The organism is Streptomyces sp. NPDC098789, from assembly GCF_044759975.1.
Lineage (GTDB): Bacteria > Actinomycetota > Actinomycetes > Streptomycetales > Streptomycetaceae > Streptomyces.
Map to the genome: position 1 here is coordinate 1 of NZ_JBIWAJ010000033.1, position 56,025 is coordinate 56,025.

At 72.9% G+C, this 56,025-nt stretch carries 52 protein-coding genes and 2 pseudogenes (1 of these 54 only partly in view); 16 read left to right on the forward strand and 38 right to left on the reverse strand.

From position 1 onward, the window contains the following. Positions 1-952, forward strand: a pseudogene (locus ACIQWR_RS39095) (hypothetical protein); the annotation flags it as partial. Between the two features lie 277 nt (positions 953-1,229). Beyond that, positions 1,230-1,820: a chitin binding peritrophin-A domain-containing protein gene (locus ACIQWR_RS39100; RefSeq protein ID WP_404020197.1), complete on the forward strand. Its 591-nt coding sequence runs from the start codon at positions 1,230-1,232 to the stop codon at positions 1,818-1,820. Positions 1,821-1,896: 76 nt separating this feature from the next. Here ACIQWR_RS39100 and ACIQWR_RS39105 read toward each other — a convergent pair whose 3' ends face one another. The 3 genes and pseudogenes from ACIQWR_RS39105 to ACIQWR_RS39115 form a co-directional block, all read right to left on the reverse strand. Continuing rightward, positions 1,897-2,829 (reverse strand): TIGR03619 family F420-dependent LLM class oxidoreductase, encoded by a 933-nt coding sequence (locus tag ACIQWR_RS39105; RefSeq protein ID WP_404020200.1) that lies wholly within the window; start codon positions 2,827-2,829, stop codon positions 1,897-1,899. Between the two features lie 36 nt (positions 2,830-2,865). After that, positions 2,866-3,267, reverse strand: a pseudogene (locus tag ACIQWR_RS39110) (histidine phosphatase family protein); the annotation flags it as partial. 32 nt (positions 3,268-3,299) lie between these two features. Then, complete coding sequence (locus ACIQWR_RS39115) at positions 3,300-4,733, reverse strand: PLP-dependent aminotransferase family protein (RefSeq protein WP_404020203.1); 1,434 nt, start codon at positions 4,731-4,733, stop codon at positions 3,300-3,302. On the opposite strand from ACIQWR_RS39115, the gene ACIQWR_RS39120 reads away from it, so the two are divergent. Both ACIQWR_RS39120 and ACIQWR_RS39125 read left to right on the forward strand, forming a co-directional pair. Next, positions 4,732-5,745, forward strand: a complete 1,014-nt coding sequence (locus ACIQWR_RS39120) for a DMT family transporter (protein WP_404020206.1) — start codon at positions 4,732-4,734, stop codon at positions 5,743-5,745. The two genes, ACIQWR_RS39115 and ACIQWR_RS39120, sit on opposite strands and share 2 nt — an antisense overlap. A 55-nt stretch (positions 5,746-5,800) precedes the next feature. Next, a complete protein-coding gene (locus ACIQWR_RS39125) occupies positions 5,801-5,998 on the forward strand; it encodes a DUF1918 domain-containing protein (RefSeq protein WP_385783314.1) in 198 nt (65 codons plus the stop codon). Positions 5,999-6,035: 37 nt separating this feature from the next. Here the strand turns inward: ACIQWR_RS39125 and ACIQWR_RS39130 are convergent, their stop codons facing one another. After that, complete coding sequence (locus ACIQWR_RS39130; RefSeq protein ID WP_404020209.1) at positions 6,036-7,301, reverse strand: glycoside hydrolase family 10 protein; 1,266 nt, start codon at positions 7,299-7,301, stop codon at positions 6,036-6,038. Between the two features lie 154 nt (positions 7,302-7,455). Here ACIQWR_RS39130 and ACIQWR_RS39135 point away from each other — a divergent pair, with 154 nt between their 5' ends. Beyond that, positions 7,456-8,358, forward strand: a complete 903-nt coding sequence (locus ACIQWR_RS39135) for a 3-hydroxybutyryl-CoA dehydrogenase (protein WP_404020212.1) — start codon at positions 7,456-7,458, stop codon at positions 8,356-8,358. Between the two features lie 20 nt (positions 8,359-8,378). On the opposite strand, the gene ACIQWR_RS39140 is transcribed toward ACIQWR_RS39135, so the two are convergent. The 10 genes from ACIQWR_RS39140 to infC form a co-directional block, all read right to left on the reverse strand. Then, positions 8,379-8,900: an NUDIX hydrolase gene (locus ACIQWR_RS39140; protein WP_404020342.1), complete on the reverse strand. Its 522-nt coding sequence runs from the start codon at positions 8,898-8,900 to the stop codon at positions 8,379-8,381. Between the two features lie 62 nt (positions 8,901-8,962). Beyond that, a complete protein-coding gene (locus tag ACIQWR_RS39145; protein ID WP_404020215.1) occupies positions 8,963-10,327 on the reverse strand; it encodes a transcriptional regulator in 1,365 nt (454 codons plus the stop codon). Between the two features lie 269 nt (positions 10,328-10,596). Next, entirely contained in the window at positions 10,597-11,619 is a 1,023-nt protein-coding gene (locus ACIQWR_RS39150) for a PP2C family protein-serine/threonine phosphatase (RefSeq protein ID WP_404020218.1), read from the reverse strand. A gap of 139 nt (positions 11,620-11,758) precedes the next feature. Then, complete coding sequence (pheT, locus tag ACIQWR_RS39155; RefSeq protein ID WP_404020220.1) at positions 11,759-14,302, reverse strand: phenylalanine--tRNA ligase subunit beta; 2,544 nt, start codon at positions 14,300-14,302, stop codon at positions 11,759-11,761. Further along, a complete protein-coding gene (pheS, locus tag ACIQWR_RS39160) occupies positions 14,302-15,429 on the reverse strand; it encodes a phenylalanine--tRNA ligase subunit alpha (protein WP_385783300.1) in 1,128 nt (375 codons plus the stop codon). The genes pheT and pheS overlap by 1 nt, the downstream gene beginning before the upstream one ends. Before the next feature lie 152 nt (positions 15,430-15,581). After that, a complete protein-coding gene (locus tag ACIQWR_RS39165) occupies positions 15,582-16,787 on the reverse strand; it encodes an ATP-binding protein (protein WP_404020223.1) in 1,206 nt (401 codons plus the stop codon). Between the two features lie 63 nt (positions 16,788-16,850). Next, a complete protein-coding gene (locus ACIQWR_RS39170) occupies positions 16,851-17,714 on the reverse strand; it encodes a TrmH family RNA methyltransferase (protein WP_404020226.1) in 864 nt (287 codons plus the stop codon). Positions 17,715-17,885: 171 nt separating this feature from the next. Beyond that, positions 17,886-18,272, reverse strand: coding sequence for a 50S ribosomal protein L20 (gene rplT, locus ACIQWR_RS39175; RefSeq protein WP_330329547.1), 387 nt, complete (start codon positions 18,270-18,272; stop codon positions 17,886-17,888). Between the two features lie 103 nt (positions 18,273-18,375). Beyond that, positions 18,376-18,570: a 50S ribosomal protein L35 gene (gene rpmI / locus ACIQWR_RS39180; RefSeq protein ID WP_351053231.1), complete on the reverse strand. Its 195-nt coding sequence runs from the start codon at positions 18,568-18,570 to the stop codon at positions 18,376-18,378. A gap of 104 nt (positions 18,571-18,674) precedes the next feature. Continuing rightward, a complete protein-coding gene (infC, locus tag ACIQWR_RS39185; RefSeq protein WP_404020230.1) occupies positions 18,675-19,430 on the reverse strand; it encodes a translation initiation factor IF-3 in 756 nt (251 codons plus the stop codon). A gap of 404 nt (positions 19,431-19,834) precedes the next feature. On the opposite strand from infC, the gene ACIQWR_RS39190 reads away from it, so the two are divergent. Further along, a complete protein-coding gene (locus tag ACIQWR_RS39190; RefSeq protein WP_354382649.1) occupies positions 19,835-20,212 on the forward strand; it encodes a DUF1844 domain-containing protein in 378 nt (125 codons plus the stop codon). A 115-nt stretch (positions 20,213-20,327) separates the two neighbouring features. Here ACIQWR_RS39190 and ACIQWR_RS39195 read toward each other — a convergent pair whose 3' ends face one another. The 3 genes from ACIQWR_RS39195 to ACIQWR_RS39205 are packed head-to-tail and all read right to left on the reverse strand — an operon-like array spanning position 20,328 to position 23,173. Next, positions 20,328-21,068 carry an SseB family protein gene (locus tag ACIQWR_RS39195; protein WP_404020234.1) on the reverse strand — a complete coding sequence of 247 codons (741 nt, stop codon included), beginning with the start codon at positions 21,066-21,068 and terminating at the stop codon, positions 20,328-20,330. Between the two features lie 12 nt (positions 21,069-21,080). Further along, positions 21,081-22,292 (reverse strand): type VII secretion-associated serine protease mycosin, encoded by a 1,212-nt coding sequence (gene mycP, locus ACIQWR_RS39200; protein ID WP_404020237.1) that lies wholly within the window; start codon positions 22,290-22,292, stop codon positions 21,081-21,083. Next, positions 22,289-23,173, reverse strand: a complete 885-nt coding sequence (locus tag ACIQWR_RS39205; protein ID WP_404020240.1) for a hypothetical protein — start codon at positions 23,171-23,173, stop codon at positions 22,289-22,291. Before ACIQWR_RS39205 ends, mycP begins: the two co-directional genes overlap by 4 nt. 351 nt (positions 23,174-23,524) lie before the next feature. On the opposite strand from ACIQWR_RS39205, the gene ACIQWR_RS39210 reads away from it, so the two are divergent. Then, positions 23,525-24,727 (forward strand): amino acid deaminase/aldolase, encoded by a 1,203-nt coding sequence (locus ACIQWR_RS39210; protein WP_404020243.1) that lies wholly within the window; start codon positions 23,525-23,527, stop codon positions 24,725-24,727. 20 nt (positions 24,728-24,747) lie between these two features. Here ACIQWR_RS39210 and ACIQWR_RS39215 read toward each other — a convergent pair whose 3' ends face one another. The 4 genes from ACIQWR_RS39215 to ACIQWR_RS39230 all read right to left on the reverse strand — a co-directional run bounded on the left by ACIQWR_RS39215 (position 24,748) and on the right by ACIQWR_RS39230 (position 29,894). Beyond that, a complete protein-coding gene (locus ACIQWR_RS39215; RefSeq protein WP_404020246.1) occupies positions 24,748-26,052 on the reverse strand; it encodes a haloacid dehalogenase-like hydrolase in 1,305 nt (434 codons plus the stop codon). A 193-nt stretch (positions 26,053-26,245) separates the two neighbouring features. Next, positions 26,246-27,088: a 3-oxoacyl-ACP reductase gene (locus ACIQWR_RS39220; RefSeq protein WP_404020248.1), complete on the reverse strand. Its 843-nt coding sequence runs from the start codon at positions 27,086-27,088 to the stop codon at positions 26,246-26,248. Between the two features lie 5 nt (positions 27,089-27,093). Beyond that, a complete protein-coding gene (locus tag ACIQWR_RS39225) occupies positions 27,094-28,461 on the reverse strand; it encodes an aldehyde dehydrogenase family protein (protein WP_385783269.1) in 1,368 nt (455 codons plus the stop codon). Positions 28,462-28,511: 50 nt separating this feature from the next. After that, positions 28,512-29,894, reverse strand: a complete 1,383-nt coding sequence (locus ACIQWR_RS39230; RefSeq protein WP_354382660.1) for a glutamine synthetase family protein — start codon at positions 29,892-29,894, stop codon at positions 28,512-28,514. A gap of 77 nt (positions 29,895-29,971) precedes the next feature. Between ACIQWR_RS39230 and ACIQWR_RS39235 the strand changes: the two genes are divergently transcribed. The 3 genes from ACIQWR_RS39235 (at position 29,972) to ACIQWR_RS39245 (ending at position 33,119) form a co-directional block, all read left to right on the forward strand. Beyond that, on the forward strand, positions 29,972-30,730 hold the full coding sequence (locus ACIQWR_RS39235; protein ID WP_404020252.1) for a FadR/GntR family transcriptional regulator: 759 nt from the start codon (positions 29,972-29,974) through the stop codon (positions 30,728-30,730). Between the two features lie 127 nt (positions 30,731-30,857). Continuing rightward, the gene (gene eat / locus ACIQWR_RS39240) at positions 30,858-32,354 is read left to right on the forward strand and encodes an ethanolamine permease (protein WP_404020255.1); all 1,497 of its coding nucleotides are present in this window, start codon (positions 30,858-30,860) and stop codon (positions 32,352-32,354) included. 57 nt (positions 32,355-32,411) lie between these two features. Beyond that, a complete protein-coding gene (locus ACIQWR_RS39245) occupies positions 32,412-33,119 on the forward strand; it encodes a gamma-glutamyl-gamma-aminobutyrate hydrolase family protein (RefSeq protein WP_404020258.1) in 708 nt (235 codons plus the stop codon). 260 nt (positions 33,120-33,379) lie between these two features. Here the strand turns inward: ACIQWR_RS39245 and ACIQWR_RS39250 are convergent, their stop codons facing one another. Then, positions 33,380-34,327, reverse strand: a complete 948-nt coding sequence (locus ACIQWR_RS39250; protein WP_404020261.1) for a LysR family transcriptional regulator — start codon at positions 34,325-34,327, stop codon at positions 33,380-33,382. Between the two features lie 70 nt (positions 34,328-34,397). On the opposite strand from ACIQWR_RS39250, the gene ACIQWR_RS39255 reads away from it, so the two are divergent. After that, a complete protein-coding gene (locus tag ACIQWR_RS39255) occupies positions 34,398-35,555 on the forward strand; it encodes a TDT family transporter (RefSeq protein WP_404020263.1) in 1,158 nt (385 codons plus the stop codon). Here ACIQWR_RS39255 and ACIQWR_RS39260 read toward each other — a convergent pair. Beyond that, a complete protein-coding gene (locus ACIQWR_RS39260; RefSeq protein WP_404020266.1) occupies positions 35,552-36,307 on the reverse strand; it encodes a helical backbone metal receptor in 756 nt (251 codons plus the stop codon). The two genes, ACIQWR_RS39255 and ACIQWR_RS39260, sit on opposite strands and share 4 nt — an antisense overlap. Before the next feature lie 5 nt (positions 36,308-36,312). Beyond that, entirely contained in the window at positions 36,313-36,906 is a 594-nt protein-coding gene (locus ACIQWR_RS39265) for a helix-turn-helix domain-containing protein (RefSeq protein ID WP_404020269.1), read from the reverse strand. A 235-nt stretch (positions 36,907-37,141) separates the two neighbouring features. Here ACIQWR_RS39265 and ACIQWR_RS39270 point away from each other — a divergent pair, with 235 nt between their 5' ends. The 4 genes from ACIQWR_RS39270 (at position 37,142) to ACIQWR_RS39285 (ending at position 41,787) form a co-directional block, all read left to right on the forward strand. After that, complete coding sequence (locus ACIQWR_RS39270) at positions 37,142-38,047, forward strand: 5'-3' exonuclease H3TH domain-containing protein (RefSeq protein WP_404020345.1); 906 nt, start codon at positions 37,142-37,144, stop codon at positions 38,045-38,047. Between the two features lie 61 nt (positions 38,048-38,108). Continuing rightward, positions 38,109-38,936, forward strand: coding sequence for a siderophore-interacting protein (locus ACIQWR_RS39275; protein WP_404020271.1), 828 nt, complete (start codon positions 38,109-38,111; stop codon positions 38,934-38,936). Between the two features lie 252 nt (positions 38,937-39,188). Then, on the forward strand, positions 39,189-40,790 hold the full coding sequence (locus tag ACIQWR_RS39280) for a serine hydrolase (protein WP_404020274.1): 1,602 nt from the start codon (positions 39,189-39,191) through the stop codon (positions 40,788-40,790). A 28-nt stretch (positions 40,791-40,818) separates the two neighbouring features. After that, on the forward strand, positions 40,819-41,787 hold the full coding sequence (locus ACIQWR_RS39285; RefSeq protein ID WP_404020276.1) for a pseudouridine synthase: 969 nt from the start codon (positions 40,819-40,821) through the stop codon (positions 41,785-41,787). Here ACIQWR_RS39285 and ACIQWR_RS39290 read toward each other — a convergent pair. The 13 genes from ACIQWR_RS39290 to ACIQWR_RS39350 all read right to left on the reverse strand — a co-directional run bounded on the left by ACIQWR_RS39290 (position 41,742) and on the right by ACIQWR_RS39350 (position 54,649). Continuing rightward, entirely contained in the window at positions 41,742-42,437 is a 696-nt protein-coding gene (locus tag ACIQWR_RS39290) for a helix-turn-helix domain-containing protein (protein ID WP_404020279.1), read from the reverse strand. The genes ACIQWR_RS39285 and ACIQWR_RS39290 overlap by 46 nt on opposite strands. Positions 42,438-42,527: 90 nt before the next feature. Beyond that, positions 42,528-45,368: a DEAD/DEAH box helicase gene (locus ACIQWR_RS39295; RefSeq protein WP_404020281.1), complete on the reverse strand. Its 2,841-nt coding sequence runs from the start codon at positions 45,366-45,368 to the stop codon at positions 42,528-42,530. A 45-nt stretch (positions 45,369-45,413) separates the two neighbouring features. Beyond that, positions 45,414-46,301, reverse strand: coding sequence for a diacylglycerol kinase (locus ACIQWR_RS39300; protein WP_404020284.1), 888 nt, complete (start codon positions 46,299-46,301; stop codon positions 45,414-45,416). Between the two features lie 17 nt (positions 46,302-46,318). Next, positions 46,319-47,275 (reverse strand): twin-arginine translocase subunit TatC, encoded by a 957-nt coding sequence (gene tatC, locus ACIQWR_RS39305; RefSeq protein WP_399262015.1) that lies wholly within the window; start codon positions 47,273-47,275, stop codon positions 46,319-46,321. A 47-nt stretch (positions 47,276-47,322) separates the two neighbouring features. Continuing rightward, on the reverse strand, positions 47,323-47,625 hold the full coding sequence (tatA, locus tag ACIQWR_RS39310; protein WP_404020287.1) for a Sec-independent protein translocase subunit TatA: 303 nt from the start codon (positions 47,623-47,625) through the stop codon (positions 47,323-47,325). A 142-nt stretch (positions 47,626-47,767) separates the two neighbouring features. Next, positions 47,768-47,965, reverse strand: coding sequence for a hypothetical protein (locus tag ACIQWR_RS39315; protein ID WP_404020290.1), 198 nt, complete (start codon positions 47,963-47,965; stop codon positions 47,768-47,770). 114 nt (positions 47,966-48,079) lie between these two features. Continuing rightward, on the reverse strand, positions 48,080-48,352 hold the full coding sequence (locus tag ACIQWR_RS39320) for a hypothetical protein (protein ID WP_404020293.1): 273 nt from the start codon (positions 48,350-48,352) through the stop codon (positions 48,080-48,082). A 29-nt stretch (positions 48,353-48,381) separates the two neighbouring features. Continuing rightward, complete coding sequence (locus ACIQWR_RS39325; RefSeq protein WP_404020295.1) at positions 48,382-49,350, reverse strand: helix-turn-helix transcriptional regulator; 969 nt, start codon at positions 49,348-49,350, stop codon at positions 48,382-48,384. Between the two features lie 17 nt (positions 49,351-49,367). After that, positions 49,368-50,324, reverse strand: a complete 957-nt coding sequence (locus ACIQWR_RS39330) for a helix-turn-helix transcriptional regulator (protein WP_404020297.1) — start codon at positions 50,322-50,324, stop codon at positions 49,368-49,370. 138 nt (positions 50,325-50,462) lie between these two features. Beyond that, on the reverse strand, positions 50,463-50,855 hold the full coding sequence (locus tag ACIQWR_RS39335) for an FKBP-type peptidyl-prolyl cis-trans isomerase (protein ID WP_404020300.1): 393 nt from the start codon (positions 50,853-50,855) through the stop codon (positions 50,463-50,465). Between the two features lie 59 nt (positions 50,856-50,914). Continuing rightward, the gene (locus tag ACIQWR_RS39340) at positions 50,915-51,862 is read right to left on the reverse strand and encodes an FKBP-type peptidyl-prolyl cis-trans isomerase (RefSeq protein WP_404020303.1); all 948 of its coding nucleotides are present in this window, start codon (positions 51,860-51,862) and stop codon (positions 50,915-50,917) included. A gap of 141 nt (positions 51,863-52,003) precedes the next feature. Then, positions 52,004-53,365: a Pup--protein ligase gene (gene pafA, locus ACIQWR_RS39345; RefSeq protein WP_030016332.1), complete on the reverse strand. Its 1,362-nt coding sequence runs from the start codon at positions 53,363-53,365 to the stop codon at positions 52,004-52,006. Positions 53,366-53,374: 9 nt separating this feature from the next. Beyond that, positions 53,375-54,649: an MFS transporter gene (locus tag ACIQWR_RS39350; RefSeq protein ID WP_404020306.1), complete on the reverse strand. Its 1,275-nt coding sequence runs from the start codon at positions 54,647-54,649 to the stop codon at positions 53,375-53,377. Positions 54,650-54,817: 168 nt separating this feature from the next. Between ACIQWR_RS39350 and ACIQWR_RS39355 the strand changes: the two genes are divergently transcribed. Next, complete coding sequence (locus ACIQWR_RS39355; RefSeq protein ID WP_404020309.1) at positions 54,818-55,822, forward strand: LacI family DNA-binding transcriptional regulator; 1,005 nt, start codon at positions 54,818-54,820, stop codon at positions 55,820-55,822. A 67-nt stretch (positions 55,823-55,889) separates the two neighbouring features. On the opposite strand, the gene prcA is transcribed toward ACIQWR_RS39355, so the two are convergent. After that, positions 55,890-56,025: the 3' portion of a proteasome subunit alpha gene (gene prcA, locus ACIQWR_RS39360; RefSeq protein ID WP_399261997.1), read on the reverse strand. It continues 632 nt past the right edge of the window; the window shows 136 of its 768 coding nt (coding positions 633-768); the start codon falls outside the window, past its right edge; the stop codon is at positions 55,890-55,892.

Consider the following 56,025-nt stretch of genomic DNA (forward strand, 5'->3'; position numbering starts at 1 on the left):
GGTGCAGCTTGAAGTTCAGGCGAAGAGAAGGAAGTATGTAGATCGGCAGGGTCGCCTCAGGTCTAGTCATGCATCTGATGCAATTCCCCGGGGTTTCGCCGACTCCTCCCGGTCCCTGCTCGGCGCCGCATACGCCCCGACGCTGGCCCGGCTGCCGGCCGCCGACCTGCTGCCCGCCTTCCTGGCCCGCCTGCGCGCCACCCCGGACGGCCACGCCGTCGAGGCCGCCCTCGCCCTGCTGGGCCAGTGGGGTGCGCCGGCCGGAGCCGCCGTGCCCCTGCTGGCGCCGCTGCTCGGGGGCCCGTACGCCCGGGGCGCCTGCGAGGTCCTCGGCCGGATCGGGCCGGGCGGCGCGGCCACCGCGCACGTCCTGGCCGACCTCGCCCGGGGTCGTACGCGCCCCGCGCGGCGGGGCTGGCCCGGCACCGCGAACCCCTGGCACGGCCGCCAGAGCGCGGCCTGGGCCCACTGGCGGGTCACCGGCGACGCCGGGCTCGCCCTGGAGGTGTGCGGGAGCTTCGCCCGCGCGGGGCTCGGCGGACCCGTCCTGCGGTACCTCGGCGACCTCGGCCCGGCCGCCGCCGCGCACGTGGACGACGTACGGGCGCTGCTGGACGCGCCCGGTGCGTGGACCCGGGTGGAGGCGGCGAGCGCGTTCTGGCGGATCACCGGCGACACGGAGCCGACGGTGGCGGTCCTCCTGCGGGAGCTGGCCCCGCTGCGGGACGCCCGGCTGACGGAGCCGGCCGGGGCCGCCGTGCGGCACCTGGGCGCGATCGGCGCTCCGGCCGCCGCGGCCGTACCGCTCCTGCGGGACGCGCTCGCCGACGACCGCCGCGCCCACGAACAGATCCTCGTCGACGAACGACTGTGCCGGTCCCTGGAGACGGCACTGGACGACATCGAGGGGAGCAGCGCGAGGAACGCTGCCGGCGCCGAACAGAACATCTGATCCATCGGACAGCCGACCGGGTGGCGCACAGGGGGCGATATCCGGCCACCCGGGACGCGTCCGTCACGCTACGGGTCCGGCTGAACGATTCTGCCGCTCCCGCCAACAGGAAGTCCGCCGCACGGGGCTGCCGGGCGGCCCGTTCCGCCGCACGCGCGGTAGCGGAATCCGCCACCCGGCCGGCCGGAAATCGATCGTTGCGACTCCCGCCCCACCCTCCTTACAGTCCCCTCTGCATTCATCTCATCACACAGGGTCACTTCCCATGGGGGCAGCAGTGTCACGCTCACGCACCATCACACGCCGCGTCGGCCGGGTCCTGGCGGGCTCGGCCCTCGGCGCACTCGTGGCACTGGGACTGGGACTGGGCGCGGCGCCCGCGACCGCCGCCGCCACCGGGGACTGCGGCGCCTCGAACCGGCTGCCGCGCCCGCAGGACCAGCGGTTCTACGTCCAGTGCGCGAACGGCATCGCCACCATGCTGCCCTGCCCCACCGGCCAGGTCTTCGACCTCGCGCAGCAGGCGTGCGACCTGCCCGAGCAGGTCCGCCCGGCCGTGGCCACCGCGACCACCGCCGGGCCCGCCAAGCTGAACGGGCTGCTCTTCGGCGTGAAGAACCTCAGCACCACCGTCCGCATGGCCGACGGCCCCGCCGGGCTGGACGGGGTCCCGGTCACCTTCACCACCACCGGCGGCAGGACCCTGTGCACGGCCGTCACCGACCAGTACGGCGCGGCCCGCTGTGACTCACCGGCCCGCCTGAACGTCCCGCTCGACGAGATCCTGCGCGGCTACCGGGCGACCTACGCCGGGATCGACGGCATCTACCGGCCCTCCACGGCGACCGGACCCGTCTCCCTCCTCTGACCGGCGGGGCCGGGCCGGCACAGGACCCGGCCGGCACCGGACCGGCCAGCACCGGCCAGCACCGGCCGGCGCGGGATCAAGCCCCGGTGGCGCGCACCGCCGCGTACAGCTCGGCGGCCACGTCCGCCAGTTCGGCCGCGTCCCGCACGCCGGCCTGGAGGTCCACGAGCAGGTCGGTCAGCGGCACGGCCGCCGCGTGCGCGGCGACGTCCTCGGCGATCTGCTCGACGCTCCCCTGGAAGGGCCGCCGGTCCGCCCCTTCGAAGGGCTGCGGCGTGTAGAGCGCGTTCGCCCGCGCGCACACCTCGATCGGCCGGGTCCGGCCGCGCTCGGCGGCGAGGTCCGTCAGCCGCCCCCAGGCCCCGGCCAGCACCTGCGGGCCGGTGGCCACCGGCATCCAGCCGTCCGCCCGGTCCACCAGGCGGCGGGCGGCGCGCGGGCTGGTGGCGGGCAGGTAGACGGGGACCGGACGGGCGGGCTTGGGGCCGATCCCGGCGGGGGCGATGACCGTCAGCTCGCCCTTGTAGGAGACCGGGTCGGGACCCCAGACCGCCGCGCACACGTCGAGCAGCTCGTCCAGTACCGCGCCGCGCCGCTCGAAGGGCGCCACGCCCGCGGCCGCGAACTCGTCGCGCGACCAGCCGGTGCCCAGGCCCGCCAGCACGCGGCCGCCGCTCGCCGCGTCCAGGGAGGCGAGGGAGCGGGCCAGTTGGACGGGTATGTGCAGCGGGGCGACGAGCACGCTGGTCCCCAGCAGGGTCCGCTCGGTCGCGGCGGCCGCGAGGGTCAGCGTGATCAACGGGTCGGCGACCGAGCGGTACTTCTCCATCCAGGGCAGGCCCGGGATCCCGTACATCCCCTGCAGGGGCTGCTCGGGGAAGAGGATCCGCTCGAAGACCCACAGGCTCCCGTACCCGGCCGCCTCGGCCGCGCGCGCCACCGCCGGGACATCGCGGCCGACGTGGAAGTGATTCATCTGGGGCAGGCTGAGCCCGAGCCGGATCGCCACGGTTCTTCTCCTTCACCGGAGGGACGCGCGGCGCCTGCCGGTGAGGCGCCGTCGGAGCGTCAAACGGTCGTCTCCAGCGAAAGGTGCCAGCGCCCCGCGGATCCGGCGAGGGTGACCGTGGACAGCGGCCGGACGTCCCACCGCGCCCGGCTCGCGCGCGGCCACCTCGGCCAGCGTGAGCCCCCGCCAACGCCCCATGTCGCAGTCGCGCAGGGCCGGCTGGGCGAGCGGGGCGTAGCCCAGGGCCCGACCGGTGGCGCGGCTGCGCGCCGTGGGCGAGCAGTAGCGCAGCTCGGCCGCGCCCAGGGGCACCAGTCCGTGCGCGGCCGTCTCCACCGCCCGCCAACCGACGGTGTCGAGCGGCCGGTCGTCGTCGAAGCGCTCGGCGAGCAGCGAGGAACTACGGGCTGCGGTGACGAGCGAGACCCGAACATGCATAGCGGCGATGGTGCGGCGAGCGTCGCCCGAGGTCAAGCCCGCGCACCGACCCCGCAGCGCAGCTTGCCGACGGCCGCCGCCAGTTCCCCGGCGGACGCGACCCCGGCGAGGCTCATGCGGACGTACGGACCCGGCGGTTCCGCGCAGAAGTACGGACGGCCCGGGGTGACGGCCACCCCCGCGCGCAGCGCCCCCGCCACGAAGGCGGACTCGTCCGCGCCGTCGGGCAGCCGCACCCACAACTGGTAGCCGCCGACGGGCAGGTGGGGCAGCGTCAGGCCGGGCAGCTCGCGCCGCAGGGCGCCGACGAGCACCTCCCGCCGGTGGCGCAGCTCGGCGCCGACGGCCCGCAGGTGACGCGGCCAGGCGGGAGCGCCGACCAGTTCCAGCGTGGCCTCCTGGAACGGCCGCGGCACGAAGAAGCTGTCCACGACCTGGATGGCGCGCAGCCGCTCCAGGACCGGCCCGCGGGCCGCGAGCGCGCCCACCCGCAGGCTGGGCGAGGCCACCTTGGTGAGGGAGCGCACGTGCACCACCACCCCGTCGGGGTCTTCGGCGGCCAGCGGCGGGGGCAGCGGTCCGGCGTCCTCGTGGGCGAGCGAGCGCGCGTAGTCGTCCTCGACGACGAAGGCCCCGGCGGCCCTCGCGATCCGGCGCACCTCGGCCCGCCGCGCGTCGGCGAGCACCGATCCGCTCGGGTTCTGGAACAGCGGCTGGCACACGAACACCCGTGCGCCGGTGGCTTCGAAGGCCGCGGCGAGGAGGTCCGTACGCACCCCGTCCGCATCGCAGGGCACCGGCACCGGCCGACACCCGGCGGCGCGGGCGATCGCCAACAGGCCGGGATAGGTCGGGGACTCGACCAGGATGGGCGCACCCGGCGGGGCCAGCGCCCGCAGGGCGGTGGTGAGCGCGCTCTGGCCGCCCGCGGTGACCAGCACGTCGGCGGCGGTGAGCGGGCCGCCGATCTCCCGGGCGAACCAGTCGCGGAGCTCGGTCAGCCCCTCGACGGGCGGCCGGGACCAGGCCCCGGGCCGCCGTCCGGCACGGGCCAGGGCCGCGGCGAGGGCCCGTTCGGGCTGGAGGGAGGAGTGCAGGTAGCCGCCGTTCAGCTCGATCACCCCGGGCGGCGGGGCCGCGAGGGAGACCAGCACGCCGGAGGCGTCCACCGAGCGCGGCACGATCTCGCCGCCCTCCTCCGCGCTGAGGGCCACTTCCTGCCAGGAGGTGTCCGGGGCGGCCGGGGACGCCTCGCGCGGAGCGCAGCGGAACGCCCCGGCGCCGGGCCTGGTCACCACGAGCCCTTCGGCGGCGAGCTGGGCGAGGGCCCGGGACACCGTCACCGGACTCACCCGGAACCGCTCGATCAAGGAGCGGCTCGACGGCAGCTTTCCACCTACCGAGTAGCGGTTCAACTCGGATCTGAGGGATTCCACCAGCCCAGCCACACTGCTACGCTCGTACATGAGAGCACAGAATAGCGCTACCGGCCCTGGCACGATAGCGGTTGAGCGCGAGACCGACTCCGGAACCGGTTCGGGCACCGAGTCGGGCACCGGGCCCGGCACGACGTCCGCCACCGCATCCGGCACCGCATCCGGCGCCACCTCCGGCGCCACCTCCGGCGCCACCTCCGGCACGCTGCTCGCCGCCCTCGGCGTCGTCACCTTCTCCCTCACCTTCCCCGCCACCGTCTGGGGCATGGAGAGCTTCGGCCCCTGGTCCTTCGTCGCACTGCGCAGCGTCCTCGCCGCCGCGATCGCGGGCGTCTTCCTCCTCGCCCTGCGGGTCCCGCTGCCGGGCCGTGCGCACTGGGCGGGCCTCGCCGTGGTCGCCGCCGGGGTGGTCGTCGGCTTCCCGATGCTGACCACGCTGGCCCTGCGCACCTCCACCACCTCGCACTCCGCCGTGGTGGTCGGCCTGTTGCCGCTGACCACCGCCGCGCTCGCCGCGCTGCGCACCGGCGTCCGACCCTCGCGCACCTTCTGGGCCGCCGCCGTCGCGGGGGCCGCTGTGGTGCTCGGCTTCACCCTCGCGCAGAGCGGCGGCGCCCTCTCCGCGGGCGACGCCTACCTCTTCGCCTCCCTGCTGGTGTGCGCGGCCGGATACACCGAAGGCGCCCGGCTGGCCCGGACGATGCCCGGCTGGCAGGTCATCGGCTGGGCGCTGGTCCTGTGCCTGCCGCTGACCGTGACCGGGTCGGTGCTGGGCCTGGCCGCCGAGCCCGTGCACCTGACCGGGCACGGGATCGCCGGGCTGGTGTGGGCGGCGGCCGGCTCCAGCTTCCTCGGTCTGTACGTCTGGTACCGCGGGATGGCCGAGATCGGACCCGCCCGCGCCAGCCAGCTCCAGCTCGCCCAGCCGCTGCTCACGCTGGTGTGGGCGGTGGCCCTGCTGGGCGAGCACCTGACCCCGGCCGCACCGGTGGCAGCGGCCGCGGTGCTCGTCTGCATCGCCCTGACCCAACGGGTCAAATAGGTCTGGAACGCCGTAAACTGCTGTCACCGACCGGACCGGCCCGAGGGAGGTCAGCATGCACGCGACCGAGGGTGACCAGCTCGTGCAGCACGGCAGGATCGTCGGCCAGAACGACAAGGTCGGCGAGATCCTCCAGGTCCTGGGGGACAACGGGACCCCGCCCTACCGGGTGCGGTTCCAGGACGGCCACGAGGCGCTGATGGCCCCCGGGCCCGACTGCGTCGTACGGCACCCGGACACCCACCACCAGTGAGCCCGGCAACAGCAACGACAACGGCAACAGCAACCGATCAACGCGGTGGCACGCGCGTCGGATAGTGGTCCGCGACCACCTCCGCCATGGCCCCGCACCGGTCCGCGACCACCTGCTTCGCGGAGAAGTAGGCGTGGCCGCGGACCTCCGGGTACCGGGCGGCGATCGTCAGGTGCCGGGACAGCTCCGCCGGGTCCCGCCAGGCCGCCGTGGAGCTGTCGGGATCGCAGCGGTAGAGCGCCTCGCCGATCAGCAGTTCCACCGAGGTCCCCCTGACCGTCCCCGACCACCAGTCGACGAGCGTCTCGTAGTCGCACTGCGGGTGCCCGATCTGCCAGTAGAGCTGCGGCGCGACGTAGTCGAGCCAGCCCTCCCGCACCCAGCGGCGGGTGTCGGCGTACAGGTCGTCGTAGGTGCCCAGGCCCGCTTCGGTCGCCGAGCCGAGCGGATCGACCGCCTGGTTGCGCCAGACCGCGAAGGGGCTCACCCCGAAGCGGACGCCCGGCCGCGTCGCCTTGATCGCCGCGGCCATCTCCCGCACCAGGGCGTCGATGTTGTGCCGCCGCCAGCCGGCGCGCGAGGCGTGGCCGGAGCCGTGCGCCGCGAAGGCGTCGTCGTCGTCGAAGTACTGGCCCTCCACGGGGTAGGGGTAGAAGTAGTCGTCCCAGTGCACCGCGTCCAAGGGGTAGCGCCGGACCGCGTCGAGCATCGCCTTCTGCACGAACGCCCGGACCTCCGGCAGCCCGGGGTTGTAGTAGAGCTTGCCGCCGTACGGGACCACCCAGTCGGGATGGAGGCGCGCCGGGTGCTCGGGGATCAACAGGGACACGTTCGTGTGGTTGGCCACCCGGTACGGGTTGAACCAGGCGTGCAGCTCCAGCCCGCGCTCGTGCGCCCGGGCCACGGCCGTGCCCAGCGGGTCCCAGCCCGGGTCCCCGCCCTGGCGCCCGGTCAACCACTGCGACCAGGGTTCCAGCGCCGAGGGCCACATCGCGTCGGCGGTCGGCCGCACCTGGAGGACCACCGCGTTCAGCCGCCGCCGGACCGCGGTGTCGAGCAGGGCCACCAGCTCCGCCTCCTGGGCCGCGGCGCTCAGCCCGACCTCCGAGGGCCAGTCGACGTTCTCCACGGAGGCCACCCACATCCCGCGGAAGGCGGAGCCGGGGGCGGGCGCGCCGTCGGCCCCCGGCGCGGGGCCCGGAGCCGCTGCCGACGCCGGGCCCGCGGCGGCCGTCGTCACCGCTCCCGCGGCCAGCGCCCCGGCCACCCCCGCCAGCAGTCCCCGTCGGCCGATGTGCGCCATGTGTCCGCTCCGTTCCGCACAGTGATATTGATCTCGGTGCGCCCAGCATGCCCGCCCCGGGCCGTCATCGGGCCGCAGGTCGGGAGTAACGTCGGGGTGCGTGGCGGGCGCCGGAATGCAGTTACCACTGTCAACGACGGGGGACCCGCGATGGATGAGCAGCGAAAGGCACGATGTGACGGACCTCTCTACCCTCCCGACCGACATCGCACGGGTCGGCGTAGTGGGCTGTGGCCAGATGGGCGCGGGCATCGCGGAGGTGTGCGCGCGCAGCGGTCTCGAGGTGAAGGTTGCCGAGACCACCGGCGAGGCCCTGGAGATCGGCCGTACCCGGCTGCACAACTCCCTGATCAAGGCCGCCGAACGCGGCAAGATCACGGAGGAGGAGCGGGACGCCACCCTGGCCCGACTGAGCTTCACCACGGACCTCGGCGAGTTCGCCGACCGTGACCTGGTCATCGAGGCCGTCGTCGAGAACGAGCAGGTCAAGACCGAGATCTTCCAGGTGCTCGACCAGGTGGTGACCCGCCCCGACGCGATCCTCGCCTCGAACACCTCCTCCATTCCGCTGGTGAAGCTGGCCGTCGCCACCTCGCGACCGGACCAGGTCATCGGCATCCACTTCTTCAACCCGGCCCCGGTGCAGCAGCTCGTCGAGCTGATCCCGGCGCTGACCACGGGCGAAGAGACGGTCAAGCGGGCCGAGGCCCTGGTCCGGGACGTGCTCGGCAAGCACGCGATCCGCGCCCAGGACCGCTCGGGCTTCGTGGTCAACGCGCTGCTGATCCCGTACCTGCTGTCCGCGATCCGGATGTTCGAGTCGGGCATCGCGAGCCGCGAGGACATCGACAACGGCATGGAGCTGGGCTGCGCCCACCCGATGGGCCCGCTGAAGCTGGCGGACCTGATCGGCCTGGACACCGTGGCCTCGGTGGCGGACTCGATGTACTACGAGTTCAAGGAGCCCCTGTACGCCGCTCCCCCGCTGCTCCAGCGCATGGTGGACGCGGGCCGCCTGGGCCGCAAGACGGGCTCGGGCTTCTACCCGTACAACTAGGGCATGTCCTCAGCCCGGGCTCAGGCCGGGCGCAGGTGGTGCAGCAGCAGGAGCCCGGCCGCCATGTTGGCGGCCGGGACCTCGCCGCGCGCGATCATGTCCGGGACCAGCTTGAGCGGCACCCACGCGCGGTGCGAGGACTCGAAGTCGTCCTCGGGGTGGCCGGTGTACGTCGCCCCCTCGGCCCAGTAGAGGTGGTGGCGGGCGTCGGTCAGCCCGTTGGAGGGCTCGACGGTCATCAGGTGGTGGAGGGGACCCGGGCGCCAGCCCGACTCCTCCTCCATCTCGCGGGCCGCCGCGGCGGCGATGTCCTCGCCGTCCTCGACCACGCCGGCCGGCAGCTCCCAGCCCCAGCTGTCGGTGATGAAGCGATGGCGCCACAACAGCAGCACCTCGTTGGCCTCGTTGACCGCCGTGGCCACGGCGACCGGGCGCAGCCGGATCACGAAGTGGTCCAGGTGCCGGCCGTCGGGGAGTTCGACGTCCGCGAGGTTCACGTCGAACCAGCGGTTCTTGTACACGGTCTGCTCGCTCAGGTTCATCCACTGCACGGTTGTGCCACCTTTCGATCGAGTAGGTGGCAACATGGCAGCAGTTCCGAGCATCACAGCGGAACGCGCAACGCCCCGTCGATGAGGTGCGCCGTCTCCTGCGCCCCCGCACATCCGCTGGTCAGCAGCTGTTCGCGGACCGCGCGCAGCCGGTCGCGCAGCCGCAGGGATTCCATCCCCCTGGCCCGTTCGGCCATTTCGGTCGCGGCAACCACCGCCCCGTCGGCCTCCCCCTGGCGCAGCTGAATGTTGCACAGTATGGCCAGCCGGTGCACCCGTCCCCGGTCGTGCGCCGGGGTGTCCACGGCGGCCGTCGCCTGCTCGTACGCGGCATCGAGTTCGCCCAGCCCGAGCAGCGCCTCGGCGACCTGCACGTTGACCAGGCCGGGCTGTACGTACCCGGTCTCGTCCGGTTCGCTGCCCGGCCGGATCCGCTCGGCCGCCGCCTCCGCGCGCCGGATGCACTCCAACGCGGCGCTGCCGTCGCCGAGTCGGGCGTAGGCCTTGGCCTGCATCGCGTGCAGGTCGGCCGAGAGCGCGGGGGTGATGTGCCGCCCCGCGGCCCGCAGCGCGGCCTCCGCGAAGGCGACCGCCTGGCGGAACTCCCCCAGGTGCAGGGACTGGTTGACGAGCAGCGCGATCACATAGGCCCCCAGGCCCCGGTCCCCGCTCGCCTTCGCGAGCCGCAGCGCCTGGTGGAAGTAGCGCTGGGCGAGCCCGTGGGCGTCCGAGTCGTACGCGCAGATCCCGGCCACCGCCACCAACGACCCGGTGGCCCGGTAGAGCCCCCGGCCGAGCGTGTCGGGGTAACTCCCGCGCAGCAGCGGCGCGGTCTCGCTGCCCAGGAAGCGGACGACCCGCTCCCGGGTGGCCACGCCACCCGCCCGCCGGTACATCAGCTCGTAGTGCACGCGGGCCGCCCGCAGGATCTCGATGTGCTCGGGGCCGACGGGGGTGGGCCCCGAGCGCGAGACGTCCGCGTCCTCGGGCGGATTCTCCCATTCCCAGACCGGGATGACGGCCGGGGTCCCGCACACCGCCCCGGCGGCCAGCAGCTGCGGGCGGGCCTGGCCGTCGGCGCGCCACAGGGCGGTGGCCCGGTCGACGAACCCGCCCAGCGGGGAGCCGGGCGGCGACCCCTGACCGGCGTCGCCCGCGGCGCCGGCCGAACCGGGCAGGCCGAGCCCGATGTCGTCCAGCGACAGCGGCCGGCGCAGGCGGCTGCCGAGCACCTCGCAGAGCAGGTCGGGCACGTGACCGCGGGGGCGCTGGCCCTTGAGCCAACGGGCGACGGCGGTGTGTTCGTAGCGCAGGGCCAATCCGCGGCTGCGGCCTGCCTGGTTGACGTGTGCGGCGAATCCGGCGTGGGACATGCCCGCCTCGGCAAGGAGGGCATCGAGCAGTGCGTTGGGCTGCATGGGCCGCTCCCGGGGCTCGTCGCTCTCAGATTAGTGGGTGCTCGCTTCACACGGGGTGTGAACCGGATGCGCGCATAAATGCGCCGCACACCCTGCCGCGGGAGTGCCCCGCGGCGCTTCACTGAAGAGCCTCGCCAAAGAGGTAGCCCGGGTCGTCGGCTCCCCCTCGAACAGTGCGACGACCCGTACTGGCGCCGCCCGTTCTGCTGTCTGCCCGACACTCCATGGCAGGCGGGCGGCGCACCCCGACACCCCGGTCGGGCCCGTGCTCAGGCCGGGCCGAACCGGTCGTTGCGCAGCACCAGCAGGGCCACGTCGTCGGCGAGCCGCCCGCTGGTGTGCCGCAGCAGCGCCGCGTGCACGCCCGCGACCAGCCGCGCGGGCGTGAGCGCGGCGGCCGCGGCCGCTTCGGTGACGGCGCCGGCCAGCGGGAAGAAGCGGCCCGCGCGGTCACGGGCGTCCGCGACCCCGTCGGTGTGCAGGAAGAGCGCCTCGCCGGGAGCGAGCCGGCCGCACGGCCGCGCCGCCAGGTCACCGGGACCGGGCAGGGGCAGCACCCCGAGCGGCGGCAGCGTCTCACCGCCGAGCGGCTCCAGCCCGACCCGCTCCGGGCGCGGGGATCCACCCAGCGTCCGGGGCGGCCGCGCGGGCGGGTGCGGGGCGCGGCCCCGGGAGCCGGCGCAGCACACCTCGGGCACCGGGAGCCAGCGCAGCACGTACGGCCAGGGGTGGCCGCAGTTCAGGGCCAACAGGGTGCCGTCGGGCGCGATCTGGAGCAGCAGCACCGTGACGAACTCCTCCGGCTCGCCCCCCGCGTGCCGGATCAGCGCCCGCTCCATCCGCCGCAGCACCCCGCCCAGCGTCGCCTCGTCGTACGCCGCTTCGCGGAAGGAACCCAGGACCGCGGAGGCCACCCCCAGCGCACCCGGCCCGTGCCCGCGCACGTCACCGATGACCACCCTGACCCCGTACGGCGTGGGCAGCGCCTCGTACAGGTCGCCGCCGACCGACAGTTGGGCCGCGGCCAGCGCCAGCCCGTCGATCCGGGCCGGGAGCGGCCGCAGCAGGGCCCGCTGCACCGCGCCCGCGACCTCCCGGCTGCGCCGCAGCTCCGCCAGCAGCCGCGTGCGGATGTGCAGCGCGCACCCGGTGGCCAGGAGCAGGAAGGCCGCGCAGCTGGCCAGGCTCGGGCCGAGCGGTCCGGGTGAGGACAGCTCCCAGGACACCGCGGCCCCGCCCCAGGCAAGGACGCACACCCGGCGCACGTGGGGCACCCGCCCGCGCGTGATCATCCTCTGTGCCTCCCCTCGGCCGGAACGATTGTGTCCACGACCCGGTGCGCTGGACACGGGTCGCCGAGGTTCTCACCCAAATGAGTGAGGGGCACCTCCGGTGCTCCGGATGTGCCCCTCACAGACCTGTCAGCAGGTGCTACGCACCGCGCAGGACCGCCCCGGTGCGCTCGGTGGCCAGGGCCACCGCCGCGTCACGGGCGGCCGTGGACTCCTCCGCCGTCAGGGTGCGGTCCGCCGCGCGGAAGCGCAGCGCGTAGGCGAGGGACTTCTTCCCCTCGCCGACCTGCTCGCCGGTGAAGACGTCGAACAGCCGCAGCGATTCGAGGAGTTCACCCGCGCCCTTGCGCAGCGCGGTCTCGACCTCGGCGGCCGGGACGGCCGCGTCGACGATCAGCGCGACGTCCTGGGTCGCCACCGGGAAGGTGGAGATCCGGGGCGCCCGCAGGGCCTCGCCCCCGGCCGCCGCGAGGCGGTCGAGGTCGATCTCCATCGCGCTGGTGCGGGCGGGCAGACCCAGCGCCTTGACGACGCGCGGGTGCAGCTCACCGGCGTGGCCGATGACCTGCTCCACCCCGTCGAGGGTGACGACGAGCTCGGCGCAGCGGCCCGGGTGCCAGGGACCGTACTGGCCCTGGCGCACGACCAGCTCAGCGCCGGCCTCGACGGCCAGCGAGCGGGCGGCCTCGACCGCGTCCGCCCAGTCGGCCGGGCGGCCCTTGCCCCACCAGCCGGCCTGCTCGCGCGCACCGGCCAGCACGACCGCGGCGTACCGCGGCTGCGCGGGCAGGGCCGCGTTCAGGGTCGCGATCTCCTCGGCCGTCGGACGGCGGTCGACGGGCAGCCGCACCGCGACGCCGGCCTGCGGACCGGCCCGGAAGACCGAGCCCGTCTCGAAGAGCGCCAGGTCGTGGCTGCCACGGCTGTCGTTGCGGCGCAGGGCGCCGAGCAGACCCGGCAGCAGCGTGCTCCGCAGGGCCGGCTCCTCGTCGGAGATCGGGTTGACGAGGGTGACGACCTGGCGGGTCGCGTCGTGCGCCGGCAGCTGGAGCTGGTCGAAGACCTGGGCTCCGAGGAACGGGTAGTTCAGCGCCTCGACGTAACCGGCCCCGGCCAGCGCACGGCCGATGCGGCGGTGCAGCTGCTGGCGGGAGGTGAGCCCGCGGCCCGAAGGGGGCTGCGGCAGCGTGGAGGGCAGGTTGGCGTAGCCCTCCAGCCGGATGACCTCTTCGGCGAGGTCGTTCGGCTCGGCGAGGTCGGGGCGCCACGACGGCACGGTGACGACCAGCTCGTCCTGGCCGTAGACGTCGCAGCCGACCTCCTGGAGGCGGCGCACGACGGTCTCGCGGCCGTAGTCCACGCCCGCCACCCGGTCCGGGTGGTCCGCGCGCATCGCGATGGTGCGCGGGGCCCAGGGGGCGGACAGCTCGGTGACGCCCGCCTCGGCGGTGCCGCCCGCGAGCAGCACCAGCAGGTCGACGGTGCGCTGCGCGGCGGCGGCCGCGGCCTGCGGGTCGACCCCGCGCTCGAAGCGCTTGGACGCCTCGGAGGCGAGCTTGTGGCGACGGGCGGTGCGCGAGATGGTCAGCGCGTCGAAGTGCGCCGCCTCGATGACCACGTCGGTGGTGCCCGAGACCTGGAAGGTCGAGCCAGAAGGATCGAAAGGTGTCGTGACGGAGTCGGCGATCTCGGTGTTGGCGCCGCCCATGACGCCGGCGAGGCCGATCGGCCCGCTGTTGTCGGTGATCACCAGGTCCTCGGCGTCCAGCGTGCGCGTGACGCCGTCGAGGGTGGTGAACTTCTCGCCCTGCTCCGCGCGCCGGACGCCGATCGGACCGTCCACGCGGGAGCGGTCGTAGGCGTGCAGCGGCTGGCCGAGTTCGAACATCACGTAGTTGGTGACGTCGACCGCGAGCGAGATCGGCCGCATGCCGGCCTTCTGCAGGCGGCGGCTCAGCCAGATCGGCGAGCGGGCCTCGGGGTCGAGGCCGCCGACCGTACGGGCGGTGAAGCGGTCGCAGCCCTGCGGGTCCGAGACCTGCACCGGGTAGCCGTAGGAGTTCGGGCCGGGGACGTCGAGCAGCGCCGGGTCGCGCAGCGGCAGCCCGTAGGCCGTCGCCGTCTCGCGGGCCACGCCGCGCATCGACAGGCAGTAGCCGCGGTCCGGGGTGACGGCGATGTCGAGGACCTCGTCGATCAGCTCCAGGAGCTTGATCGCGTCGGTTCCGACCTCGTACTCCGGGGGGAGCACGATGATGCCGTGCGTACCGTCGTCGCCCATGCCCAGCTCGTCGCCCGAGCAGATCATGCCGTGCGAGGTGCGGCCGTAGGTCTTGCGCGAGGCGATCGCGAAGTCGCCCGGCAGCACCGCGCCGGGGAGCACCACGACGACCTTGTCGCCGACGGCGAAGTTCCGCGCGCCGCAGACGATCTCCTGGGGCTCGCCGGTGCCGTTGGCCTGGCCGACGTCGACCGTGCAGAAACGGATCGGCTTGCGGAAGCCGTCGAGCTCCTCGATGGTCAGGACCTGGCCGACGACCAGGGGACCCTGCAGCCCGGTGCCGAGCTGCTCGACGCGCTCGACCTCCAGGCCGGCGTCGACGAGCCGCGCCTGTACGTCACGACCGGTCTCGCCCGCGGGCAGGTCGACGTACTCCCGCAGCCAAGAAAGCGGGACCCGCATCAGATCTCCATCCCGAACGGCCGGGTGAAACGAACGTCACCCTCGACCATGTCTCGCATGTCTTCGACGTTGTGGCGGAACATCAGCATCCGTTCGATGCCGAACCCGAAGGCGAATCCGCTGTACTTCTCGGGGTCCACGCCACAGGCGACGAGCACCTTGGGGTTGACCATGCCGCAGCCGCCCAGCTCGATCCAGCCCTCGCTGGAGCACGTGCGGCAGGGGCGGTCGGGGTTGCCCACCGACTCGCCGCGGCACACGTAGCACTGCATGTCCATCTCGGCGGACGGCTCGGTGAACGGGAAGAAGTTCGGGCGCAGCCGGGTGGTCATGTCCTGACCGAAGAGCGCCTGGACCATGTGGTCCAGGGTGCCCTTGAGGTCGGCCATGGTCAGGCCCTCGTCCACGGCGAGCAGCTCGACCTGGTGGAAGACCGGGGTGTGCGTCGCGTCCAGCTCGTCGGTGCGGAACACCCGGCCGGGGCAGACGACGTAGACGGGCGGCTCGCGGTCCAGCAGCGTGCGCGCCTGCACCGGGGAGGTGTGGGTGCGCAGGACGACACCGGACTCGTCGCCCACGGTGCCCTCGGGGCCCTGGACGAAGAAGGTGTCCTGCATCTGGCGCGCGGGGTGGTCGGGGGTGAAGTTGAGGGCGTCGAAGTTGAACCACTCCGCCTCCACCTCCGGGCCCTCGGCCACCTCGTAGCCCATGGCCACGAAGACGTCCGCGATGCGGTCCATCAGCGTGGTCAGGGGGTGGCGGGCGCCGGCCGGGACGCGGTCGTGGGGCAGCGTGACGTCCACGGCCTCCTCGACGAGCACGCGCTCGTCGCGCTCCGCCTCCAGCTCGACCGTGCGCGCGCCGAAGGCCTTGTTCACGGCGCCGCGGGCCTGGCCGACGCGCTTGCCGGCCTCGGCCTTCGCCTGCGGCGGCAGGGCGCCGATCTCGCGGTTGGCGAGCGCCAGGGGCGAGCGGTCGCCCATGTGCGCGGTCTTCGCCTCCCGCAGCGCGTCGAGGTCGCCGGCGGACGCGAAGGCGGCGAGCGCCTCGTCCCGCATGCGCTCGATCTCATCCGGTTTCAGTGCCTCGACCTCAACAGGGTCGTACGACTTGTTCGGTGCCGACATCTCTTCCCGTACTTCCGATGGCTGGCTGGTGGGTCCCCCGCGCGACACGCAGGGCGCGCTCGGCACAAGGACACAAGGGTGCCAAAGGACGAGTCTAAAGGTCGCTGGGGGTGAAGGAGCCCGTGGGCCGCCTGGCGAGACGCTCCGCAGAGTTACTGCGTGAGGTACGCGGGCGCGGCCACGGGCAGGATAAATCGGAATTCGGCGCCGCCGCCGGGGCCGCGACCGACCGTGATGGTGCCGCCGTGGGCTTCCACGATGCCCTTGACGATGTACAGGCCCAGACCGGTGCCACCGCGCTTGCTGCCCCGCCAGAAGCGGGTGAAGACGCGGCGCATGGAGTCCTCGGGGATGCCGGGGCCTTCGTCGGTCACGGTGACGGCCGTACCCATCTCGTTGTCGTTCTTGGTCGCGGACGCACCGGCCGGAGCGGGTGCCACCTCGATGGTGACGGTTCCCTCACCGTGCCGCACCGCATTTTCGAGCAGGTTGCCGAGGATCTGGTCGATCTTGTCCGGGTCGGCCCACAGATCGGGCAGGGGGCTGGCGACCCGTACGAGGAAGCGGTCCGGTGCCTGGCCGTTCGCGGTGAGCGCCTGGACGTGGCGCGCCACGGCGGTGGCGATGTCCACGGGCTGGCGGCGCACCTCCAGGCGTCCCGAGTCGATCCGGGAGATGTCGAGCAGCTCGGCGATCAACCGGGTGACCCGGTTGGCGTCGGCGTCGACCGTCTCCAGCATGAGCCGCTTCTGGTCGTCGGTGAACCTCTCCCACTTCGCCAGCAGGGTCGCGGTGAACCCCTTGACCGAGGTGAGCGGGGAGCGCAGCTCGTGCGCGACGGTGGCGATCAGCTCGGCGTGGCTGCGTTCGGTGCGGCGCCGGGCCTCGGTGCCGCGCAGGCTCACCACGAGGTGGCTGAGCGGCCCCGTGGGGTGCGTACGGACGTAGCGGGCGCAGACCAGCACCTCGCGGCCGCCGGGCAGCAGCAGGTTGCGCTCGGGCTGGCCGCGCCGGGTGGCGAGGCCGCCGTAGGGGTCGGTCAGCGCCCACCAGCGGCGGCCTTCGAGGTCCTCCAGGGGCAGCGCCTGCTCGATCCGGTCGCCGAGGGCCTTGCCGGGGTCGACGGCGGTGATCCGCGCGGCGGCCCGGTTGAAGCAGATGATCCGGCCCGCGTGGTCGGCGACGACCAGCCCGTCGGGCAGGTCGTCGGGGTGCATGCCGAAGCCCGCTCCCAGCGCGTCGCCCGGTGCGGGTGCGCCGCCGTCCAGCGGGGCCGCGGCCACCGGCTCACCGGGCCCCGCGGACAGGGTCGCCCGCTGGGTGGCCTCCCGCGGGGAGCTGTTCGTACCGACGGTCATGTACCCGTACCCCACATCTCCGGTCGGGGTCGCCGCGACGGGCGCCCCCGGGGCGCCACATTACTAGCTGGGGGTCACGGAGCGGCACCCTCCGGGAGCCCGCTGTGCACGGGCGGAGGCATAGAGGCACACGGCGGCGGCCGTGGCGAGGTTGAGGCTCTCGGCCTTGCCGTGGATCGGCACGCGCACGACGGCGTCCGCGAGTGCGCGGGTCTCCTCCGGCAGCCCCCAGGCCTCGTTGCCGAACACCCACGCCGAGGGGCCGCCCATGGTGCCCGCGTCCAGCTCGGCGTCGAGGTCGTCCTCGCCCGCGCCGTCGGCGGCCAGGATCCGCACGCCGGCCGCGCGCAGCCCCTCGACGGCCTGCTCGACGGGGACGCCCACGGCCACCGGCAGGTGGAAGAGGGAGCCCACGGAGGCCCGTACGGACTTGGGGTTGTAGAGGTCGACGGAGGCGTCCGTGAGGATCACCGCGTCCGCCCCAGCGGCGTCGGCGCAGCGCAGCACGGTGCCCGCGTTCCCGGGGTCGCGGACGTGCGCGAGGACGGCGACGAGCTTCGGGCCGGCCTCCAGGACGGACTCGAAGGAGGTGTCGAGGAAGTGGCAGACGCCGACCAGGCCCTGCGGGGTGACGGTCTGCGAGACCTCGGCGAGCACCTCGTCGCCGGCGTAGTGCACGCGCGCGCCGGCGGCCAGGGCCGCCTCGATGATGTCGGTGTAGCGCTCGGCGGCCTCGACGGTGGCGAACAGCTCGATCAGGGTCGCGCCCGCCGCGCCGCGGTGTTCGGCGGCCTCGCGGACGGCCTGCGGGCCCTCGGCGATGAAGCGCCGCTCCTTGGTACGGAAGTTCCGGCGCGCGAGCCGTCGGGCGGCGGCCACCCGGGGGGATCGCGGGGAGATCAGCTCGGCGGGGACGGGGGTGCCCATGGCGGTCGGCTCGCTTCCGTGCGTACTGCGGGTCGAAACGGATCGAAACAGCGCGGACCAGCGGAGAACCGCTGGTCAAACGCACCGGACCCGCAGGCACGAGGCCTGCGGGTCCGGGCTGTGGCCGCTGAGGGCCGGTGAGCCGGTGAGGGCTCGTGAAGGACGGACTGCTTAGGCAGCGGCCTTCGGGGCGTTGACGTCGGCCGGAAGCGCCTTCTGGGCGACCTCGACCAGCGCGGCGAACGCGTTGGCGTCGTTGACGGCCAGCTCGGCGAGGATCTTGCGGTCAACCTCGATGTTGGCGGCGTTCAGACCCTGGATGAGGCGGTTGTACGTCATGCCGTTCTGGCGGGCAGCGGCGTTGATGCGCTGGATCCAGAGCCGGCGGAAGTCGCCCTTGCGCTTCTTGCGGTCGTTGAAGTTGTAGACCAGGGAGTGGGTGACCTGCTCCTTGGCCTTGCGGTACAGGCGCGAACGCTGACCGCGGTAACCCTTGGCGGCCTCGAGGATCGCCCGACGCTTCTTGTGAGCGTTTACTGCCCGCTTGACGCGTGCCACTTTGTACTCCTTGTAACAGGGCCGTGGTTGTCTTCACACGGCCCGAATTCGATGGGGTCCCGGTCCTGACGTCCCGCCCCCACTGACGGGGAGCGGAGAGACGTCACTTGCCGAGAAGCTTCTTGATCTTCGCGGCGTCGCCGGGGGCCATCTCCGCGGTGCCGGTCAGGCGGCGGGTGACACGGGACGACTTGTGCTCGAGCAGGTGGCGCTTGCCGGCGCGCTCGCGGAGCACCTTGCCGGCACCGGTGATCTTGAAGCGCTTCTTGGAACCGCTGTGCGTCTTGTTCTTCGGCATAGCGCCGTTGTCTCCTCGTCGGTGGCGCTCCCACCGGTCCGGAAGAACCAGGCTGGCGGGAGCGTCAATAGTTTCGGTTGAGTCCGGGGCGGGCTGCTCCGGACTCAGGCCTCGGCAGGGGCCTCGGTGGAGGCGTCCTCGGCCGGAGCGGCCTCGGCTGCGGGGACCTCGGCTTCGGTGGCCTCGTCGGCGAGGACCTCGTCGACTCCGGCCTCGTCCTCGAGGAACTCGTCCTCGGAACCCTCGTCCGTGGCGGAAAGGCCCTGGCGCTCGGCCTTGCGGGCGGCCTGCGCCTCACGGGCCTCGGCCATCGCCTCGGTCTTCTTCTTGTGCGGACCGAGAACCATGATCATGTTTCGGCCGTCCTGCTTCGGGTTCGACTCGATGAACCCGAGGTCCTCGACGTCCGAAGCCAGACGCTGAAGCAGTCGGTAGCCCAGTTCCGGACGGGACTGCTCGCGACCACGGAACATGATCGTGATCTTGACCTTGTCGCCCTGCTTGAGGAACCGGACGACGTGACCCTTCTTGGTGTCATAGTCGTGCGGGTCGATCTTCGGCCGGAGCTTCATCTCCTTGATGACCGTGTGCGCCTGGTTCTTGCGCGCCTCACGGGCCTTCATGGCCGACTCGTACTTGAACTTGCCGTAGTCCATGAGCTTGCAGACCGGCGGCCTGGCGGACGCCGCTACCTCGACCAGGTCGAGGTCGTACTCCTGCGCGAGCTCAAGCGCCTTCGCGAGCGGCACGATGCCGACCTGCTCGCCGCTCGGACCGACAAGTCGTACCTCGGGAACGCGAATCCGGTCGTTGATGCGGGGCTCGGTGCTGATGGATCCTCCTCGGTTGCACCACCACACGGCCGCCTGGCAGACAGCCGCGTAACGTCTCTGACGCGAGACCAACCGATCCGGAACACGAAAAATGCCCCGGACGGGACACAGGCGGGGCTCCTTGGAAATACCGGAACACCACCGCATCACAACATCGCGGGGCGCAGCATCAGGCCGCTTTCCATCGTCCGTACGGAACGATGGATACTGCCTTGACCGGTGACCTGCCATCCCTGAGGACGACTAGGTGGGAGTACGGAGCCTCCACTTGTGGGCCGGACGCATGCGCATCCAGCCGGTCTGGTGACCCCAATATAGCAAGGGGTCTTCCCAGACGCTAACCCGGCCGGGAACCGGCCACCCACCGGGCCCGGCCCGACACCGCGGGGGCCCGGTCCCGACCCCCTCCGACACCGGCTTATCGTGAATGCATGACTGACGCGACGCCCCCCGAGACCACCGAAGCCGACCAGGCTCCCGACTACGACGCCATGACCCGCGACATCGCGGACGTGCCCGCGGTCGAGGTGATCACCACGGTGGCCGTGCACCTGCTGAGCGCCGCCGCGGTCAACCTCGGCCTGGACAAGCCCGACTCCGAGCACAAGGACCTCGACGAGGCCCGCAAGCTGATCACGGCCCTGGCCGGACTGGTCACCGCCAGCGCCACCGAGATCAGCTCCTTCCACGCGGCCCCGCTGCGCGACGGCCTGAAGTCGCTCCAGCTGGCCTTCCGCGAGGCCTCGCTGGTCCCGGACGAGCCGGGCCAGGGTCCGGGCGAGAAGTTCACGGGTCCGGTCTTCGGCTGATCCGTCCCGCACCACCCCGCTCGGCGACGGTCCTGGCGGGGTCCCCGGACCGGGGACCCCGCCAGGACCGTTTTCCGTCCCGGATCATCAGTGCCGGACCATCGGTCCCGGATCATCAGTCCCGGACGAAGAGGAGTTCTCCGGGAGCCGGCGCGTCCGCGGGGAGCAGGGCCAGGTCCAGTCCGCGCACCAGGCGGGCCCGCAGGGTCTCGTCGGCCGCCAGCGCCTCGGCGAGCTCCTGGGCGCTGCGCGCCGGGTCGGCGCCGTCGGCCAGCACCACGGCGAGGGTGCCGTCCGCGTCGGCGCCGCCCGGGCCGAGGTAGGACCGCACGACGCTCCGGGTCGCGACCACGGCCGCCCGTACGGCCCCGGTGACCGCCGGGTCGGCGAGCGGGTCGGCGTCGGTGCGGCCCTCGGCCGCCGCGAGCAGCGCCGGGCCGGTCAGCTGGTAGGGCACCGGGCCCGCGAGGTCCAGGACGAGGGTGTCGGCCTTCTCGTGCGCGAGCGCCGCCAGTGCCTGGTGCAGCGGGACGGCCACGGGCCGGGCCGCCGGGTCCCACAGGGCCAGCGAGGCGATCGAGGTGAAGGCGGGCAGCGCCCGCCGGTCGCCCGCCGTGAGGGTGGGGACGGCCATGTCGCTGGTCTTCTCGCGCTTCAGGCCCGTCTCGGGGTCGGTCTCGACCTCGCCGAGCACGGCGACGACCGGGACGAGGAGGCGCGCGTCCTTGAGGGCCGCCAGCACCTGTGGCTCCCGCGATCTGTCCTGGGCCCACGCGGCGAGGGCCGCGCTCAGCCGGGGATCGGCGGTGCCGTCGTCGTCGGAGAAACCGGGGTCTGGAATGTTCTTCTGGGCCACAGTTACCCGACCCTATATCGCGGTGCGGTGCTCTTCGTCCGGCCGGCGCCGCCGGACCAGTACGCCCGCCAGCACGAGCAGCGCCACCCCGGCGCCCGCCGCGACCGGCGCCGCGTACCGGCCGTGGCGCGCGGGGGGACGTACGGGCTCGGGTCCGGGGCCGAAGTAACGGCCGGTGGCCGGGACCGGGGTCGGCGCGATGGAGTCCGCCGTGAGCGCGTCGGCGGCCTGGAGGGCGGCGACCGGGTCGACCAGGCCGTGCCCGCGGGCGTCGTCGCGGCCGCCGCGCGGGGCGTCGGAGGCGGTGTCCTCCAGCAGCTTCTTGATCTGCGCGGGGGCCAGCTCCGGGTGGGCGGAGCGTACGAGCGCCACCACGCCCGAGACGGAGGCCGCGGCCGCGCTGGTGCCCCACCCCTCGTAGTAGCCGCGGTCCGGGTCGGCGATGACGATGTCGACCCCGGGGGCGCTGACGGTGGCGTACCAGTTGCGGGTGGAGAAGGGTGCCTTGGCGCCCTTGCGGTCCACGGCGGTGACGGCGATCACGCCGGGGTAGGCGGCCGGGTAGGAGGTGTGGTCCCCCTGTTCGCCGCCGTTGCCTGCCGAGGCGACCACGACCACGCCCTTGGCCAGGGCGTATTGGACGGCCTCGTCCTCGGCGGCCTCGTGGTGGGCGGACTGGCTGTCGTCGCCCAGGGACATGTTGATCACGTCGGCGCCGTGGTCGGCGGCCCAGCGGATCCCCTCGGCGAGGGCGCCGCCCTTGCTCTCGCGCGCCTTCGCCCGCCCCGGGTCGCCCTCCTCCAGGATCACCCGGACCGGCAGGATCTTGGCCTGCGGGGCGATGCCGAAGACGCCCTGCCGGCGGTCGGGGCCGTGGCCGTGCCCCGCGATCACCCCGGCCATGGCGGTGCCGTGCCGTGCCCAGGCGCGATCACCGCGGGAGGCGCCCATGCCGACGAGGTCGGTGCCTTCGAGGACCTGGCCGGCCAGGTCGGGGTGGGTCGCGTCGACGCCGGTGTCGAGCACCGCGACGGTGATCCCGTTGCCCTGCGTGGTGCCCCAGGCCTCCTCCGCGCGCAGGGCGGTGAGGTTCCACTGGCGGTCGCGGATGGCGTCGGCGGCGGCGGGCGGGGCGGCGAGGGCCGCGCAGGCGAGGGCGAGGGCCGCGCAGACCGCGGCGGAGCGGAGCGCGGGGTGGGGCGCGGGGTGGGGCCGGCGGGTCATCGGGACGGCTCCGGTTTCGCCGTGGGGGTGGGCGGGGCGGCCAGTGCGCGCAGGGCGCGCTCTATCCGGTCGGCGACCCCCTTGGCCTCGTAGCCGAGACCGGCCTGGGCGACGGCGCTGGTGTCGTCCTTCTTCACCGCGTCGGCGGCCGGGCGCGGCGTCGCGACCGGGCGGCCGTCCGCGAAGGCAGAGACGGCGTAGAGGACGACGGGCGCCTCGGGCAGGACCGACACCGTCCAGGCGCCGCGCCGCCCGTCGGCGAAGCCGTAGCCGGAGGGGACCGGCAGGCGCCCCTTGAGCGCCGTCATCGCGGGGCCGTCGGCCGTGGTGAAGACCATGCCGACGGAGATCAGGGCGCTGCGGGTGGCGTCGGTGTAGGTGGCGCGCAGCACGCGGGTGCAGCCGGTGGGCGCGAGCGGGGCCCGCCAGGCGGCGGGGAGCCCGGTGGCGCACTCCGCGTCGGGGGCGAGGGCGACCCGGGTCCAGGTCCGGTCGGAACCGCCGGGGCCGGCGCCGCGGCCGTCGAGGGTCGGCGGGAAGAGGGTGTCGATCGGGGTCTCGCGCCAGAGCGAGCCCGCCGTGCGGTAGGCGGCGGCGGGGGTGACGGGGCGCTGGCGCGCGTGGTGGTCGGACCAGACGCCGAAGGCGGCGCCGCCGATGAGGGCGAGGCCGGCGGCGGTGGCGATCGCGGCGGCCGCCCGGCGGGCCGATCCGGTGCGGGCCTGGGGGGCTTCACCCCCGGGTGCGGCCCAGGGGTCACCCGGGTCCGTGGGCGGGGTGGCCTGGTCGCCGGGCGCGGCCGGGCCGCGGTCAGTGGCCGGGGCGGATCGGTCGCCGGGGTCGCCCGGGTCCGTGGGCGGGGCGGTGTGTCGGTCAGACATGGTCATCCGGCGGCTCCGCCCCCGTTCCGTACCGTGCCGTGCCTGCGGGTGCCTGCCCGTACTCTACGACGCCCGCCCGGGCCCGCCCTCAATCGCCGGGCAGGCTGGAGGCGAACCCGCCCCGGCGGGCCGGCAGCCACCCCGCCTCCGGCGGGCCCGCACCCACCAAACCCCGGCGGGCCGGTACCCGCTTTGCCTCCGGCGGGCCCTCAAACGCCGGGCAGGCTGAATCTGCCCCCTCCGACCTCGTCGGCCCTGCCAGCGCCTTCCAGCCCCGCCGGCGATTGAGGCGGGCCCCCGCCCGGGGCGAAGGGCCTACCCACCGGTAGAGCGGCATGGCAAGCTGCGCCCATGACTTCCCCCGCCGCCGATCGGGCCCGTTACGATCGGGCCACCGCCCACCTCGACGCGCCGCTGGCCATCGTGGACCTCGACGCGTTCGACGCCAACGCCGACGACCTCGTGCGCCGGGCCGGCGGGAAGCCGATCCGGGTGGCGAGCAAGTCCGTCCGCTGCCGGACCCTGCTCGAACGGGTCCTGGCCCGGCCCGGGTTCGCCGGAATCATGTCCTACACCCTCGCGGAGTCCCTCTGGCTGGCCCGGTCCGGTTTCGAGGACGTCCTGCTCGCCTACCCCTCCGCCGACCGCACCGGCTTCGCCGAGCTCGCCTCGGACCCCAAGCTCGCCCGGGTCGTCACCGTGATGGTGGACGATCCGGCGCAGCTGGAGCTGATCGACCACGCCCGCGACGGCGGGGCCGAGGAGATCCGGGTCTGCCTCGAACTGGACACCGCGCTGCACCTGTTGGGCGGCCTCGTCCGGGTCGGCGCCCGCCGCTCCCCGCTGCGCGAGCCGGAGCAGCTCGCCGCACTGGCCCGCGCCGTCACCGCCCGGCCGGGCTTCCGGGTGGTCGGGCTGATGGGGTACGAGGGTCATGTGGCCGGCGTTGGCGACTCCCTGACGGGTCGTCCGCTGCGCTCCCGGGCGATCCGGCTGATGCAGGCCACGGCCCGCAAGGAGCTGGCGGTCCGGCGCGCACAGACGGTACGGGCAGTGCGTGAGGTCGTCGGGGAGCTGGAGTTCGTCAACGGCGGCGGCACCGGCAGTGTGCAGCAGACGGCGGCCGAGCACGCGGTCACCGAGATCGCGGCCGGGTCGGGCCTGTACGTGCCGCGCCTGTTCGACAACTACACGTCGTTCCGCGGGCGTCCGGCGGCCCTCTTCGCCCAGCCGGTCGTCCGGCGACCGGGCGTGGGCGTGATCACCGTGCTGGGCGGCGGCTATCCGGCCTCCGGCGCGGCGGGCGCCGACCGGCTGCCGCAGCCGTACCTCCCGCAGGGCCTGCGCTACGACCCGCAGGAGGGCGCCGGCGAGGTGCAGACCCCGCTGCTCGGCTCGCCCGCGGACGACCTGCGGATCGGCGACCGGGTGTGGTTCCGGCACGCGAAGGCCGGGGAGCTGTGCGAGCGCTTCGACGCGCTGCACCTGGTCGAGGGCGACCGGGTGACGGCCACCGCCCCGACGTACCGGGGCGAGGGCCGCACCTTCCTCTGACCGACCGCGGAAGAGACGGCCTAGAAGACGGAGTCCGTCTGGTCCGGGACGACGCTGGCGTCACCGCGCAGCACCGGGCCGGGCGTTCCGTCGTGCCCGGTGAAGCCCGTGGTCGCGCAGGGGTAGGGCGCGGCCTTCTGCTTCTTCGGCTCGATGAACATCGGGTTGACGATCCAGCGGCCGTCGCTGTTGTCGTACGCCCGGCACATCAGCTCGTTCTTGTTGCGGTTCAGGACGAGGCGCAGGGCCGTCGCGTCGCGCAGGAACGAGACGTCGGTGTCGGAGTCGCCGGCCGCGAAGACCTGGCGGCGGCCGGCGGGCTGCACCTTCTCGGCGGCGGCGCCGCGCACGCCGAAGACCTCCTTGTTGATCCAGCAGCGCTTGCCGTCGACGTACGTGATCATCGTGTCGGCGCCGTCGCGCACCGAGCCGCAGCCTTGGAGGTGCGGGGTGTTGGTGCCGTCGTACGCGGTGGTGTTGCGGATGCCGATGACGTGGTCGGCGGCCACGCCGACGCCCGTGGCCCAGACCTCGACCACCGGCTGCGGCGAGGCCGAGCTGATCCACACGTCGAAGCCGGCCTTCCGCAGGCCGCCGATCAGGTCCTTCTGCTGGTCGTAGTAGCGCACCCAGCCGGTGACGGTGGAGCTGCCGACCCGCTGGGTGGCGCCGACGGGGGCGGCGAGGTTCTCGGTGCGGGCGGCGGCGGCGAAGGAGCGGACCTCGCGGGCGGTGTAGCCCTGGGTCAGCTGGGGCAGCCAGGCGTAGGCGGGTTCGATGGTCCGGCGGTCCCAGCCGGCGAAGGCGGCGGCGCCCGCCTTGGTCGCGGCGGTGCCGTAGACGGCGTTGATCTCGTCGGCGCAGCGCGTGCCCTCGGGGGTGCCGTTGCCGGTGGGCAGCGGGGCGCCGGGCCGGGCGAGGGCGCCGCAGGCGTCGGCGAGGGCCTTGGTGGCGGCCGGGGTGAGGTAGCGGCTGGTGGTGCTCCAGTCGCCGCGCGCGGGCTGACGGATCTTGCCGCCCCGCAGCAGCCAGAACATGGTGGCGTCGCCGACGTCGTTCTTGACGACCGTGTTGTCCCAGTCGAAGACGGCCACGGGCTTGTCGTGGCCGGGCCGGTGGGTGGCGCAGCGGCCGTACTGGTCGATCAGCTGCTGGAGGCGGGCCCGGTTGTCGCCGTACCAACCGGCGCCGACCTGCGGGGTGGTGCAGTGGGCGCCGGGCCGGGCCGCCTGGGCGGCGGGGGCGGCGGCCACGAGGGCGCCTGCGGCAATCGCGAGGGCGGCGCCGGCGGCCTGGAGCCGTCGGGCGGTGCTGGGTTGGGTCACTGGGGTGAACGCTCCTGAATTCCTACGAAGATCGTCGCGGACGATGGAGCACGACAGCCGGGCGTCGTGCGACGCCCGGCTGTCGGGAGGGTGCGGTGCGGTGCGGTGCCGTGCCGTGCCGTGCCGCACGGTCCGGTCCGGTGCGGTGCGGGTGAACGCCCGGGGCGGTGACGTCCCCGGGCGCGGCCCGGGGCTACAGGGGGGTGACGTACGCGCCCGCGATGCCGCCGTCGACCAGGAAGTCGGTGGCGTTGATGAAGGAGGAGTCGTCGCTGGCGAGGAAGGCGACGGCGGCCGCGATCTCGGTGGGCTCGGCGAAGCGGCCGATCGGGATGTGCACCAGGCGGCGCGCGGCGCGCTCCGGGTCCTTGGCGAACAGCTCCTGGAGGAGCGGGGTGTTGACGGGTCCCGGGCACAGGGCGTTGACGCGGATGCCCTCACGGGCGAACTGGACGCCCAGCTCGCGGGACATGGCCAGGACGCCGCCCTTGGAGGCGGTGTAGGAGATCTGGGAGGTGGCGGCGCCCATGATCGCGACGAAGGAGGCGGTGTTGATGATGGAGCCGCGGCCCTGGCGCTGCATGTAGGGCAGGGCGGCCTTGCAGCACAGGTAGACGGAGGTGAGGTTGACGTCCTGGACCCGCTTCCACGCCTCCAGGCCGGTGGTGAGGATCGAGTCGTCGTCCGGCGGCGAGATGCCCGCGTTGTTGAAGGCGATGTCGACGGAGCCGTAGGTGTCGAAGGCGGTCTTGAAGAGCGCCTCGACCTCCTCGGGGCTGGTGACGTCGACCTTCACGAAGGTGCCGCCGACCTCTTCGGCGGCGGCCTTGCCGGCCGTCTCGTCGATGTCGCCGCAGACGACGTTGGCGCCCTCGGAGGCGAGGCGGCGGGCGGTGGCGAGGCCGATGCCGCTGCCGGCTCCGGTGATGACGGCGGTGCGGCCGACCAGGCGGCGGCAGACGATCTCTTCGGTGCTCTGGCCGGTGCTCTGGCCGGTGTTCTGGCCGGTGTTCTGGCCGGTGTTCTGGGCGGTCATGTGGCTCAGGCCTCCGTGCTGATGAAGACGTTCTTGGTCTCGGTGAATGCGGTGAGGGCGTCGGGTCCCAGTTCGCGGCCGAGGCCGGACTGCTTGTACCCGCCGAAGGGGGTCCAGTAGCGGACGCTGCTGTGGGAGTTGACGGAGAGGTTGCCCGCGGCGACGGCGCGCGAGACGCGCAGGGCGCGGCCCACGTCGCGGGTCCAGAGCGAGCCGGAGAGCCCGTACTCGGTGGCGTTGGCCAGCCGGACGGCGTCCTCCTCGTCCTCGAAGGGCAGGACGACGGCGACCGGCCCGAAGACCTCCTCGGCGGCGACGGGGGCGGTGGGGTCGGCCCCGGTGACGAGGGTGGGCGGGTACCAGAAGCCGGGTCCTTCGGGGGCGGTGCCGCGGACCGCGGTGAGGTCGTCGGTGACGTAGGACCGTACGCGTTCCAGCTGGGCCCGCGAGATCAGCGGACCCATCTGGGTCTTCTCGTCGGCCGGGTCGCCGACGACCACGCCCTCGATCCCGGGGGTGATCAGGTCGAGGAAGCGGTCGTACACGGAGCGCTGGACCAGGATGCGGGTGCGGGCGCAGCAGTCCTGGCCGGTGTTGTCGAGGAAGGCCATCGGGGCCGCGGCCGCGGCGGCTTCGAGGTCGGCGTCGGCGAAGACGATGTTGGGGCTCTTGCCGCCGAGTTCGAGGGTGACCCGCTTCACCCGCTCGGCGCACTTGGCCATGATCTGCTTGCCGACCCCGGTGGATCCGGTGAAGACGATCTTCGCGACTCCGGGGTGTTCGACGAGGGCGTTGCCCGCGACCGGTCCGCGACCGGGCAGCACCTGGAAGAGGTGCTCGGGCAGACCCGCTTCCAGGGCGAGGGAGGCCAGCCGCAGCGCGGTGAGGGGGGTGGTCTCGGCGGGCTTGAGGATGACGGCGTTGCCCGCGGCGAGGGCGGGCGCCAGGCCCCAGGCGGCGATCGGCATGGGGAAGTTCCAGGGGGCGATCACGCCGATGACGCCGAGCGGTTCGAGGAAGGTGACGTCGAGCCCGCCGGCCACCGGGATCTGCCGGCCCGCGAGCCGTTCCACTCCCCCGGCGGCGAATTCGAGGAGGTCGCGCACGTTGCCCGCTTCCCAGCGGGCGTTGCCGATGGTGTGGCCGGCCTCGCGCACCTCCAGCCAGGCCAGCTCCTCGCGGTGCTCGTCCACCGCGGCGGCGAAGCGGCGCAGCAGCCGGGCCCGGTCGGCGGGTGCGGCGGCGGCCCAGCCGCGCTGGGCCGCGGCGGCCCGTACGACGGCGGCGTCGACATCGTCCCGTGTGGCGGCCGGGACGGTGGCGACCACCTCCTCGGTGGCCGGGTTCAGTACGTCCAGCGCATCGGATGACACGTGGTGCCTCTCGGTCGGTGCAGTCGGTGGCGATCGGTGGCGGTCGGGCGTTACAGGCGTTCGAAGGAGCGGCGCAGCTCCCAGTCGGTCACGGCGGAGTCGTAGGCGTCGAGTTCGACCCGGGCCATGTTCCGGTAGTGGGCGACGACTTCGGGGCCGAAGGCGGCCTTGGCGATCTCGCTGTTCTCCCACAGCTCGGCCGCCTCGCGCAGCGTGGTGGGGACGTGCGCGTAGTCGCCGGTGTAGGCGTTGCCCGCGCAGGCCTCGGGCAGTTCCAGCCGGTTCTCGATGCCGTAGAGACCGGCCGCGACCAGGCCCGCCACGGCCAGGTACTGGTTGACGTCGCCGCCCGGGAGGCGGTTCTCGAAGCGCATGGAGCGGCCGTGACCGACCACTCGCAGGGCGCAGGTCCGGTTGTCCACGCCCCAGGCGACGGCGGTCGGCGCGAAGGATCCCGGCCGGAAACGCTTGTACGAGTTGATGTTGGGGGCGTAGAGAAGGGAGAAGTCGCGCAGCGCGGCCAGCTGGCCGGCCAGGAAGTGACGCATCACCGGTGACATACCGCCGTGTGCGCCGCCCTCCTCGCCCGCTTCGCCCGCCATCACGTTGCGCCCGTCGGCGTCGTTGAGCGAGAGGTGGATGTGACAGGAGTTGCCCTCGCGCTCGTCGTACTTGGCCATGAAGGTGAGCGAGACGCCTTCCTGGGAGGCGATCTCCTTCGCCCCGGTCTTGTAGACCGCGTGCTGGTCGCAGGTGACCACGGCCTCGTCGTAGCGGAAGGCGATCTCGTGCTGCCCCAGGTTGCACTCGCCCTTGGCCGATTCGACGACCAGGCCCGCGGCCTGCATCTCGTTGCGGATGCGGCGCAGCAGCGGCTCGATCCGGCCGGTGCCGAGGACGGAGTAGTCGATGTTGTACTGGTTGGCCGGGGTCAGGCCGCGGTAGTTGGCGTCCCAGGCCTGCTCGTAGGTGTCCTGGAAGACCATGAACTCCAGCTCGGTGCCCACCATCGCGGTGTACCCGAGCCCGGCGAGGCGTTCCAGCTGGCGCCGCAGGATCTGGCGGGGCGCGGCGACGACGGGCGAGCCGTCGTTCCAGGCGAGGTCCGCGAGGACCAGCGCGCTGCCCGGGTTCCAGGGGATGCGGCGCAGGGTGGACAGGTCGGGGTGCATGGCGAAGTCGCCGTAGCCCCGGTCCCAGGAGGACATCTCGTAGCCGTCGACCGTGTTCATGTCGGTGTCGACGGCGAGCAGGTAGTTGCAGCCCTCGGTGCCGTGGGACATGACCTCGTCGAGGAAGAACTGCGCGGCGAACCGCTTGCCCTGGAGTCGCCCCTGCATATCGGGGAAGGCCAGGACCACTGTGTCGATCTCGCCGTCGGCGACGAGGGAGCGGAGCTCCTCGGGCGCGAGCGGCGGCATGCGGTCTACCACGGGAATCTCTCCTTCGGTGAGCCGAGGAGGCCTAAGGTATTGAACAGAACCATTGCTTGGGAAGGGGAGGGGCCGATATGACGAACAACGCGGCGGGCGGCGCGGGCGACGGTGGCGCGATCGCGCGGCTGAATCCCGTGCTGCGCCAGGTGCGGGCGGGCAACGGTTTCGAGGAGGCCCTGGAGCAGATCCTCCAGGTGGTCCGCCTCGGTCTGGTCCCGGGCGGCGAACGGTTGCCGCCGGAGCGCGAGTTGGCCGAGCGGATGGGGATCAGCCGGGTCACCCTGCGCGAGGTGCTGAAGGTCCTCCAGGACCAGGGCCTGGTCGAGGCGCGGCGCGGGCGGTACGGCGGCACCTTCGTGCTCCACCGCCCCGACACCCCCGTCGGCGGCACCGAGGAGGAACTGCGCCGGCGCGTCGCGGGCGTGGACATCGAGGACGCGCTGCGCTTCCGCGAGGTGCTGGAGACCGGCGCGGCGGGGCTGTGCGCCGCGCAGGGGCTGGACGAGATACGGGCGGACCGGCTGCGCGGGGCGCTCGCCGCGACCCACGACGCCCCGCTCGCGGACTATCGGCGCCAGGACACCCTCTTCCACCTCACCCTGTGCGAGCTGGCCGGCTCCGCCACCCTGACGGCCCAGTACGCGGCCGTCCGGGCCACCGTCAACGACCTGTTGGACTGCATCCCGCTGCTGGTCCGCAATCTGGAGCACTCGCAGCAGCAGCACACCGCACTGGTGGAGTCGGTCCTGGAGGGGGACGCGGAGGCGGCGCGCGAGGTGATGCGGGAGCACTGCGGGGGGACGGCGGCGCTGCTGCGCGGGTTCCTGGCGTGAGCGGGCGGGCCGTATCCGGGCGCCGGGAGGTTTTCGTAACCACCGTTTAACGCAGGGGTCTTGCGCCCGCCACTCCCGAACGGCAAAGGTACGCCCCACAACCATTGCCCTAGGCAGGAGCGCGCACATGGCCGACGACATCGAGGCCCGGCTGACGAAGGCCGTGCCCGGACCCACCCCGTCCCCCGAGGGCGGACCCGACGGTGGACCCGACGGCGGGAACGACTACCTGGAACGCCGCACCCTGCGCCGCGGCAGCGCCGGCTGGCTGCTGCTGACCGGCCTCGGCGTCGCCTACGTCGTCTCCGGGGACTTCTCCGGATGGAACGTCGGCCTGAGCAAGGGCGGCTTCGGCGGCCTCGCCATCGCGACCGTCCTCATGGGCGCCATGTACGCCTGTCTGGTCTTCTCCCTCGCCGAGCTCTCCACCATCCTGCCCACCGCGGGCGGCGGCTACGGCTTCGCCCGGCGCGCGCTCGGCCCCTGGGGCGGCTTCCTCACCGGTACCGCCATCCTGATCGAGTACATCCTGGCCCCGGCCGCGATCGTCATCTTCATCGGCGACTACGTCGAGTCCCTCGGCCTCTTCGGCCTCACCTCCAGCTGGCCGGTCTACCTCGGCTGCTTCGTGATCTTCATCGGCGTGCACCTCTGGGGCGTGGGCGAGGCACTGCGCTTCAGCCTCGTCGTCACCGCCGTCGCCGTCGCCGCCCTGCTGATCTTCGCCGTCGGCGCCTTCACCGACTTCTCGGTCAGCGGCCTCGACGACATCGCCGTCGACGCGAGCGCGGTGGGCTCCAACTCCTGGCTGCCCTACGGCGTCCTGGGCATCTGGGCGGCGTTCCCCTTCGGCATGTGGTTCTTCCTCGGCGTGGAGGGCGTGCCGCTCGCGGCCGAGGAGGCCAAGGACCCGGTCCGCTCCATGCCGAGGGCGCTCGCCATCTCCATGGGCATCCTGGCCCTGCTCGCCCTGATCACCTTCTTCGCCGCGACCGGGGCGCAGGGTGCGGACGCGGTCAAGGACGCGGGCAACCCGCTGGTCGTCGCGCTGGAGGGCACCGGCGACCCGACCCCGCTGAGCCGGTTCGTCAACTACGCGGGCCTGGCCGGGCTCGTGGCGTCCTTCTTCTCCCTCATCTACGCCGGTTCGCGCCAGCTCTTCGCGCTCTCCCGCGCGGGCTACCTGCCCCGCTTCCTGTCCCTGACCAGCAGCCGCAAGGCGCCCTACCTGGGTCTGGTCATCCCCGGCGCGATCGGCTTCGCGCTGGCCGCGGCCACCGGCGACGGGGCCCGGATGCTCAACATCGCCGTCTTCGGCGCCACCATCTCCTACGCCCTGATGGCCCTGTCCCACATCGTGCTGCGCCGCCGCGAGCCGAACCTGGAGCGGCCGTACCGCACTCCGGGCGGGATCGTCACCTCGACGGTGGCCTTCGTACTCGCCCTGTCGGCCCTGGTCGCCACCTTCCTGGTGGACAAGGACGCCGCATTCATCGCACTCGCCGTGTACGCCGTCGCCCTCGCCTACTTCGCGTTCTACAGTCGGCACCACCTGGTGGCCTCGGCGCCCGAGGAGGAGTTCGCGGCTCTGGCGGCAGCCGAGGCGGAACTGACCCGGGACTGACACGCTCGTCCCGTCGACCACCACCGCCCGTCGTTCCACCCGCTGGAGGTATGCACCGTGCCCAGGCCGCTCATCGGCATCACCACCTATGTGGAGGCGTCCACCCGCTACGGCGCGTGGGACCTCCCGACCGCCCTCGTGCCCACCGGCTACTACGAGTTGGTCCAGGCGTCCGGCGGCAGCGCGGTGCTGCTCCCGCCGGACGATCCCGGGCAGGCGGCCGCGGTCCTGGGCCGCCTGGACGGCCTGGTCGTGGCGGGCGGCCCGGACGTGGACCCGGTCCACTACGGAGCCCCCCGCGACCCCCGTACGGGCGCCCCCGCGACCGTGCGCGACGCCTGGGAGCTGGCCCTGATCCGGGCCGCCCTGGACGCGGGCACCCCGCTGCTGGGGATCTGCCGGGGCATGCAGGCGCTGAACGTGGCCCTGGGCGGCACGCTGGTCCAGCACATCGACGGGCACGCGGGGGTGCCGGGGCCGGTGGACTGGCACCCGGTGCGGCCGGTAGCGGGGACGCGCTACGCGTCGCTCGTGCCGGAGGTGGCGGAGGTGCCGACGTACCACCACCAGTGCGTGGACCGGCTCGGGCGCGGCCTGATCGCCTCGGCGCACGCGCTGGACGGGACGGTGGAGGCCATCGAACTCCCGGCGGCCGACGCCGCCTGGGCCCTGGGCGTCCAGTGGCACCCCGAACGCGACAAGGACACCCGTGTGATGTCGGCCCTGATCACCGCCGCCACCCGCGTCCCGGCCGCGCTCCCCTAGACGGTCCCGCCCTCCGGGGGCGCCTCAATCGCCGGCGCGGCTGGATCTCCCAGCCCCGCCCGGGGGCCCCTCCCAGCGGTAGCTGGGAGAGTTTGAGGCGCCGCCGGAGGCCACAACGACCCCATCCAGCCCCGCCGGCGTTTGAGGCGCCGCCGGAGGCCACGACTACCGTCAGGCACCCGGCGCCCCAGGACCACCACCCCAAGCCCCGCCGGAGGCACCCGCACCGGCGCCGGCGGGCGGACGCCACCCGGCCCCCGTCAGGCCGGCGTCGACCGCGTCAGCGACAACAGGTCCCGGGCCGGCCCCGCGGGCCGGGTCCCGGCCGGCCAGACGGCCCGCAACGACCGCCCCAGCGGCTTGCCCGCCACCGTCACCGCCACCAACCGCCGCCCGGCCAGCTCGTCCCGCACCGCCAGCTCCGACAGCACGCACGGCCCCGCCCCGCTGATCGCCGCCGCCTTCACCGCCGTCGTCGAGGCGAGTTCCAGCAGCGGCTGCGCCAACCCCCCGCACCCGGCCAGCGCCGCGTCCAGCACCTGCCGCGTCCCCGACCCGCGCTCCCGCAGGATCAGCGGGGTCGTGGCCAGTTCGGCGGGGGTCACCTCGCCCGACCGCCGCCGCGCCCACGGGTGCACCGGCGCCACCGCCACCACCAACCGGTCCTGCGCGATGACCACCGAGTCCAGCCCGTCCGGCACGGCCGGCCCCTCGATGAAGCCGAGGTCCGCCTCCCGCGCCAGGACCCGCTCCGCCACCAGCGCCGAGTTGTCCGCCTGGAGGGACACCGCCGTCCCCGGCCGCTCCGCGCGCAGCGCGATCAGCCAGCCCGGCAGCAGGTACTCCGCGATCGTCATGCTGGCCGCCACCCGCAGCCGCGAGTCCCGCGCTCCCCGCAGCGCCTGGGCTCCCGCGTCGAAGGCCTCGGCCGCCTCAACGATCCGCCGCGCCCAGTCGGTGACCAGCGCGCCCTGTGCGGTCAGCGTGGAGCCGCGCGGCGTACGGTCCACCAGCGCCACCCCCAGCCGGGCCTCCATGGCACGGATACGGCTGCTCGCCGCGGGCTGGGTGATCCCCACCTCCCGCGCGGCGCCGCCGAGGCTGCCGACCCGCGCCACCGCGATCAGCAGTTCGAGCGCGCCCAGGTCGGGCACCCGGTGCGAGAGCGGAACCGGGTGTGCGGCAGATCCGACGCCAGCTTCAGTCATAAGGTCAGTTTATGTCCTCATAGGACGGTGGGTTCTGCCGTCCACCCCTCCCCGGGCGCACGCTGGATCCATGGCCACCACCGCGCACCACCGCCCCTCCGCCCGCCGGGCCCACGAAGCCCTGGGCACCCGGCCCTCCGGCACCACCGCCGCCCGGCGCCCGCTCCCGGTCCTGCGCCACCTCGGCCCGAACTGGTACGCCTCGGTCATGGGCACGGCCATCATCGCCAACGCCGGTGCGACCCTCCCCTACCAGCTCCCGGGCCAGCGCGTGGCCTGCCAGGCCGTCTGGGCGCTGTCGGCGGCCCTCCTGCTCACTCTGCTCACCGCCCGCGCCGGACACTGGCTGCACCACCGCGACCAGGCCCGCGCCCACCTGCTCGACCCCACGGTGGCCCCCTTCTACGGCTGCCTCTCGATGGCCCTGCTGGCCGTCGGCGGCGGCACCCTCATCGTCGGCAAGGACCTCATCGGAGTCACCGCCGCCGTGGCCGTGGACACGGTGCTGTTCACCGCGGGCACCCTGATCGGTCTGCTCGCCGCCGCCGGAATCCCCTACCTGATGGTGGTCCGCCACAAGGTCGAGGCCGAGCAGGCCACCCCCGTCTGGCTGCTCCCCGTCGTCGCCCCCATGGTCTCCGCCGCACTGGGTCCCCTGCTGATCCCCCACCTGGCCGCCGGGCAGGCCCGCGAGGCCATGCTGCTCGCCTGCTACGCCATGTTCGGGATCAGCCTGCTCGCCACCCTGCTGATGCTCCCCCTGGTCTTCGGCCGACTGATCGTGAACGGCCCCCTGCCCCTGGCCCTCACCCCCACCCTCTTCCTGGTCCTCGGGCCCCTCGGCCAGTCCACCACCGCCGTGAACTCGCTCGCGGACATGGCCCCCCGGTCGATAGCCACCCCCTACGCCGACGGGTTCGGGGTCTTCGCCGTGGTCTACGGGGTTCCCGTGATGGGATTCGCCCTGCTGTGGCTGGCCCTGGCCGCCGCGATGCTGGTGCGGGCCGCCCGGCGCGGCATGGGGTTCGCGATGACCTGGTGGGCGCTGACCTTCCCCATCGGCACCTGCGTCACCGGAGCCGCCGGGCTCGCCCGCCACACCGGCCTCACCGCCTTCGCCTGGCTGGCCACCGCCCTGTTCGTGGCCCTCGTCATCGCCTGGCTGGCGGCCGCCGCGAACACCCTGCGCGGCCTGTACACCGGCCGGCTCCTGGCCGCGCCCCGCTAGTGCTGTGACCGGAAAGGCTCCCGCCAGGGCCGCGCCGCCCGCAGGGCCGCCGCCAGTACCGCCGGAGCCTCGGCCAGCGAGGGCCCGTACCAGGTCAGGTGCCGGCCGCTGACGAGGGCGGCGGGCAGGTCGGGGAAGGCCTCCGGCCCGTCCCCGGCCGTGAAGCGGTACGGCTCGTCCGGGAACACGACCAGATCGCAGGGCGCCGCGGCCAGCTCGGCCGCCGGGATCCTCGGGTACCGCTCGGCGTGGTCGGCGTAGACGTTGCGCACCCCCAGGCGGGCCAGCAGATCGCCCGCGAAGGTGTCCCGGCCCAGCACCATCCAGGGCCGCCGCCACACCGGTACGAAGGCGTTCCACGCGCCCACCGGCTCCACCCGCGCCCACGCCGACCCGGCGTCCGCCAGCCAGCCGGGCCGGGCCAGCCCCAGGGCATCGACGAACAGCCCTTCCAGCTCCCGCAGCGCCTGCGGCAGGTCCCGGATCCCGGTCACCAGCACCCGCAGCCCGGCCGCGCGCAGGGCGTCGAGGTCCGGGAGCCGGTTCTCCTCCTCGTTGGCGATGACCAGGTCCGGGCGCAGCTCCACGACGGCCCGCACGTCCGGGTTCTTCGTACCGCCGATCCGCACCGCCGCCCCGAGGTCCGCCGGGTGCGTGCACCAATCGGTGACCCCGACCAGCAGCCCCGGCGCGCTCACCGCGACCGCTTCGGTCAGGGAGGGCACCAGGGAGACGACCCGCGGCCCCCGCACGCCGGTCAGTGCTCCGGCGAAGGGGGCTCGGAGGTGGCGTGGATGTGGTCCCCGACGGCGACGACGAGGAGCTTGGTCTCCTCGGTCATGGCCCGCCAGCGGTGCCTCACCCCACCGGAGAGGAACAGCGCGTCGCCGCACTCCAGCCGGTACGCCCGCCCCTCGGCCTCGACCTGGCAGGACCCGGAGACCACGTACATCAGCTCGTCGTTGCGGTGCTGGTACTCGCGGCCCGCGTCCCGGTCCCCGGTGAACTCCAGGGCGTGCAGCTGGTGGTGCCCGCGCACCAAGGGGCGTACGCCCGGGGCCGGTTCGAGGCCCTGGTCGTCGGCGGCGCTGACCAGGTCGACCGTGCGCGCCGTGTCGGACGCGGCCAGCAGTTCGACGGCCGTGGTCTCCAGCGCGTCCGCGACCCGTTCGAGGGAGCGCATGCTGGGCCGGGCCCGTTCGTTCTCTATCTGGCTCAGGAACGGCACCGAGAGTCCGCTGCGCGCCGAGACGGCGGCGAGGGTGAGTCGCAGCGCGCGGCGCCGCTTGCGCACGGCCACGCCCACCCGGAGCGGTTCCTTGGTGTCTCTTTCCTTTTCCTTGTCGTCCATGGCGGGGCTGCCCTCCCCTTGTCCGTCGCACATAGGTGTGCTGTAAGCACCTTACGCAGCATCGGCCCCCCGCACCGCTCGCACGGCCCGACCGTATCGGGACCCCGGCGAATTCCGAGCCGTACTCCAGTGACGGATGGTGGCGTTCCGGTCCTGTTCCGTCTCAGGTGGTGACGCCAGGTGCGGGAGGGTGTCGGTGGGGTACGGCATCATCGTCAAGGTGACCCGACGCCTGATGCTCCTCGACACCGCTTCCCTGTACTACCGCGCCTACTTCGGCGTTCCGGACTCCGTCCGGGCACCGGACGGGACCCCCGTCAACGCCGTGCGCGGGCTGCTCGACTTCATCGGGCGCCTGGTCCAGGACCACAAGCCGGACGATCTGGTGGCCTGCATGGACGCGGACTGGCGGCCGCACTGGCGGGTGGAGCTGATCCCCTCGTACAAGGCCCACCGCGTCGCCGTGGAGACGGAGACCGGTCCCGACGAGGAGGAGACCCCGGACACCCTGGCCCCGCAGGTCCCGATCATCGAGGCCGCGCTCGACGCCTTCGGCATCGCCCGGGTGGGCGTCGAGGGCTACGAGGCGGACGACGTGATCGGCACCCTCACCACCCGGGCCACCGGTCCGGTGGACATCGTCACCGGCGACCGCGACCTCTACCAGCTGGTGGACGACGCCAAGGCGCGCCGCGTCCTGTACCCCCTCAAGGGGGTCGGCACCCTCCAGGTCACCGACGAGGCCTGGCTGCGCGAGAAGTACGGGGTGGACGGTCCCGGCTACGCCGACTTGGCATTGTTGCGCGGGGATCCGAGCGACGGCCTGCCGGGAGTGCCCGGAGTGGGCGAGAAGACGGCCGCGAAACTGCTCGACGCCTACGGTGACCTGGCCGGAATCCTCGCGGCGGTCGGCGATCCGGGCTCGAAATTGACCCCGACGCAGCGCAAGCGGCTCGACGAGGCCCGTCCGTACCTCGCCGTGGCCCCCAAGGTGGTCCAAGTGGCCCGTGACGTGCCGCTTCCTCCGTTCGATCCGGCCCTGCCGGCCGCTCCGGCGCACCCCGACGTGCTGGACGCGCTCGGTCACCGCTGGGGCCTGGGAGGCGCTGTCGCGCGTCTCACCAGTGCACTTCGACTCTGAGGTGGTAACTTAGGTAATCCTAAGTTTCAGGGGAAGCAGCACGGGACATCGGGGAGACGCCGTGGCAGAAGGACGTGCACGCAGGATCGCCACCGCCGAGGTGGTCCGGACCGAGCGACTGAGCGCCCACATGGTGCGCGTCATCCTCGGCGGAGAAGGCCTGGCCGCCAGGTTCACGGTCGGGGACTTCACCGACCACTACGTGAAGCTGCTCTTCGCCCCGGAGGACGTCACCTACGCCGAACCCTGGGACCTGGAGGACATCAGAGCGGCGCACCCCCGCGAGCACTGGCCCCGACAGCGCGCCTACACGGTGCGCGCCTGGGACCCGGCGCACTCGGAACTGACCATCGACTTCGTCGTCCACGGCGACGAGGGACTGGCGGGCCCGTGGGCGGCGCGCGTCCAGCCCGGCGAAACGGTCCGCTTCCTGGGTCCCGGCGGCGCCTACGGCCCCGACCCGACGGCCGACTGGCACCTGCTGGCCGGCGACGAGAGCGCACTGCCCGCGATCGGCACCACCATGGAGCACATGCCGGTGGGCGCCGAGGTGATCGCCCTGGTGGAGGTCGGCGGCCCGGACGACGAGCAGAAGATCGCCACCCCGGACGGCATCGTCCCGATCTGGATCCACCGCGGCGAGCGCCCGGTGGGCGAGGCCCTGGTCGAGGCCGTCACCTCGCTGCAGTTCCCGCCGGGCCGGGTGCAGGTGTTCGTCCACGGCGAGGCGGGCTTCGTGAAGGAGCTGCGCCGCCACCTGAAGGTCGATCGCGGCATCCCGGCCAAGCAGCAGTCGATCTCCGGCTACTGGCGCCTGGGCGAAACGGACGAGGGCTGGCGCGCGATCAAGCGCGACTGGAACGCCCAGGTAGAAGCCGAACAGGACTGACCCCGAACCCATCCGAGGCACCCACCCCAGCCCACTCCACCCCAGCCCATTCCAGCCCCGCCGGCGTTTGAGGCGCCCCCCCTTCAGCCCCGCCGGCGTTTGAGGCGCCCCCGGAGGGCAGGACGACCCGCACCCGGCGTCGAAGCGTCGTCCGGCCAGGGCCGGCGGGGCCGGGGCCAAGGCCAGGGCCGGGGCCGGGGCCGGGGTCACGCCCGGCGGGCGGGGCCACGCCCCCCGCAGGACAATGGGCCCATGCGCAGCGAACGCACCCGCGCCCGAACCCTCGGCGCCGCAGGAGCCGCCCTGCTCCTGGCCACGACCCTCACCGCGACCGCCACCGCCACCACCGCGACGGCGGCCGAGGCCGCCACCGGCCCCCCGCAGCCGAAGCCCTCCCTCACCGACGCCCAGGTCGACAAGGCCGTGGCCGGCCTCGACGCGACCATCACCGCCCTGATGCGCCGCACCGGCGTCCCCGGGGTCTCCGTCGCCGTGGTCCGCCACGACAAGGTCGTCTACCTCAAGGGATTCGGCGTCCGCAGGACCGGCGACCCCGCGAAGGTCGACCCCGACACCGTCTTCCAGATCGCCTCGGTCTCCAAGCCGGTCTCCTCGACGGTCGTCGCGGGCGCCCTCACCGACGCGGCCGACTGGGACCGCCACGTGGAGCTGCCCGGCTTCGCGCTGAAGGACCCCTGGGTCACGGACCACGTCACCACCGCCGACCTCTTCTCCCACCGCAGCGGCCTGCCCGATCACGCCGGAGACCTCCTCGAAGACCTCGGCTACGACCAGGCGTACATCTTCGACCACCTCCGCGAGGAGCCCCTCGCCCCCTTCCGCGCGAGCTACGCCTACACCAACCTCGGCCTGACCGCCGCGGCCGAGGCCGTCGCCCGCGCCAAGGGCGTCAGCTGGGAGAAGCTCAGCCAGGACACCCTCTTCAAACCCGCCGGGATGACGCACACCTCGACCACCTTCAAGGGCTACGAGGACGCCCCGGACCGCGCCGCGACGCACGTCAAGAACGCCGACGGCAGCTGGAGCCCGCGCTACGTCCGCGATCCCGACGCACAGGCCGCCGCCGGCGGGGTGAGCTCCACCGCCCGCGACATGGGCCGCTGGTTGCGGCTCCAGCTCTCCGGCGGCACGCTGGACGGCCGCCGGATCGTCCCCGCCGCGACCCTGGCCCGGACCCACCTGCCCGAGATCGTCTCCTCGCCGCCCACCACCCCCACCGCTCGCGCCGGGTTCTACGGACTGGGCTGGAACGTGTCCTACGACGACGCGGGCCGCCTGCGCCTGAGCCACTCCGGCGCCTTCGCCCTCGGCGCCAACACCAACGTCACGATGCTGCCCCTGGAACAGCTGGCCATCGTCGTCCTCACCAACGGCGCGCCCGTGGGCCTGCCCGACGCCGCCGCCTACGACTTCTTCGACACCGCCGAGCACGGCAAGCCCACCACCGACTGGCTGAAGCTCTTCGCCTCGGTCTACGCCGCCCAGTTGGACGAGGGCCCGCGCTCCCCCACCGACTACGCCCACCCGCCCACGGACGCGAAGCCCGCCCGCGAGGACGGCACGTACACCGGCACCTACGAGAGCCCCTACTACGGCAAGCTCACCGTGAGTGCCGAAGCCGGCGCCCCGGCCGGCCGGGGCCTGACGCTCTCGCTCGGCCCGAAGCCGCTGCGCTTCCCGCTGACCCACTACGACGGCGACACCTTCAGCTTCGAGACCACCGGCGAGAACGCGGTCGGCCGCACCGGGGTGACCTTCACCGACGGCAAGGTCCGCGTCGAGTACCTGGACGCCGGGCCCGGACACCTGGGGACCTTCACCCGCGCCGGGTGACGCCACCGGGCCGCATACGCTGGTCCCGATGAGAAGCAGAGCCCTGCCCCCCGCCCCGCTGCCCCAGCTCCACGGCATCGACCCCGTCCGGCTCCTGATGCACCGGGACACCCCGCACCCCACCATCGGCGCCTTCCTCGAAGCCCACTACGCGGGCACGGCCGGCGCCGAGCCGATGGCGCGGCTGCTGCGCGCGGGCCGGGTGTACGGCTCCGACGGACGGCCCCGCCGCGCGGACGACCCGTACGAGCGGGACGCCTTCCTGTGGTTCCACCGCGACCTGCCCGCGGAGCATCCGGCGCCCGGCGTGCCCCGCGTCCTGTACCGGGACGCGCACCTGCTCGTCGTGGACAAGCCGCACTTCCTGGCCACCACCCCGCGCGGCAGCCACGTCACCCAGACCGCGCTCGCCCTGCTGCGCCATCGCCTGGAGCTGCCCGAGCTCAGCCCGGCGCACCGGCTGGACCGGCTGACGGCGGGGCTGCTCATGTTCAGCATCCGGCCCGAGGACCGCGGGGCCTACCAACTCCTCTTCCAGGACCGGCGCGTGCACAAGGAGTACGAGGCCGTCGCGCCCTACGACCCCGCGCTCGACCTGCCCCGCACCGTGCGCAACCGGATCGAGAAGACCCGCGGGACGATGGCCGCGATCGAGATCCCGGACGGCGTGCCCAATGCCGAGACCCTGGTCGAGCTCGTCGAGCACCGCGGCGCCCTGGGGCGCTACCGGCTGACCCCGCACACCGGGCGCACCCACCAGCTGCGCGTCCACATGAACGGCCTGGGCGCCCCGCTCCTCGGCGACCCCGTCTACCCGGAGGTCGGCGACCCGGCCCCCGACGACTACCGCCGCCCGATGCAACTCCTGGCCCGCGTCCTGTCGTTCACCGACCCGGTCACCGGGCTCGCGCACCGCTTCGAGAGCGCGCGCACGCTGGGCGCCTGGGACGACTACGAGGCCTGGGCGGCCGGGGTCCCGGAGGGGCCAGAGGTCTGAGGGCTCACGCCCGCGATCCGCAGGGCCGCGTCCGCCGTGGCCGTCGCGACGGACTCGACGGGTCGACCCGGGTCGGAGCGGTGGATGAGCATCACGCCCTCTATCAGACCGAAGACCAGGTCGTTGCGCAGGGCCAACCCCGCCGCGTCGCGCGCCAGTTCGGCGCCCGCGTCCGTACCGCGCAGCAACACGCGGTAGACCTCGCGCAGTTCGGCGCGCATCTGGCGGAAGCGGGCGAACCGCTCACCGCAGCCGACCTCGGGCAGCAGGTAGAGCGCGCCCAGGTTGTGCGGCCCGCCGCACAACTGCATGACGTCGGAGCGGCACAGCTCCCACAGCCTGCGCTCGGCGCTCAGCTCCGCGGCGCCGAGCAGCCTCCTGGCCAGGACCAGCGAGGGGGCCACCGTGGACTCCAGGAGTTCGGCGAGGAGTTCCTCCTTGCCGCCGAAGTAGTGGTACATCGTCGCCTGGCGCATACCGGCCAGTTCGGCCACCGCCCGTGTGGTGGTGGCCGCGTACCCGCGGACCGTGAACAGCTCCGCCGCCGCGCCGAGGAGTTCCTCGCGCGGCGGCCGCCCGCTGTCCGGTCTTCGCTGATCGGCACGTGGCCGACCGACCCGTCTCGCTCCTTCGCCCACTGCCCCACTCATGCGCAGATCGTCGCACAGCGCACGGAGAAAGGATCATGGCAAGAGATCAGATCAAGCCATGCCCGCTTTCGGAGGAAGCCCCAAAAGCGGCTAGCCGACGGAGCTGTAGGCCACTACACCCCGCAAAAGGGCGTCCACGGCCTTGCGGGCATTTCGCGCCACCGTGCTGGTCCCGCCACCGGAGTTGGCCGGGGCGGCCGCCGCGACCTGCCCGAGCACGTCGATGACCTGCTTGCACCAGCGCACGAAGTCCCCGGCGGGCATCCCGGCCTCGCGCAGCACCTCGTCGAGGCTCTTGTCGGAGGCCCACTGGTACACCGCCCACGCGAAGCCGAGGTCCGGCTCGCGCTGACCCACGCCCTCCGCCTGGTTGATCCGGTGCTCCTCCTCCAGCGCGTCGAGCCTGCCCCAGATCCGCACCATCTCCGCCAGCGCGACGCTCGCCGCACCCGCCGGCACCTTCGGCGCCACCGCATCGTCGGACTGCCGCGCCTCGAACACCAACGCCGAGACGCACGCGGCCAGTTCGGCAGGGCTCAGGCCCTCCCAGATCCCGGCCCGCAGGCACTCCGAGGCCAGCAGGTCCAACTCGCCGTACAGCCGGGCCAGGCGCCGGCCGTGCGCGGTGACCTCGTCCTCGCGCAGGTAGTCCAGCTCCGTCAGCAGCGCGTGGATGCGGTCGAAGGTGCGGGCGATGGTGTTGGTCCGCCCCTCGATCCGGCGCTCCAGCTGCTGGGTGTCCCGCTTCAGCCGGTGGTAGCGCTCCGCCCAGCGCGCGTGGTCCTCGCGCTCGTCGCACCCGTGGCACGGGTGCGCGCGCAGCGCGGCGCGCAGCCGGGCGATCTCCCGGTCGTCCGCCGCCTCGGCCCGACCCCGCCGGGACCGCTCCGGCGCGATGTGCCCCGCCTTGACGCGCAGCTGGGAGGCGAGGTCGCGGCGCGATTGCGGGGAGCGCGCGTTGAACGACTTGGGGATCCGCATCCGCTCGATGGGCTCGACCGGCACCGGGAAGTCGATCGCGGCGAGCCGCTTGACCTGCCGCTCCGCCGTGAGCACCAGCGGGCGCGGGCCCTCGGTGTACTCCTGGCCGCGGTGCCCGTTGGAGCGCCCCGCGGGCACACCGGGGTCCAGGACCAGCGCGAGCCCGGCGAACTTGCCGGTCGGCACGTGGATGATGTCGCCCGGCTTGAGCTTCTCCAGGGAACCGGCCGCCTGGGCCCGGCGCTGGGAGGCGCCCTGCTTGGCCAGGTCCGTCTCGCGGTCCTTGAGGTCGCGGCGCAGCTGCGCGTACTCCTCGAAGTCCCCGAGGTGGCAGGTCATGCCCTCGGTGTAGCCCTCCAGGCCCTCTTCGTTGCGCTGCACCTGCTTGGAGATGCCGACGACGGAGCGGTCCGCCTGGAACTGCGCGAAGGAGGTCTCCAGCAGCTCGCGCGAGCGGTGCCGCCCGAACATCTGGACCAGGTTCACGGCCATGTTGTACGAGGGCTTGAAGCTGGAGCGCAGCGGATACGTACGGGTACCGGCCAGGCCCGCGAGGGCCGCCGGGTCCATCGCGCGCTGCCACAGCACCACCGCGTGACCCTCGACGTCGATGCCGCGGCGCCCGGCCCGGCCGGTGAGCTGCGTGTACTCGCCGGGGGTGATGTCGGCGTGCTGCTCGCCGTTCCACTTGACCAGCTTCTCCAGGATCACCGTGCGCGCGGGCATGTTGATGCCCAGCGCCAGGGTCTCCGTGGCGAAGACGGCCTTGACCAGGCCGCGGACGAAGAGTTCCTCCACGACCTCCTTGAAGGTCGGCAGCATTCCGGCGTGGTGCGCGGCGATGCCCCGCTCCAGCCCTTCGAGCCACTCGTAGTAGCCGAGGACGTGCAGGTCCTCGGTCGGGATCGAGGCGGTGCGCTCCTCGACGATCTCCCGGACCCGGGCGCGCTTGGCGTCGTCGTTCAGGCGCAGCCCGGCGTGCAGGCACTGCTGGACGGCGGCCTCGCAGCCGGCGCGGCTGAAGATGAAGGTGATGGCCGGAAGCAGGCCCTCGTTGTCCAGGCGCTCGATGACCTCGGGGCGGCCCGGCGTCCAGATCCGGTTGCGGGAGCGGCGCTCGCGCTCGCGGTCGGCCTCGCGGACCATCTTGCCGCGCCGGCGGTCCTTCGGGCTGTACGAGCGGGTGTTCTCCTCCCGCGCCATGCGCAGCAGGTCGGGATTGACCTCGCGGCGCGCGCTGCCGCGGCCGCCGTGGTCGCTCTCCTCCTCGAAGAGGTCGTGGATCCGGCGGCCGGCCATGACGTGCTGCCACAGCGGAACGGGCCGCTCCTCGGAGACGATCACCTCGGTGTCACCGCGGACGGTGTCCAGCCAGTCGCCGAACTCCTCCGCGTTGGACACGGTCGCCGACAGCGACACGAGGGTGACCGACTCGGGAAGGTGGATGATCACTTCCTCCCAGACGGCTCCGCGGAACCGGTCGGAAAGGTAGTGCACCTCGTCCATGACGACGTAGCCGAGACCGGTCAATGCGGGGGACTTCGCATACAGCATGTTGCGCAGTACCTCGGTGGTCATCACGACCACCGGCGCATCGGCGTTGACACTGTTGTCACCGGTCAGCAGACCCACCTTCGCCGCGCCGTAGCGCTTGGCGAGGTCGGCGTACTTCTGGTTCGACAGCGCCTTGATCGGCGTGGTGTAGAAGCACTTCTTGCCCTGGAGCAGCGCCAGGTGGACGGCGAACTCGCCGACGATGGTCTTGCCCGAGCCCGTGGGGGCGGCCACGAGCACGCCCTTTCCGGACTCCAGGGCCTTGCACGCTTCGATCTGGAAGGGATCCAGATCGAACTCGTACATCTCCCGGAAGGGGTGCAGGGCCATGGCTTCTTCGGCGGCGCGGCGGCGGAACGCGGCGTACGCGTCGGCGGGGGAAAGTTCCTCGGTCATCTTGTCGTCGACCCTACCCGCCCCCTCTGACAACAAGCGCGATCTTTATGACAGGAGCCGCAGCGCAGCGGGCACGCACTCGGCGGTCACGGGCAGCGGCCCCACCGGCTCCCCGTCCGCGTAGGCGGTGAGCCCGACGGCCTCCAGGGTCACCTTCGCGGCCCGGTGCACGCTCACCTTCGGGTGGCCGGTGTGCGTCCCCTTGTAGACCTGCGGGAAGACCTTCAGCAAGGTGGCCCGCGAGCAGTCCCCGACCACGGTGACGTCGAAGAGCCCGTCGTCGGGCCGGGCGTCGGGGCAGATGCGCATCCCCCCGCCGTACGAGGACCCGTTGCCGACGGCGACCAGCGTGGCCTCGGTCTCGATGACCGGTCCGTCGTCCAGGGTGATCCGGTAGGGGTGGGGCCGGAAGGCGGCCAGCTCGGCGAGGATCGCCAGGTCGTACTTGAAGCGCCCCACCGGCCAGCGCATCCGGTTGCCCCGGTCGTTGACCCGCGAGTCGAAGCCGGAGCAGAGCACGGTCCCGTACCAGCCGCCGGCCACCCGCCCGAGGTCGATCTCGCGGAACCGGCCCTCCTTGAGGACCCGGGCCGCCAGCTGTCCGGCCGCCGCCGGCTCCCGCACGGGCAGCCCCAGCGCCCGCGCGAAGTCGTTGCCGGTGCCCACCGCGACCACACCGAGCGGCACCAGCGTGCCCGCCACGGCCTGCAGGGCCAGCGAGACCATCCCGTCCCCACCGACCGCGATCACCGCTCCGGTGCCCTCACGGACGGCCGCGCGCAGCCGTACCAGCGCGTCCGCGGCGTCCGTGCCGACGACCGTCCGCACCGAGAAACCTGCCTCCCGGAGCGCGGAAGCGGCCGGCTGCGCGGCATGCGCGCCCCGGCCGCGTCCGGCGGTGGGATTGACGAAGAGGGTGATCTCAGCACTCACCCCCCGGAATGTACCTGTCAGGTGGCGTCGTCGAAACCGTTGATCCGCTGGCGTCCGCCGTCGGCCTGGCCGGGCAGCGCCGTGGGCGCGGCGACCTCGTCGATCGAGCCGACCGGCGCCGGGGTGAGGTCCAGCGCGGACGCCTCGTCGTCGTCGAGGTCGGCGTCGGGGTTCTTGCGCTTGCGCCGGCGGTCGTTCATCAGGCAGATGCCGAGCGCGATGAAGTAGAGCGCGATGATCGGCGCCGCGAGCGACATCATCGTGAGCGGGTCGCCGGTGGGCGTCGCGAACGCCGCGAAGATCGTGATGCCGAGGACCATGATCCGCCACCAGCTGGCCAGCCGCTTGGCGGTCAGCACCCCGGTGACGTTCAAAAGGATCAGCAGCAGCGGCAGCTCGAAGGCCAGACCGAAGACGACGACCATCCGCGTGACCAGGTCGAGGTAGTCGTCGACGGGCAGCAGGTTGCGCGCGTTGTCGGGGGTGAACTCCAGCAGGATCTGCGCGGTCTGCGGCAGGATCTTGTACGCGAGCACCGCGCCCGCGCCGAAGAGCGGCGCGCCGATGGCCACGAAGCCGATCGCGTACCGCTTCTCGTGGTTGTGCAGGCCCGGCGCGATGAAGGCCCAGAGCTGGTAGAGCCAGACCGGGGCGGAGAGCACGATGCCCGCGGTGAGCGAGACCTTCAAGGCGATCGAGAACGGCGCGATGAGGCCGTTCACGGTCATGTCGGCACAGGGCCGGCCGTTGCGCTGCGAGACCACTCCGTTGGTGCAGCCCACCGAATCCAGCATCGGCTTCAGCATGAAGTCGATCAGGTTCTTGTAGTAGAAAGCCGCCACGATGGTGATCACGAGGATCGCCACGACCGTCTTGAGCAGGCGGTTTCTCAGCTCACGCAGGTGCTCGATGAGAGGCATCCGCCCTTCGGCGTCCTTCTCCCGCTTCTCCTGCTTTCGGGCAGACTTGAGCAACCCAGGTCCCTTGGCTCGTTGCAGATGACTGGCGCGACCGGTGGGGGTCAGGCCTGGGTGGAGCGGTTCGGCTCGCTGACCGGACGCGCGCTCGTGACGTCACCGGGCGCGGCCTGGATGGTGCGCGGGACCGCCTGCGGAGCCTGGTCGGCGGGAGCGGCGGGCGCGGCGGCGGCCGCGGCGGCGTCCTCGGCCTCGCCGTCCTTCTTCATCGCCTTGGCCTCGCTCTTGAGGATGCGGGCGGACTTGCCCAGCGAGCGGGCCATGTCCGGGAGCTTCTTGGCGCCGAACAGCAGGAAGATCACGGCGATGATCAGGAGGATCTCAAGAGGCTTCAGATTGCCGATCATGTCTGACTTCCTTCTCACCGAAGCGGCTGGTCGTAAGGACGCGGTGGTCCGGGACAGGAATCCGGAAACCGCTCTGACAAGGATCGTAACCCCCAGGGGTTAACGCCCGGCAATCCCCCGGCGCCCCCGTGATTGCGCGCGTCTAGTGCGCGCCGCCGCCCGAACGGGCCAGATCGACGGTCGCCCGCTCCAGTTCGCCCGACGCGTCCGCGATCCTGCGGCTCGCCTCGGCGACCTGTCCGGAGAGCCTGCGGACCTCGACGAACACCCGCACGGCGAGGACGGCCAGGACGGCGACCCCGAGGAAACCCAGGACAATTGCGAGCATCGGCCACAGCATGCGCCGAGCCTAGCGCCTGCCCCCGCCGCCCGTACCGGCAGGGCGCGGCGCCCGGCCACACACGACGGGCCGTCCAGCGACCGTCGAGCGGAACCCGTGCGCCCGCCCCGCTCGCTACAGGCTGCGCAGCGTGCTCACACCGCCACCGGTCAACAGCTCGATGATCCGCTCCCCGGCGTGCTTGCGCACCGCCGCCCCGCACTCCGGGCAGGTGAAGGAGTAGAAGGTGGTGCGGCGGCTGCCCCCGATGGCCAGCCGCAGCGCCCGCGCGCTCAGCTCGAAGCGAGCCCGGCACTCGGGACAGGCGGCCTTGAAACTGACCGCCTCCCCACCGGGCGCGCCGGATGCTGCGGGCACGGCGGTATCGGGCGTGGAGATGACTGACATCGTGCGGCGGTCCCCCTCGGTCGCGGTCCTCAGACCTCTTCTCCGTACCCGGCCAATGCCTCGCGCGCCGCCCGGCGCGCACTGTCCGACAGCTCGGTCGGCGACACGATCCGACCGTCCCCGCCCAACCGCAGTCCCAGCCGGCGCAGCGACGCCGGATCCGGGGTGCGCAGGGTGATCCGCAGCCCCCCGTCCGCCAGCTCCTGCGCACTGTCGTGCGGGTAGTACTCGGCGACCCAGCGGCCACCGGGCCCCACCTCGATGACGACCTCCGGGTCCCCCGCAGCCGGCTGTACGAGCCCCACCGACAGGTCGCGCGGTTCGATCGCCGGCGGGTCGGCCCGCTCGTCCAGCAACCGGATCTCCGCGACCCGGTCGAGCCGGAAGGTGCGCCGCGCCTCGGAGAGGTGGCACCACCCCTCCATGTACGTGTGCCCCACCGCGAACAACCGGATCGGGTCCACCGTGCGCTCGGTCAGCTCGTCGCGGGCCGGCGAGTAGTACCGCAGCCACACCCGACGGCGCTCGGAGATCGCCCGGTCGACGTCCGCGAAGACCCCGCCCTCCGACTCGAAGGTCACCGACAGCCGCGAGCTCGCCCCGGCCGCCTCGCCCGCCGCGGCCTCCAGCTTCGCGGTCGCCCGCAGCAGCGCCTCGCGGTCGCTCTCGCGCAGCCCCGGCAGCGTGGCGACCGCCCGCGCGGCCACCAACAGGGCCGTGGCCTCGTCGGCGGCCAGCCGCAGCGGCTCGGCCGTCGACTCCCCCGACGCGTCGGGGTTGCGCCACCAGATGCGCTCGCCGTCGGTGTCGATGTCCAGCAGGTCCCCGCCGCGGAAACTCGTCCCGCACATGGGCAGCACGTCGAGGTCCGAGATCAGCTCGTCCTCGGTGATCCCGAAGGCGCGCGCGACGTCCGCCACGTGCGCCCCGGGGCGCTCGCGCAAGTACGTCACCAGCGACAACATCCGTCGGGTCTGGTCAATGGCATTGGCAGCCATGCCGCTACGTGTTCCCCTCAGCCTTTGGCCACGGCGCGCAGCCGGTCCACCACGTCGGCCCGCAGGTCCGCGGGCTCCACCACCACCACGTCCGGCCCGAACTCCACGAGCCAGGCGTCCAGTCCGTGACCGTACGGGATCTCCAGCTCGTCCCAGCCGTCGGCGCCCTCGCGCACGGCCGTCGCCCGGGCCCGCAGCGGGTAACCCGCGCCCGCCCGCAGCCGGATCAGCGCCGAACGGTCCGCGGTGTCCCCGGCCCAGCTCGCCACCGTCTCGCGCACGGTCACCACGTCCGGCACCCCGGCCGTGTACTGCCCGGCCCGCGAACGCACCTTGCCGGTGATCCGGGAGAGCCGGAACACCCGCTCGGCGCCGCGGTCCCGGTCGAAACCGGCCAGGTACCAGTGACCCCGCCAGCACTCCAGCGCCCACGGCTCGACCTGCCGGGTCGCCGGGTGCGCCGCATTGGACTTGCGGTAGTCGAAGACCACCGGACGCCGGTCCCGGCACGCCAACATCAACGGCTCGAAGGCCGCCTCGTGGACCGGGATGCGCGGCTCGATCGCACTGTGCTGACCGTCGTACGGATCCCCCGCCTCCGGCATGCCCCCGGCCCGCAGCTTCTGCAGGGCGCCACTGGCCGCACCCGCCAGCCGCGCCTGCTGCCACACCTTGGCGGCCACGCCCAACGCGGCGGCCTCCTCCGCGTCCAGGGAGACAGCCGGCAGCCGGTTGCTGTCCCGGCGCGCCATGTAGCCGATGTCCCCGTCGAGGCTCTCGATGGTCTCGATGACCAGCCCCAGCTCGCGCAGGTCGTCCTTGTCCCGCTCGAACATCCGGTTGAAGGATTCGTCGTTGCCGGCTTCCAGATAGGCCTCGATGGACCCGCGCAACTCGCGCTTGCTGAGCGGCCGGCGGGTCCCCAACAGACACAGCGCCAGGTTCATCAACCGCTCGGCCTTGGCAATCGCCATCGACGCCCTTCCCCCGATCTCCCACGACACACTCGTGACCGTTGACCGTACCGTCCTGGGCCCCGTCGGCAAAAGCGAACGCAGAAGTGAGGGGCCCCCGCCGTACGGCGGGGGCCCCTCACGGTGAAGACCGGTGGATCAGGCGGCCATCAGGTCGCACACGAAGATCAGCGTCTCGCCCGGGGCGATCGCCCGACCCGCGCCCTGGTCGCCGTAGGCGAGGTGCGCCGGGATCGTCAGCTTGCGACGCCCGCCGACCTTCATGCCCTGGACGCCCTTGTCCCAGCCCTGGATGACCTGACCGATGCCGAGGGTGAAGGGAAGCGGCTCGTTGCGGCTCCACGAGGAGTCGAACTCCTCGCCGGTGGAGAAGGCGACGCCCACGTAGTGGACGCGGATCTTGGAGCCCACCTTGGCCTCGGCCCCGTCGCCCAGCCAGATTTCCTCGATCACGAGGTCGGTCGGGACATCGCCTTCGGGGAAGTCGATCTCGGGCTTCTCGAGCTTGTCGCTCACGGAACTGCTCCTCATACGTACGAACGAAAAAAGGGTCCCTCCCAGCGGGAGCCGGGAGGGCGACCGGACAAGTCTTACATCACGGCGAGGATGTCGAGGCTGAAGACCAGCGTCGAGTTCGCGGGGATGGTGCCCTGCTCCTTGTCACCGAAGCCGTCGGCCGGCGGGATGACCAGCAGGACGCGGCTGCCGAGCTTCTTGCCGACGATGCCGTCCTTGAGGCCCTTGACCGACATCTGCGACAGCGGCCAGGTCACCGACGAGTCCGTGGCGTACGTGGATTCGAAGGTCTTGTCGTCCTTCCACGTCTTGCCGTTGAACCGGACCACCACGCTGTCGGACTCCTTCACGACGGCGCCGTCACCCTCCAGCACGTAGTTCGAGACCAGCTTGGCCGGCGGGGTCGCGTCCTTGGGGACCGCGACCGACACCTCCTTGCCGTCCGTGTTCGTGCCGACCTTGGGCAGGTCCTTGTCGTCCTGCGGGATCTCCTTGCCCTTGGCCGAAGCCGGGATGGACGTGCCCTTGACGATGTCGACGACGAAGACCAGCGTCGCGTTCGGCTTGATCTTGTCGCCGGAGCCCTCCTTGCCGTAACCGAGCTCCGGCGGGATCACCAGCTCCACACGGCTACCGACCTTCTTGCCCTCCAGGCCCTGGTCCCAGCCCTTGATGACCGCGCCCGCACCGATGGTGAGGTCGAAGGGAGCCGGACGCCCGAAGCTCTTGTCGAACGGCTCGCTGCCGTCCCAGACCTGGCCCAGGTAGTTCACCTGCGCCGCGTCACCCTTCTTCAGCGCCGGGCCGCTGCCCTCGCTGAGCACCTCCACCTTCAGCTCCTTGGGCGGGTCACCCTTGCCCTTCGAGACGGTGGGTTCCTCGCCGAACTTGGCGCCCTTCGTGATCGCGGGCACCCCGTTCTTCATCTGGGCGGAGTCGGAGCCCTTGTCGTCGCCGCCACCACAGGCCGCTGTCGACAGCAGCAGAAGGGGGACGACAAGCAGGCCGGCAATTCGGCGCACGTGTTCCTCAGATCTCAGACGGCACATCGGTCGCCGCCAACTCTAAGGCGTGCACCGGGCCCCGTACGAGAGACGTACGGGGCCCGTGAGATCTACCACTCCAAGATCCCGCCGCGCGTTCCACCACCGGCGGGAACCCGGTCACATCCCTGCGATGAGCTTCTCCACCCGGTCGTCCACCGACCGGAAGGGGTCCTTGCACAGCACGGTGCGCTGCGCCTGGTCGTTCAACTTCAGGTGCACCCAGTCGACCGTGAAGTCCCGCCGCTGCTCCTGCGCCCGCCGGATGAAATCACCGCGCAAGCGCGCCCGCGTGGTCTGCGGGGGCACCGACTTGCCCTCGAAGATCTTCAGGTCGTTGCAGATCCGCGCCGCCTGCCCCTTGCGCTCCAGCAGGTAGTACAGACCCCGCCGGCGGTGGATGTCGTGGTAGGCGAGGTCGATCTGCGCGACCCGCGGGTTCGACATGGTCATGTTGTGCTTGGCCCGGTACCGCTCGATCAACTGGTACTTCATGACCCAGTCGATCTCCGTACCGATCCGGTCCAGGTCCTCGGCGTCGATCGCGTCCAGCGTGCGGCCCCACAGCTCCAGGACCTGGTCCACGACCCCCGTCCGGATCCCCCGGCGCTCGGCGAAGTCCACGGCCTTGTCGTAGTACTCGCGCTGGATCTCCAGCGCCGAGGCCTCCCGACCGCTCGCCAGGCGCACCTTGCGCTGACCCGTGATGTCGTGACTGACCTCGCGGATCGCCCGGATCGGGTTCTCCAGGGTCAGGTCCCGCATCACCGTGCCCGCCTCGATCATGCGCAGCACCAGATCGGTCGCGCCGACCTTCAGCAGCATGGTCGTCTCGGACATGTTCGAGTCACCGACGATGACGTGCAGGCGCCGGTAGCGCTCGGCGTCCGCGTGCGGCTCGTCCCTGGTGTTGATGATGGGCCGCGACCGGGTCGTCGCGGAGCTCACGCCCTCCCAGATGTGCTCGGCCCGCTGGCTCACGCAGTAGACCGCGCCCCGAGGGGTCTGCAGCACCTTGCCCGCGCCACAGATCAGCTGGCGCGTGACGAGGAAGGGAATGAGGATGTCCGCCAGGCGGGAGAATTCTCCGTGCCGGGCCACCAGGTAGTTCTCGTGGCAACCGTACGAATTGCCCGCCGAGTCGGTGTTGTTCTTGAAGAGGTAGACGTCGCCCGCGATTCCCTCCTCGTGCAGGCGGCGTTCGGCGTCGACGAGCAGACCTTCGAGAATGCGCTCGCCGGCCTTGTCGTGGGTGACCAGTTCGGTCACGTTGTCGCATTCGGGAGTTGCATATTCCGGATGCGAACCCACATCGAGGTACAGGCGGGCGCCGTTCCGCAGGAAGACATTGCTGCTGCGGCCCCATGAGACGACACGGCGGAAGAGGTAGCGCGCCACTTCGTCAGGAGACAGTCGGCGCTGTCCCCTGAACGTGCACGTGACGCCGTACTCGTTCTCCAGCCCGAAAATGCGGCGGTCCATGACTGAACATTACGCCTTCTGCTGTGTTCTGAAACCGGGTTCGAGAGCGGCGTTCCGATCATTTTCCTCCGATGCCCCGTCAGAAGCCCCCTCGGAGACGCCCGTCGACCGCCCCGACAGCGCGCGCTGAGTCAACGTCAGCACCAGCAGCGCCGCCGCCCCGCCCACGCTCGCCACCGCGAAACCGGACGACGTACCACCCAGCTCCACCGCCGGACCCGCGGCCGCCGTACCCATCGCCGCACCCACCCCGAAGAACGTCACCAACCAGGAGAACGCCTCGGTGACCGTGCCCGACGGCGCGTGCCGGTCCACCACGATGAACGCGCACGCGATGGCCGGCGCCAGGAACACCCCGGCCAACGCCGCCAACGCCGTCATCGCCACCACACCCGGCACCCACATGAGCGGCAGGTAGCAGACCGCCAACAACGCCACCAACACCCGCAGCCGCCGCTCCGGCGCCCCAGCCCAGTGCCGCGCCCCGTAGACCACGCCACCGATCAGCGCGCCCAGCCCCAGCGCCGCCATCAACCAGCCGTACACCGCCTGGCCGCCGTGCTCGTCGGCGTACGCCACCCCCGCCACCGTGATCGAACCGAGCGCCGTCCCCACGAAGAAGAACGCGCCCAGCAGCGCCAGCAGCCCCCGCGAACGCAGCGCACCCAACCAGTGCGCCTCCCGCGGCGCGGAGCGCCAGCTCCGCGACGGCTCGCTCACCACGACCGACAGCGCACCCAGCACCCCGATCGCATTGATCACCAACAGCGCCACGGCCGGGTCCCACAGGGCCACGAACAAGGTCACCATCAGCGGCCCGACCGTGAACATGACCTCCTGCGCCACCGCGTCCATCGCGTACGCGGCGTGCACCCGCTCCTCCTTGCCGCCCAGCACCCCCGGCCACAGGGCCCGCAGCCCGCCCTCCAGCGGCGGCGTGAACAGCCCCGCCACCACCACGGCGGCGTACGCCGAAAAGGCCGAACCGGTGCCCGCCAGTGCCAGCCAGACCATGCCGAGCGCCGACACCAGCGCGGCCGGCAACTGGATCCGCGGCTGCCCGAAGAGGTCCACGGCCCGACCCAACAGCGGCTGCCCGACCGCGTTCGCCACGCCGTACACCGCGGCCAGCGCACCCGCGAGGCTGTAGCTGCCGCCCTCGGCCCGGGTGAACAGCACGATGGCGATCGGGGCGGTGCCGTTGGGCAGCCGGCCTATCAGCGTGCCCACGAGCAGCCTCGCCGCGTGCCGGGTCCTGAGCAGCTCCGCGTATCCCGCGGCCATGACCGCCCCTTTCCGCCCGGTTCCAGCCGGGGTAATACGTATAACGTGACAGGTAATACGTACCATGGCGACAGTCCGGGGGTCCACCCCTCGACCCCCGCGACACCCCGCCCCACCACCCCGGCCGGACCCGCACCACCACCGCGCCCACCCACCCCGGAGACCCCCGTGACCCGACCCACCAGCCGCGACGTCGCCCACGCCGCCGGGGTCTCCCAGGCCACCGTCTCCCTCGTCCTCGGCGACAAATGGCGCGGCCGCGTCTCCGAGCGCACCGCCGCCCAGGTCCGCGAGAGCGCCGCCCACCTCGGCTACCGCCCCAACCTCGCCGCCCGCAACCTCCGCCTCGGCAGCACCCGCACCGCCCTCCTCGTCGTCCCCGCCCTCACCAACGAATTCTTCGCCCGCGTCTACACCGGAGCCGCCCGCATCGCCGCCGAGAACGACTTCGGCGTCGTCCTCTACCCCTCCCCCGACGGCACCGGACCCGCCCGCGACCCCTTCGCCTCCGCCAGCGCCGCCCTCGACGGAGTCATCGCCTCCTCCATGGCCGCACACACCCTCGAAGCCATCGGCGGCAACGACCTCCCCCTCGTCATGCTCGACAGCGACCCCACCGCCGGCCGCGCCGCCGCCCACGTCAACCTCGCCATCGCCGACGGCATGCGCCAGGTCACCGAACACCTCCGGGCCCTCGGCCACCGCCGCTTCCTCCACCTCGCCTCCGCCGTCGACACCTGGACCTTCGACGTCCGCGCCAAGGCCCTGAGCCGCCTCCTGGGCCCCGCCGCCGAACTGCGCACCACCAGGTCCGACCTCAGCGTCGACGCCGCCAGAGCCGCCATGGAAGCCGCCCTGACCACCCCCGGGCAGCGACCCACCGCCATCGTCTGCGACGACGACATCCTCGCCGCCGGCGCCTGCAAAGCCGCCCGCCGCCTCGGCCTGCGCGTCCCCGACGACCTCTCCGTCACCGGCTTCGACGACCTCGCCCTCGCCACCGCCGTCGAACCCGAACTCACCACCATCGGCCTCCCCGCCGAACGCGTCGGCGAACACGGCATGAGCGCCCTCCTCGCCGTCCTCGACGGCGCCCCCTGGAACGCCCCCGACCTCCCCGTCCAACTCGTCGTACGCGGCTCCACCGCACCCCCGCCCCCGGACACCCCCTGAACGCACCGGTGCCCCGACCCGCCTCCTCAGAGACGGACCGGGGCACCGGAGCGCACCGCGACGACGCCTACTCGGCCGCCTCGTCCTCGGGGTCCTCGTCGTTCGACACGGCGTCGACCTGCGCCGCCACCGGCACGTCGGCCTCCAACAGGCGCGACAGCTGACGCCCCCGGATCCGCTTGAACTTGCGCTGCTGACCCCGC

Coding starts and splice junctions, on each gene's coding strand:
- ACIQWR_RS39120 (WP_404020206.1), top strand. CDS start 4,732: ATGAGAGCACAGAATAGCGCTACCGGCCCTGGCACGATAGCGGTTGAG.
- ACIQWR_RS39115 (WP_404020203.1), bottom strand. CDS start 4,733: ATGTACGAGCGTAGCAGTGTGGCTGGGCTGGTGGAATCCCTCAGATCC.
- ACIQWR_RS39125 (WP_385783314.1), top strand. CDS start 5,801: ATGCACGCGACCGAGGGTGACCAGCTCGTGCAGCACGGCAGGATCGTC.
- ACIQWR_RS39130 (WP_404020209.1), bottom strand. CDS start 7,301: ATGGCGCACATCGGCCGACGGGGACTGCTGGCGGGGGTGGCCGGGGCG.
- ACIQWR_RS39135 (WP_404020212.1), top strand. CDS start 7,456: ATGAGCAGCGAAAGGCACGATGTGACGGACCTCTCTACCCTCCCGACC.
- ACIQWR_RS39140 (WP_404020342.1), bottom strand. CDS start 8,900: ATGAACCTGAGCGAGCAGACCGTGTACAAGAACCGCTGGTTCGACGTG.
- ACIQWR_RS39145 (WP_404020215.1), bottom strand. CDS start 10,327: ATGCAGCCCAACGCACTGCTCGATGCCCTCCTTGCCGAGGCGGGCATG.
- ACIQWR_RS39150 (WP_404020218.1), bottom strand. CDS start 11,619: ATGATCACGCGCGGGCGGGTGCCCCACGTGCGCCGGGTGTGCGTCCTT.
- pheT (WP_404020220.1), bottom strand. CDS start 14,302: ATGCGGGTCCCGCTTTCTTGGCTGCGGGAGTACGTCGACCTGCCCGCG.
- pheS (WP_385783300.1), bottom strand. CDS start 15,429: ATGTCGGCACCGAACAAGTCGTACGACCCTGTTGAGGTCGAGGCACTG.
- ACIQWR_RS39165 (WP_404020223.1), bottom strand. CDS start 16,787: ATGACCGTCGGTACGAACAGCTCCCCGCGGGAGGCCACCCAGCGGGCG.
- ACIQWR_RS39170 (WP_404020226.1), bottom strand. CDS start 17,714: ATGGGCACCCCCGTCCCCGCCGAGCTGATCTCCCCGCGATCCCCCCGG.
- rpmI (WP_351053231.1), bottom strand. CDS start 18,570: ATGCCGAAGAACAAGACGCACAGCGGTTCCAAGAAGCGCTTCAAGATC.
- ACIQWR_RS39190 (WP_354382649.1), top strand. CDS start 19,835: ATGACTGACGCGACGCCCCCCGAGACCACCGAAGCCGACCAGGCTCCC.
- mycP (WP_404020237.1), bottom strand. CDS start 22,292: ATGACCCGCCGGCCCCACCCCGCGCCCCACCCCGCGCTCCGCTCCGCC.
- ACIQWR_RS39205 (WP_404020240.1), bottom strand. CDS start 23,173: ATGTCTGACCGACACACCGCCCCGCCCACGGACCCGGGCGACCCCGGC.
- ACIQWR_RS39210 (WP_404020243.1), top strand. CDS start 23,525: ATGACTTCCCCCGCCGCCGATCGGGCCCGTTACGATCGGGCCACCGCC.
- ACIQWR_RS39220 (WP_404020248.1), bottom strand. CDS start 27,088: ATGACCGCCCAGAACACCGGCCAGAACACCGGCCAGAACACCGGCCAG.
- ACIQWR_RS39235 (WP_404020252.1), top strand. CDS start 29,972: ATGACGAACAACGCGGCGGGCGGCGCGGGCGACGGTGGCGCGATCGCG.
- eat (WP_404020255.1), top strand. CDS start 30,858: ATGGCCGACGACATCGAGGCCCGGCTGACGAAGGCCGTGCCCGGACCC.
- ACIQWR_RS39250 (WP_404020261.1), bottom strand. CDS start 34,327: ATGACTGAAGCTGGCGTCGGATCTGCCGCACACCCGGTTCCGCTCTCG.
- ACIQWR_RS39255 (WP_404020263.1), top strand. CDS start 34,398: ATGGCCACCACCGCGCACCACCGCCCCTCCGCCCGCCGGGCCCACGAA.
- ACIQWR_RS39265 (WP_404020269.1), bottom strand. CDS start 36,906: ATGGACGACAAGGAAAAGGAAAGAGACACCAAGGAACCGCTCCGGGTG.
- ACIQWR_RS39270 (WP_404020345.1), top strand. CDS start 37,142: ATGCTCCTCGACACCGCTTCCCTGTACTACCGCGCCTACTTCGGCGTT.
- ACIQWR_RS39280 (WP_404020274.1), top strand. CDS start 39,189: ATGCGCAGCGAACGCACCCGCGCCCGAACCCTCGGCGCCGCAGGAGCC.
- ACIQWR_RS39285 (WP_404020276.1), top strand. CDS start 40,819: ATGAGAAGCAGAGCCCTGCCCCCCGCCCCGCTGCCCCAGCTCCACGGC.
- ACIQWR_RS39290 (WP_404020279.1), bottom strand. CDS start 42,437: ATGAGTGGGGCAGTGGGCGAAGGAGCGAGACGGGTCGGTCGGCCACGT.
- ACIQWR_RS39295 (WP_404020281.1), bottom strand. CDS start 45,368: ATGACCGAGGAACTTTCCCCCGCCGACGCGTACGCCGCGTTCCGCCGC.
- tatA (WP_404020287.1), bottom strand. CDS start 47,625: ATGATCGGCAATCTGAAGCCTCTTGAGATCCTCCTGATCATCGCCGTG.
- ACIQWR_RS39315 (WP_404020290.1), bottom strand. CDS start 47,965: ATGCTGTGGCCGATGCTCGCAATTGTCCTGGGTTTCCTCGGGGTCGCC.
- ACIQWR_RS39320 (WP_404020293.1), bottom strand. CDS start 48,352: ATGTCAGTCATCTCCACGCCCGATACCGCCGTGCCCGCAGCATCCGGC.
- ACIQWR_RS39325 (WP_404020295.1), bottom strand. CDS start 49,350: ATGGCTGCCAATGCCATTGACCAGACCCGACGGATGTTGTCGCTGGTG.
- ACIQWR_RS39330 (WP_404020297.1), bottom strand. CDS start 50,324: ATGGCGATTGCCAAGGCCGAGCGGTTGATGAACCTGGCGCTGTGTCTG.
- ACIQWR_RS39335 (WP_404020300.1), bottom strand. CDS start 50,855: ATGAGGAGCAGTTCCGTGAGCGACAAGCTCGAGAAGCCCGAGATCGAC.
- pafA (WP_030016332.1), bottom strand. CDS start 53,365: ATGGACCGCCGCATTTTCGGGCTGGAGAACGAGTACGGCGTCACGTGC.
- ACIQWR_RS39350 (WP_404020306.1), bottom strand. CDS start 54,649: ATGGCCGCGGGATACGCGGAGCTGCTCAGGACCCGGCACGCGGCGAGG.